Source organism: Azoarcus taiwanensis, from assembly GCF_012910885.1.
In the GTDB taxonomy this organism is placed as follows: domain Bacteria; phylum Pseudomonadota; class Gammaproteobacteria; order Burkholderiales; family Rhodocyclaceae; genus Azoarcus_F; species Azoarcus_F taiwanensis.
Genome location: NZ_WTVM01000004.1, coordinates 1 through 57,543 on the forward strand (window position 1 = coordinate 1; position 57,543 = coordinate 57,543).

Here is a 57,543-nt window from a genome sequence, read left to right on the forward strand (position 1 = left end):
GCAGCTCGGGCGGGCCGGCGACAAGCACCCGCCGCGTCTGACCGGCCGATTCTACCAGCGGCAGCACGCGGCTGACGCTGACAGGGTAGGCGACGCTGCCGACCCGGAATTCGACGGCTGCGCCTTCGATCAGACCGGAAACCTGGGCTTCCGGCACCAGGGCATGGATCTCGGTGTCGCGGGTGGAGGCGAGTACGAGCAGGGGTGCGCCTGGACTGGCGTAATCACCTGTGCTGGCGAGGCGCTCGCGCACCACGCCGTCGAAGGGTGCGCGCACCGCTGCGCGGGCAAGCGCGACCCTTGCGGCGTCAAGCGCCTGACGCGCCGCTGCGAGCTCGCTGCGAGTGACCGCCAGCTCGGTTTCCCGGATACGCAGACCGTCGGCGCTGACGAAACCCTGCCCGGCGAGCGTGCGGGCCTGCTCCAACTGGGCCTCGGCAAGCGCGAGCCGGGCGGACAGCAGATCGACCTGAGCGCTCGCGCGGTCCGCGGCGATGCGGTAGTCGGTGTTGTCGAGACGCAGCAGGACGTCGCCGGTGCTGACCGTGTCGCCGACGCGAACCTCGATGCGCTCGATGCGTGCACCGACCTCCGCGGCCACCCGTGCCTGGTCCAGCGCTTCGACGCGGGCGTTGACCCGCTGCTCCGGGTAGATCGCGAGCTCACCGAGCGGACGGGACGCCCACGGCTGAGCAGCAACCCATGCCGGCAGCAGAACAAGAAGCCAGAGAAAGTGGCGGAACATGATCGGGAGACCGTTCGATGACGGCGTCGTCGGTTGTGCAGCGCACAGCGTAATACGACTCAGGCCGCGACGGAAGCGCTGTCGAGTGGAATTACCTGTATGGCTTCGGGCCGGGCGAGCGCACGTATCAGGATGCGGTAGATATTGAGGTCGGACAGGGCCGCACCAGCGTGGACCATTCGCGTATGTCGGCCTCGGATACCTCGACGATGCCGATCTCGGTGATGGACTCGCGCTGGCTCGGGCCGCGGGTGGCCTCGATGTCGACGAAGACAAGGCCGTGGGGCAGAAAGCGTTGCGGGATCAAGCGGTTCAAACGTGCTCCGGCGGGAGACGGCCACGCTTTGAGCTGTACCGGCGGCGATGGTCCGCCACCGGTCGCAGTGCGATCATCCTGGATACCGCCGTGCCACGTACCCGATGCGCGATCGGCCACGTAGTTGACGCACCCGCTAGGTGACCATCAGGCCAGCTTGTGTGGGCGTTCAAGCCCATCGCAAACGGTCAGCTGCGGATTGCAGGATCACTCCGCCGGCGTAATGATCTCGCCCTCGAGTACTTTGTCCTCGCCGCTGTAGATCGCGACCTTGTTGAGGTGGAAGATCATTTCCATGCAGGTCTCGACGCCGGCCATCGGCCCGTCTTCCCATTCCCGGCAGTATTCGCCCTCATCGTTCACCCACCAGCGTCCCGTTCTTCCGGCGCTATCGCTGAGATTGCCGTCGCGGCCGAAATTCAGCGTGTAGGGCGTGCCGGCGCGGATGTAGATCCCCTGGAAAGTGGCCCCGGCGAGACGCTCGCTGAGCGACTCTGCTTCGGCCGGCTGGGCGTGGAGTGGTGTGGCGACCAGGATCAAGGAGACCGCGGCCGTCAGAATCGGCAGTTTTCGAAACTTCATGGGATTGCTTCCTCGTGGGTACGTGGGAAAATGTCATGTCGTTTTCGTTCGACATGAAGCCTGCGTTACAACAGACCGGTGTGATGCGTCAGAGTTTAGTCGGTACCCTACCTCAATTCTTCCCCCAGAACCTTTCTTCATCCTATGGCGCCCCAGCCGATCACCAGCAGCACCCCCGAGAACTCAGCGACAGTCGAAATGCGCGACGAGTCCGGCGGCAATACACCCGGCAGCAAGCCGGCACCGGTGAAGCCGGAACGCAAGCGACCGTTCGCCTTCAAGGACATGCAGCTTGCGGTTGGAGATAGACTTCAGGTGCAGCTGCCGGCGCACCTTCAGGTTCCGAGGACGTATGTGCGCCTCGTGGGTCATCTCGACAAGGCCAGCGTCATCGTCACGGCGCCGATGCACAAAGGCATGCGAGTTCCTCTGATCGAGAATGAATTGCTTGTAGTGCGGGCTTTCACCCGTCAGAGCGCCTTCTTGTTCAACTGCTCGGTGTTGAGAGTTTGCAGGCTGCCGTTCGATTACCTGCATCTCAGTTTCCCGAGCGAAATCAAGGGTACCGTCATTCGCAAGGCGACCCGTGTGCGGGCTGGCGTGCCAGTCGAGATCGCTGGCCGCAGTTCCGAGGATCCGGGTGGTGCGGTCATGGAGAACATCAGCGCCTCAGGCGCGCTGGTCGTAGCGCCTGCTCCGCTCGGCAACAAGGGCGATGCGCTGCGTCTGCGCTTCATGCTGGATATTCACGGGTGCCAGAGCCAGGTCGAGCTCGAGGCGAGGCTGCGTTACCTCGATCTCTCCGCAGAAGGGGCCGATCTCGGCGATGTGAGCTATCAGCATGGTTTCGAGTTCGAGAACCCGGATCCTTCAATGCTGATGCTGCTCAAGGGGTACGTGTACCAGCAGATCATCGAACGTCCGCAGTCCCTGGTCTGAAAGGCCGGGTCTTTTCTTTCAGGGTTTCTGTCCGTTCAGCGTGGGGCCGCCCGCGCTTCTGGGTGACAATGGGCCAAGGTGTTCGGGCCGCAATCGAGCTCCGACGGCTTCGGCGCGCCGAGTGGATTACGCCAAGTTCTCGACGGTTTGTCTCGCGGGATCACGACATTTTTTTGCGCGAAATCGGTCCACCGGGGAAAAAATGGCTCATAATCTGCAAGTTTGCCGCCGCTGGGCGGATTTTTTTGGCCTTTTTTTTGACCCGGAGTCTCTACCATGCGCTACAAAACGCTCGAAGAATTCATGGCCTACGTCGAAGATCGCAACCCTGGCCAGCCCGAGTTCATCCAGGCGGTAGAGGAAGTGATGGCCAGTTTGTGGCCGTTCATCTCCGAGAATCCCCGCTACGCGGAACATGCCATTCTCGACCGTCTTGTCGAGCCCGAGCGCATCATCCAGTTCCGCGTTTCGTGGCTTGACGACGCCGGTGAGGTGCACGTGAACCGCGGCTTCCGTATTCAGCACAGCTCCGCCATCGGTCCCTACAAAGGTGGTCTGCGGTTCCACCCCTCGGTCAATCAGTCGGTGCTGAAGTTCCTCGCCTTCGAACAGACCTTCAAGAATGCGCTCACCACACTGCCGATGGGCGGTGGCAAGGGTGGCTCTGACTTCGACCCCAAGGGCAAGAGCCCGCGCGAGGTGATGCGCTTCTGCCAGTCCTTCATTACCGAACTGTACCGCCACATCGGTTCCGACACCGACGTACCGGCCGGTGACATCGGCGTGGGCGGTCGTGAGGTCGGTTTCATGACCGGCATGATGAAGAAGCTGTCCAACAAGGCTGACTGCGTGTTCACCGGCAAGGGCTTGTCCTTTGGCGGCTCGCTGATCCGCCCGGAGGCGACCGGCTATGGCACGGTCTATTTCGCCGAGGAAATGCTCAAGCACGCAGGCCGTTCAATGGAAGGCATGCGGATCGCGGTGTCGGGTTCCGGCAACGTTGCGCAGTATGCGATCGAGAAGGCCATGGAACTCGGTGCTACCGTCGTGACCTGCTCGGATTCGAGCGGCACGGTCGTCGACCCGGCTGGCTTCACCCGGGAGAAGCTCGCGGTGCTGATGGACGTCAAGAACGTGCACTACGGCCGCGTGAATGAGTACGCCGAGCGCCTTGGCCTCGAGTTCCGCCCGGGTGAGCGCCCGTGGTCGGTGCCGGTCGAGATCGCGCTGCCGTGCGCAACTCAGAACGAGCTCGATGGCGACGATGCCCGCACGTTGGTCAAGAACGGCGTGGTATGCGTGGCCGAAGGTGCCAACATGCCGAGCACCGCCGAAGCGGTCGAGGTGTTCGAGGCCAATGGCGTACTGTATGCGCCTGGCAAGGCGAGCAACGCCGGCGGCGTGGCGACCTCGGGTCTCGAGATGAGCCAGAACGCAATGCGTATTTCCTGGACTCGCGAAGAAGTCGACGGCCGCCTGCTCGAGATCATGCAGGGTATTCACCGCATGTGCCTCGAGTACGGCACCCGCCCGGATGGCAGCGTCAACTATTCCGATGGCGCGAACATCGCCGGTTTCGTAAAGGTTGCCGATGCGATGCTGGCGCAGGGCGTGGTCTGAACCCGCAGCGATCGCGCAGAACGAAGAGCCGGGGTATCCCCGGCTTTTTTTTCGTGTGTCGCCGGCGACCAACGTCTTTACACGCAACTGATCCGAAGCGCCCGCCCCGAGATGGCGGCGCTTCCAGGCATGACCGGCTTCCACCAGGCGTGCCCGGATTTGCCATTTGTCCCTGCGCTGACCTAAGCTCGGCCAGCGAGGTGTCGAAATGAATGCGTTTCCAGAACTGTACGTCCCGCCGTGGACCACGAACCCCCAGGGGGATACCCGCCGCGTCGGTGTCGAGCTGGAGATGAATGGCATGACGCTCGATCGGCTTGCCGAGCTCGCAGCCGACCATCTCGGTCTGGCAGTCGAGCGACGAGGGCGTCACGAGCGTGCGCTGGTGGGCGACGAAGCCGGAGAATGGCTGGTCGAGCTTGATTTCGATCTGCTCAAGCGCATGGGCCGGGAGGAGCGCGAGGCCGGTACGTTGGCCGGCGATATCGGCAATTCGGTAGAGGACCTGCTTGCGTGGTTCGCCGAGACTGTCGTGCCGCTTGAACTCGTCAGTCCTCCCTTGCCCTTCGGACGCCTTGAGGAGGTTCAGGCGCTCATCGCCCATTTGCGCAGAGCCGGCGCCAAAGGGACATCCGATCGGGTGCTCAACGCGTTCGGCATGCAGTTCAACCCCGAGATTCCAAGTGCCGACGTTGGCTTGCTGCTCGGCATTTTCAAGGCGTTTCTGTGTCTGTACGAGTGGCTTTATCAACGCGCCGACATCGACATGTCGCGCCGGGTCACGAGCTATATCGATCCGTTTCCGACCGAGTATGTGCGCAAGGTCGTGGATCCCGGTTACGCACCGGATCTCGCGACGTTGATCGACGACTATCTGGAAGACAATCCGACCCGCAACCGCGCGCTGGACCTCTTGCCGCTGTTTGCGTTCCTTGACCAGGCCCGGGTTCGGGGTTCGGTGGACGACGTACTGATCAAGGCCCGCCCGACCTTTCACTATCGATTGCCCGACTGCGACATCCACGTGCCGGGCTGGGGCTTGCATCTCGCGTGGAACGACTGGGTGGCGGTTGAGCGATTGGCCGCCGATCCGGCCAGGTTGCTGGCGTGCTGTGCTGCCTACTGTGAACACCTCGACAACCCTGTGCAGCGCTGGTTGGGCGATTGGGCGGCGGAGACCGACCGCAAATGGCTCGCCCGGTAATCGCGGTCACCGGGCCGGAGCGTGGCGCATTCGGACCACGCGCGCTGGTCGCTGCGGCTATCCGCTGGTACGGCGGCAAGCCGGTCCATATTCGACCGAGCGAGATAGACTGCCACCCCGCGTATGATGGCGTCGTCGTAACAGGCGGGCACGACATAGATCCGGTGCTCTACGCTGCGGAGCCCGAGGTGGAACCGCGTCATGACAAGGCCCGCGATGCACTCGAGACCCGGATCATCGAAGAGGCGCTGTGGCGGCGCCTGCCTCTGCTCGGCATTTGCCGGGGCGCACAGTTGCTCAATGTCTGTCTCGGGGGCAGCCTCCATCAGGAGCTGCGCAGCCGCAGGCGCCACACGTCGAATCGGTGGACGATACTGCCACTGAAAACCCTCAGGATCCAAAGCGGAACGGTGCTCGCGGAGCTGATGGGCGGTGCGCGTTGCCGTATCAACAGCCTGCACAATCAGGCGATCGACACGGTTGGCGACGGGCTCAGAGTCAGCGGCGTCGATCTCGATGGCATCGTCCAGGCCATAGAAGACCCGTCACGCGGATTTCTGGTCGGGGTTCAGTGGCATCCGGAGTTCCTGATTGCCATGCCGCGCCACAGAGTGCTCTTTCGAGCGCTGGTGGAAGCCGCCACGGCGGCAGCAGGTTCGCGCACCGTTGCTTGATCGGTCAGTCGGTCTCAGTGCTTTCTTCAGTGACGCGTAAACGATAAATCCATTCCGGACGCCTGCGCATCCACCACCGCTGAAACCCGGAATCGTGGTGCATCGCAGCAACCCTGTGACATACTTCGACTCATGATCCACGAGCGCGCATGTTCAGTCCGCCGCATGCTGAAGCAATGGTCCAAAACCTTGCTACTGGCGTGTCTGTTGAGCTGGGTATCGGTTGCCAGCCCGGCCGGTGCAAATGTCGAACTGCACGTCTTCTGGAGCGTGGACTGCCCGCACTGTGTGAGTCAGAAGCCCTTTCTTGCCGAGCTGGCCGAGCGCCACCCTGAAGTCGTCGTCTACGACTACGAGATCTCCCGGACCAGCGAGCATCATCGTCGTTTCATCGACATGGCGCTTGCGCACGGCATCGAGCCGGGTTCGGTGCCGACCTTGTTCGCTGCGGGGCGCGCCTGGATCGGAGACTCGCCCCAGATCCGGCGAGAAATCGAGATCGCGGTTGCGTGGGCGATTGGAGCGATGTCGGGCGGCGAGCAGGCCGATGTCCCGTCGCAGCCGTCGCGTGAGACGACCCGCCTGCCGGGGGGACTCGACCCGGTGCGCGATTCCATTGTGCTGACCACCTTGCTGATCGCCTTCGTCGATGGTTTCAACCCCTGTTCTTTGTGGGTGCTGACCTTGCTGCTCGGCCTGGTCATCCACTCGGGTTCGCGCGGCCGGATCGCATTGGTCGGCGTCACCTTTCTCACGACCACCTCGCTGATATACGGCGCCTTCATCGCCGGGGTGTTCAGCGTGTTGAGCTTCATTCTCTACCTGAGCTGGGTACAGTGGCTGGTCGCAGCCTTTGCACTCACCTTCGGGCTGGTCAACGTCAAGGACTATTTCTGGTTTCGGCGCGGTCCATCCTTGACCATCGCCGACAGCCACAAGCCGGGCATCTACAAGGGCATCCGCAGCCTGACCGATCGCCGGCTCGGAGGGCTCGGACTGGTCTTTGCGACTGTCGTCATGGCCTCCGGCATCGCTCTGGTCGAACTGCCGTGCACCGCCGGTTTCCCAGTGGTGTGGAGCGGCATCGTCGCGGACCGCGGTATTTCCGGGGCGGCATTCGTGCTGTTGCTGGCGCTTTATCTGCTGGTCTACTTGTCGATCGAACTCGTGGTCTTCCTGATCGCCTTGCTGACACTGCGCATGCAGCGTTTCGAGGAGCGGCATGGCCGCGCGCTGAAACTCGTCGGCGGCATGGTCATGGTCGCGCTGGCCGTCGTATTGGTCATGGCACCGGACCTGATGAACGACTTGTCCGGCTCGGTCGCGGTGTTCGGTATCGCACTGCTGGCGGCAGGTTTGATAATGGCGGTGGATCGGCTGCGATCTTCGCGTTGACACGCCGCCAGGGCTGCTATGCTGAAATGCTAGCTTCTTCGGGACGAACCATGACAGACGAACGCTCAAGCGCGATGCGCGCAAGTCTCTGCACCCTGGGTTTTGCGCTCCTGCTGGGTTGTTCCGCTCCGCTCGTCACGCGTACCGATGCGACGAGCGCCGCGATTCAGCCTGAGGCCGCTTCAGGCATCGAAGCGAGGACTGGTTGGGCGACGACGCGCTTTGCGGTCGCGGCGGCCAATCCGCTTGCGACCGAAGCCGGGTACCGGATTCTCCGGGCCGGTGGCTCGGCGGTGGATGCCGCGATCGCGGTGCAGATGGTGCTGACCCTGGTCGAACCGCAGTCGAGCGGCATTGGTGGCGGGGCCTTCCTGATGCATTTCGATCGCGGCGAAGTCACCGCCTGGGACGGGCGTGAAACCGCGCCGGCCGGTGTGACCGAATCCTTGTTCCTTGATACCGAGGGCCAACCCCTGCCCTTCATCGAGGCCGCCGCGAGCGGCCGCTCGGTCGGCGTGCCCGGCGTGTTGCGCATGCTCGAGGCGGTGCACCGCGAGCATGGACGCCTGCCGTGGCCGGATCTGTTCGCTCCGGCCATCGAGTTGGCCGAGAGCGGCTTCGCGGTGAGCAACCGACTGCACACCATGCTCGCGACCGACCCGGCCCTGCGTGACGATGCCGCTGCAGCCGCCTTCTACTACGATGCCGCGGGTGAGCCGTGGCCGGTCGGTCATGTGCTGACCAACCCCGCGCTGGCCGCGATTCTGCGTGACATCGCAATCAACGGAGCCGATGCGCTCCACAGTGGCCCGATCGCACGCGACATCGTCGCCCGGGTGGCAGCGCACCCTCGAGGCGCCGGCAGCCTCTCGGAGCAGGATCTCGCGGACTACCGGCCGCTGCGCCGTGATCCGCTGTGCACCGACTGGCGTCGCTATCGGGTTTGTGGTTTTCCACCGCCTTCGTCCGGGCATCTGGCGATGATGCAGATCGTCGGCATTCTCGACAACCTGCCACCGCAAACTGATGTGCTGGCAGGCGATCTGCCGTCTGTCACCTGGCTGCACGGCTTCCTCGAAGCGGCGCGGCTGGCTTTTGCCGACCGGGCGCTGTACGTGGCCGACCCCGATTTCGTCGCGGCGCCCGGTAGTGACTGGCGCACCCTGCTGGCGCCGGCCTATTTGCGCGACCGGGCCGGTTTGATCGGCGAGCAGAGCATGGGTCGCGCCGAAGCCGGCAACCCGGCGCCTGAAACCGCCAGATTCGCGCCCCAGCACGAACAGACGGCCTACGGCACTAGCCACATCAGCATCGTCGACGCCTTCGGCAATGGCTTGGCGATGACCACCACGATCGAATCCGCCTTCGGTTCTCGCATCCTGGCCGATGGTGGCACGGGCTTGCCGGGTGGCTATCTGCTCAACAACGAACTCACCGACTTCTCCTTCCGACCGCGCGACGAAGCCGGCATGCCGATCGCCAATCGGGTGGAGCCCGGAAAGCGTCCGCGCTCGAGCATGAGCCCGACTCTGGTGTTCGATGCCACGAGCGGCGAACTGCTTGCCAGCCTCGGCTCGCCGGGGGGCGCCGCAATCATCCATTACACCGCACGTGCGTTGTGGGCGCTGTTCGACTGGGGCCTGGACGCCCAGCGCGCGCTCGACCTGCCGCACGTGATCACGCTTGGCGGTCCGGTCTTCATGGAACAGGGCCGCTGGCCGGAAGCCACCCTCGAAGCTCTGCGCGCCCGTGGCCACGAGGTCAGCGAGCGCGAGCTCACCAGCGGTTTGCAGGCGATCCAGCGCACGGCTGAAGGCTGGTTCGGCGGCGCCGATCCGCGCCGCGAGGGCGTGGTGATGGGGGAGTGATGGCACCGTCGCCAAGCGCTCGCTCGGGTAGAATCCACTGACCGTTCCGGACCCGATTCAGCAGATGGCCAGAAACGACTACAAGCGTAACGAAAGGCTCTACCAGATCGCACTGCGCCGCGACTGGACCTACTCGCTGAAGCTCGCGCTGATCGGCTTCGTCGTGGGGGTGCTGGCGATCCCCGCGCTGCTGGCCGGCGACCCGGACCTCCATCCGCTGAGCCGCACGGTCTCCTTCGTTGCCTGGGTGTTCAGTCTTGGTTTCGGCGGCATCGCGGCCTATCGTTTCTACGTTCAGCGAAGCAAAAAAAAGACGGAGGACCACCCGTGACCAACGTTTTCCCCTCACGACCGGGCGTCGGTGATGCGCTGATAATCGTCGATGTGCAGAACGATTTCCTGCCGGGCGGTGCTCTTGCGGTGCCAGAGGGTGATCGGGTGGTCGCGCCGCTGATCCAGCTCGCCGCCAGGTTTGCCGAGCTGGGTTTGCCGGTGTTCGCAACTCGTGACTGGCATCCGCAAGATCACTGCTCCTTCGCTGCGCAGGGCGGGCCGTGGCCTCCACACTGCGTCGCAGGCACCGAGGGCGCCGCATTCGCGCCGGGTCTGCGGTTGCCCGAAACGGCGGTCGTTGTCTCCAGGGCGACTGAAGCCGCCAGTGACGCCTATTCCGGTTTTCAGGGCACGACGCTTGGCGTCCAGCTCGCGCAACTTGGGGTGAAGCGAGTCTTCGTTGGAGGTCTGGCGACCGACTACTGCGTGCTCAATACCGTGAGCGACGCGCTCGCCGGGGGCTTGGAGGTGGTGTTGCTGGCAGACGCGATTCGTGCGGTGGACGTGAATCCCGGCGACGGCGATCGTGCGCTGGCTGCCATGCTCGCCGCCGGTGCGCTCACCGGCAGTGCGACGCAGGCGGCCGCTGCATGAGCCAACAAGAGATGCGGCCGAACGAGGGGCGAAGTCCGCTTCTCACCGATCTCTACCAGCTCACGATGATGCAGGCCTACTTCGACGGCCGCATGTTCGAGCCTGCGGTGTTCGAGTTCTTCGTGCGCAAGCTGCCGGAGGGGCGCAACTTCCTGATTGCGGCCGGACTCGAGCAGGTGCTCGATTTTCTGGAAGGCCTGCGTTTCGCGCCTGAGGAACTCGACTGGCTGTCCGGCACGGGTCGGTTCAGCCCTGCCTTCATCGAGTGGCTGGCGAAGCTGCGTTTTACCGGCGAAGTCGATGCGATGCCCGAGGGCACAGTCTTTTTCCCCGATGAGCCCATCCTGCGTGTTGTCGCCCCGCTGCCGCTGGCACAACTGGTCGAATCGCGCATCATCAACCTGCTGCAGTTCCAGACACTGGTCGCGTCCAAGGCGGTGCGCAGCGTGCTCGCAGCCGAGGGGCGGTTGTTGGTGGACTTTGGCATGCGGCGCTCGCACGGGGCCGAAGCCGGGCTGCTGTCTGCTCGTGCAAGCTATCTGGCCGGCTTCGCCGGTAGCGCTACGGTGCTCGCCGGCATGCGTTGGGGGGTGCCGCTCTACGGCACCATGGCGCATTCCTTCATCCAGGCTCATGACAACGAAGTCGTGGCCTTCGAGCATTTCGCGCGTTCGCAGCCGCAGGCCAACACGATGCTCATCGACACCTACGACACGGAGGCTGCCGCCGAGAAGCTTGTCGGCCTGGCGCACAGGCTGGCGAAAGAGGGCATCGAGATCCAGGCGGTGCGACTGGACAGCGGCGATCTCGGCGAGCATGCACGCAAGGTCCGTGCGATCCTCGACGCCGGCGGTCTGCAGCGCATGCGCATCTTCGCCAGCGGTAACCTGGACGAGTACCGGTTGCGCGAACTGGTTGCGGCCGGCGCGCCGATCGACGGTTTCGGCGTCGGCACCCGCATGAACACCTCGGCCGATCATCCCTATTTCGACTGCGCCTACAAGCTTCAGGAATATGCGGGTGAGGCCCGCCGCAAGCGCTCCGAAGGCAAGGCCACCTGGCCGGGCCGCAAGCAGGTCTGGCGACACTACGATGACGTGGGCAGGATCGTCGGCGACACCCTGACAACGCTGGACGACGACGGCATCGGCACCGCCTTGCTCGAGCCGGTCATGCGCGATGGCCGTCGTCTTGCGCCATCGCCCGCGCTCGACGCGGTTCGCGAGCGGGTCGCCGCTCAGCTCGACACGCTTCCAGAGCCGCTGCGACGGCTCGAGCCCGCGGCGGCCAGCGTGCCGGTAACCGTCTCCCCCGTGCTGCAAGCACTGGCCGAAGCGGTCGACAGGCATCCTCACTGATTGCCATGGCCGACTATCCCGCCGAACTGATTCGCAAGCGCTACCTCTTCGACGGCACGCCGGCGACGATCCGGCCGATTCGTGCCGAGGATGCCGACATCGAGCAGGATTTCGTGCGCGGCCTGTCTCGCGAAACCCGCTACGGCCGCTTCATGGCGACGCTCCGGGAGTTGTCGCCGCCCAAGCTGCGCTACCTCACCGAGATCGATTATGAACGCCATATCGCGCTGATCGCGACCATTGATCACGATGGTGTCGAGGAGGAGATCGCGGTGGCGCGCTATGTGGTCGGCCCGGATGGTCACACCTGCGAGTTCGCGATCGTCGTCGGCGACGCCTGGCAAGGCAGCGGTGTCGCCGGCATGCTGATGCTTCAGCTCATCGAAGTGGCAGCCAGTCGCGGCCTCAAGACCATGGAAGGCTTCGTGCTGGCGACCAATCACAAGATGCTGAAGTTCTGTCGTCAACTCGGGTTTCGCATGGAGCCCTTGCCGGACGACTTCGAGACTGTGCGCGTGGTCAGGTCGCTCGACGAGACCGTCTGACGCTTCAGCGCGTTGTGGTCAGCGTCGCAGAAACCGCATCCACGCTGCGATGTTGAGCAGCGCCATCAGCGACTGCGCGACATAGGTCAGCGCGGCGGCCTCGAGGATGCGGCGTGCGTGCGGGTAGTCGTCCCTGTGCAGGTAGTCGCCGCTTTCGAGCATCGGCATTGCGCGGCGGAAGCTGGCGTCGAACTCGGTCGGCAGCGTGACCAGGTGCACCAGTGCTGCAAGCCCCATCGACAACAGGCCGGCGACCACGAACATCAAGCCCGGTGCCGGGTGACGGGCGATGACGGTGATGAAGGGTACGGCGACCATCATCATCGCGCCCAGACGCTGACCGAGCATGGCCATGCGCACCAGATGCTCACGCATCGCGAGCGGAGCATAGCCGTTGGCGTGCTGTACTGCGTGGCCGACCTCGTGCGCCGCAACGGTAATCGCGGTGAGCGATCGCTGATGAAAGTTGTTCGGTGACAGGCGCACCGCACGGGCCTGCGGGTCGTAATGGTCACCGATCTCCGAGAGCTCGACCGCGACATCCTTCAGGCCCTGCTTGTCGAGCAGCAAACGCGCGAGCATCGAACCGCTGCCGTAATAGCGGTCGGCGGGTTCGCTGTAGCGCTGCATCGTGCGACGTACCCACCAGCCGGGGAGCCACACCGCAAGCATCAGAATCGGCAGGAGGAATAGCAAAAGGCGGGTCATGGTCGTATCAAGTCACTCGGCCTGGATGTGACAGCTCCGCGCCGGACGGGTTTCACCGCCGAAGCGATGTGCTGAACCCGCATTTCTCGCACCGTCACGGCTGCGGCCACCGATGCGCTCGCTGTGGCGCGCCCCTCGGTCCGTGCGGCGCGCCACAGCGGCACCTCGGCGCCCTCGCCTCGCGCCCGTGTGAGAAATGCGGGTTAACGGGGGAGTACCTTGCCGGCACCCTCAACGATGGCGCCGCACAGCTTGGTCATCACTGGCGACTGGACCTCCCAGTGGTGCCAGAACAGCGTCACGTCCTCATGCTTGTCTGGTGCAAGGTCGATCAGGCCGCCGTCGGCGAGCTGGGTGGCGACCTGGAGTTCGGGGATGAAGCCGTAGCCGAGCCCTGCGCTGGCGACCGCTACGAACCCCTCTGACGATGGCACGACATGGTAGGGGAACTGCCCCTTGTCGAGACCGAAGTGGTGGAGCAGAAAGGCCTCGTGCATGTCGTCATGGCGTCCGAACACGATGGCCGGCGCACGACCCAGCGCGCTGCGGCTGAGCCCGCGCGGAAAGTGGCGCCGACGGAATGCCTCCGAGCCGATGCAGCGGTAGCGCATCACCCCCAGGCGCAACGCGACACAGCCGCGCATTGGTTCCCGCCGGGTGCTGACGCAGCCCAGCACCTCGCCGCTGGCAAGCAGTGCGTGGGTGTGGTCCTGGTCGTCGAGTACGCAGTCGAGCACCACGCCTTCCTGTGCCACCACCGGAGCGACCGCCGGCCAGAACCAGGTCGCAAAGCTGTCGGCATTCACGCCCACTGACAGACGCATCGCGCCGCTGCCGCCGCCGGACTGCAGTGCCCGATCCGCTTCGGTCTGCAGAAGGCGCATCTGCGAAAGATAAGGCAGCAGTCGCCGCCCCGCAGGCGTCGGTCGAACCGGTTTGGTGCGCATCAACAATACCTGGCCGAGATCACTTTCCAACTGGCGGATGCGCTGTGACACAGCGGACTGGGTGAGCGACAGGCTGCGCGCGGCCTGCTCGAAGCTGCCCTCCCTGACCACGGCTTCGAAGGCGATGAAGCGGCTGTCCAACATTAGATTCTCTAATTGAAGGCGATGAAAATTAATTCTACTGAACATTTGAGCGCCGAGGCGATAGATTCATGCCATTCCGTCAGGCCGGTGAGGTCTGAATCAAACAAGAAGAGCAACGGAGTTGGATATGTTGAATTTCGAAATGGGTAGCGTTTTCTTCAGCGGCTTCCTGCTGAGCGTGGGCCTGATCATGGCGATCGGGGCCCAGAATGCCTATGTGCTGCGCCAGGGGTTGCGGCGCGAACACGTCGGCGTGGCGGTGCTGGTGGCGGCGGTGTGCGACGCGATGCTGATCATGATCGGCGTCGGCGGCTTCGGCGCGATCATCTCGGCCAATCCCGACTGGATGGCGGCCGCGCGCTACGGGGGAGCGGCCTTCCTCTTCTGGTATGGCGCGCGAGCGATGCGCAATGCGCTTCGCGGCACTTCGATGCAGATCGACAAGCAAGGCGGGGGCGGCCTGACTCGGCGCCAGGTTCTGCTCGCGGCGATGGCGTTCAGCATTCTGAACCCGCATGCCTGGCTCGATACCGTGGTGCTCATCGGTTCGGTGGGCAGTCAGCAGGCCGAGGACGTGCGCCTGATCTTCGGCGCCGGTGCGGTCACTGCATCCTTCGTGTGGTTCGTGACCCTCGGCTACGGTGCGCGGGTGCTCGCGCCGCTGTTCGAGCGGCCGGTTGCGTGGCGGGTGCTCGACGGTCTGGTCGCGCTCATCCTGTGGACGATCGCGATCGTGCTGCTACGGGGGTGAATCGGGACCGAGCGATCAGCGGGGCGCGGGGTTCGGGATGAACCTGAAGTGTGCCGCTGCCTCGGCGCGGGCAATGTGGCCGACCTTCAGCCCTCGCCAGCGCAGGCGAGCACGACCATCCAGCGCAGCGAGCAAGGTGGCCTCATCGACCGACTGACCGTGCTCGTCGGCGCAGGCGTCGATGAATGTCGCGAGATCCCGGCCGTCGAGTAGCCCGGGGCCAGCCGGTGTCGCCAGTAGCACGTTGCCTTCGTCGTCCATCCATACCGAAATCGGGTCGCCGGCCGGCCTGCCGGTGTGTGCGAACACATCGCCGGCTGCGTCGAAGTGCAGCACCAGTGGCATGTACTCGAGGGCGACGAACACCTTCTGCGGACCGTTCTGGACAAACCAGGCGCCGTCCTCGCCGCGGCCGTAATTCGCATCCAGCAACTTGCGCAGCCCGGGGTGGGAGACCGCCTCACCCTGCAGGCGCCAGGCGCCGCGGCAGTCCAGCGACAGCCAGCCGTAGCAGGCCGGCACGTCAGGCCATTTGGCGATGGCAGCGGCAAGGTCGTATTCGATGTGATCTGTCATTTGCGGAGCTTTGAGACGATTGCGGGTTCTTCGCACTGAAGCAGCGATGCCAGGCGCGCACGCATCCGCTGCCAGTGACTACCCTCCCAGAATACCCGCTTGCAGCCGTCGCATGTGCTGAAGCGGGTGTGCCGAGCCAGTATGCCCGCTGGAACCCGCGCGGAGGCTCGTTCAGCCTCGAGCGGGTGCAGAGGCAGACCGCACGTCAGGCACAGGGTGAAAGGCTTTGCATGGCGTCGAAGGCCGAGACGTTCGTCGAGTTCGCGAAACTGTCGCTCGGGGTCGGTATTGCGCAGGTAACACCCTCGCGCGATATCACGGTGCTTGAGCAGTTCCACATCGCGGCTGAGCACGATGCGGTTGCTGTCATGCGCCAGGGCGGCGATCTCGGCGTCCTGGAAGTGGTTGTCGTAAAGTGTGTCGAAGCCGGCGAGTCTGAGCAGGCGTGCAAGTCCGCCGAGATGCGCATCGGCAATGAAGCCGGGCAGGTCGCCGTCGTGGTCGCGCGCAGCGGCGACTTCGACGCTGGTTTCGTCTGTGACCCGCTCGTCCAGCGACGCCAGGCGGCCGTCTTTCGATACCCGCCCGATCTCGGTATGGGGTACCCCCAGGGCTTCGATCACATGCTTGAGCGTCGCGGTCTCGGGTGCGTGAGAGATGACGTTCCCGCCCCGATGCTGTCGGGGAAGGAAATGCACGAGTGCCGGGTCGAAACGGAGCTGGATGGTCGGCATGATCCTGAGCGGGCTCGTCCGGTGAGCCTGTCGGTCCCATAATATGCGTCAAACGCCAGCCGGATGCCACGCATGACCCAAGCTCTTGCCCCCTCGGACGACGAAATCGTGCTTTGCGCCACCGCGCGCCTTGCGCGCACCCTGCCGCTTGAGGCGGCAGCCCGTGCAGGCGTTGGCGAGGCTGGGGTGCCGGTGCCGAACACCGCCACTGTCTCCCAATGGTTGGGCAACGTCATCGAGGAGGCGCTGTTGTGCGGCGAGGTGGCGCCCACCGCCTTGCCTTCACGCGTGCTCACGACGCAGGCCGAAGCCTTGCTGTGGGAGCGCTGCGTGCGCGCCGCAGTCGACGACGATATCGCATCGGAGCTCTTCGATGCGCGGGGTTTGGCCACCGAGGCGATGAAGGCCGCCGAGCTTGTCGATGTTTGGACGCTCGCGGTGGACCCGGTGCAGGCCAGCGAGGAAAGCCGCCGCTTTCTCGAATGGCGACAGCGCTTCGTCGACGAAGCCACGCGCCATGGCTGGGCGACGTCCGCCATGGCCGCGTTGAGGCAAGTCGAGTTGCTGGAGGCCGGCGTGGGGCGCATGCCGGCATCGGTTGCGCTCGCCGGGTTCGATCGCCTCAATCCGCTGGAACAACGGCTTGTTCGTGCCCTCGAACAGCGAGGCGTGGCCGTGCGAGAACGTGTCACCGGCACCGAGGCGCCGGGCGAGGCGAGGCTGATCGCGCTCGCCGACGGCGCCGCTGAATGCCGTGCCGCGGTGCATTGGGCGGTGGAGATCGCGCTGGCGCGCCCCGAGGCCAGGGTCGGCATTGCGGTACCCGATCTGGCCGCCCGTCGCACGCTGCTTACCCGACTGCTCGACCATGCCCTGGATGTGGCCGCGCTGCGCCCGGCCCAGGCCCAGCGTCAGCGTCATTACAACGTCTCGCTCGGCTTGCCCTTGTCCGAGGTGCCGCTGGTCGCGACCGCACTCGCATTGCTGCGTCTGGCCGCCCGGCGTGAGTTTCCGCAGCAGGATTTTGGCAGTCTTCTCAACGGCCCGTGGTGGGGAAGCGATCTGTCGGAGGTCGACGCGAGGGCGCGCCTCGACGCGCTGATGCGCGAGCGTCTGCCGGCCCGTTGCTCGCTGGCGCGAATCGTGCGGCTCGCGCGCAAGGCCATCGTGGACGGACTCGCCATCCACGGCATGACCGACCGACTGGAGCATGTCGCGCGTCTGCTCGACCGGCTGCCGCCCCGGCAGGCGCCGTCGGCTTGGCGCGCCAGTCTGCTGCGGCTGCTCGAAGCTTTCGGCTGGCCGGGCGAGCGCACGTTGAGCAGTCATGATTTTCAGGCGCGTGAGGCCTTCGTCGAGGGACTCGAGTCCCTGGGCGGTCTGGACGACATCACCGGCACCCTGTCGCTCGGTGAAGCGGTGGCGCGGCTTGCCGAGGCATGTGCCGCGCACCTCTTCCAGCCGCGAACCGAGGGGCGCCCGCGCATACAGGTGCTCGGCCTGCTCGAAGCCGCGGGTGAGCGACTCGATGCGTTGTGGGTGATGGGCATGAACGATGCCTTGTGGCCTCCGGCACCCAACCCCTCGCCACTGCTGCCGGCTGCCCTGCAACGGTCCGCTCGCACACCGAACGCCTGTGCGGAGGTGCAGTTCGAATTCGCGCGAGCGATCCACGCCAGGCTGCTGCAGGCAGCGCCTGAGCTGGTCTTCTCGCACGCGCTGCGCGAGGGCGAATCCGAACTCCGGCCGAGCCCGCTGGTGGTCGGCATGACGCCGCATCCGGTCGCGCCAGCGCTTGCCGGTACGCTCGGCGACCAGGTCCGCGCGGCGGTCGAGGCAAACCGCTTCGAGTATCTGGACGATCATCTCGCGCCGCCGGTGGCCGAGGGCGAGAAGGTTGCCGGTGGCACCGGCTTGTTCCGCACCCAGGCTATCTGCCCGGCCTGGGCCTATTATCGCCACCGCCTCGGCGCCCAGCCGCTTGAGACGCCGACAGAGGGACTGGATGCGCGCGAACGCGGCTCGCTGGTGCACAAGGTGCTCGAGTGTTTCTGGCGCGGGCGCGATCTCGCTGGCGTGAAGGCCATGGACGAGGCGGTGCTTGCCAGGGAAATCGGCGACGCGGTCGCAGCGGCGATCACGCAGTTCACCGAACAGCGCGAAGCGCCCCTGACGCCGCGCTTTCTCGAACTCGAGCGCGATCGCCTGATCGACCTGCTCGGCGAATGGGTGGCACATGAACTGCAGCGCGGCATCCCGTTCGCGGTGCGCGCCTGCGAACACGAGCGCACGGTCGAGGTCGGCGGCATCGCGGTGCGCCTGATCGTGGACCGGATCGATGAATTGGCTGACGGCAGCCTGTTGATGATCGACTACAAGACAAGCGCCACCGTCGACGCCACGAGCTGGGCCGCGGAGCGGATCACCGAACCGCAGTTGCCGATTTACGCGAGCTTCGCCACCGACGGCGAGCCGGTATCGGGTATTGCGCTGGCGCGGGTGCGTCTGGCCGGCGCCCGCTTTGCCGGCATTACCGCCGAAGATGGCGTGCTGCCCGGGGTCAAGGGTCTGCCGAACGCCCGATCGCTCTACGACGAGACAGAAGTGGCCGACTGGAACGCCTTGCTCTCCCGCTGGCATAGCGGCCTGACCACGCTCGCCGACGAGATCCGTGCCGGCGAGGCGGCGGTGCGCTTCACCCGCGAGCAGGATCTGGCCTGGTGCGAGGTGGCGCCGATCCTGCGTCTGCCCGAGCGACGCATGCTCTACGGGCGCCTGCTGGCTGCTGACGGAGCCGGGCAATGAGCGAGACACTGATCACGGCCAGTGGTGACGACCTGCTCGCAGCGGACGCCAAGGCTCGCCGGCGTGCGCTCGAGCCTGCCTCCTTTATCGTCGAGGCGCCGGCAGGCGCGGGCAAGACCGAGCTCATCGCACAGCGTTTCCTGATGCTGCTGGCCCGCGTCGAACACCCCGAGGAGATCGTCGCGATCACCTTCACTCGCAAGGCGGCAGCCGAAATGCGCAATCGCATTCTCGCCAGCCTCGAGATGGCGGCGAGCGGCGTGCTTCCGGAGGCGGCCCATCGGCAGGTCACCTTCGAGCTCGCGCGCTCGGTACTGGCGCGCTCGGCCGAGCTCGGTTGGGCGCTGCAGTCCCAGCCGCAGCGGCTGCGGATTCTCACCATCGATTCGCTGTGCGCGTCGCTCGCGCGGCAGATGCCGCTGCTTAGCCGTTTCGGCGCACAACCGGCGGTGGCGCAGGAAGCCGGCGCCCTATACGCCGAAGCGGCTGCCGAAACCGTGGCGCTGCTCGACGAGGCGGCATTGCCTTTTGTCGCCGAGTCGCTTTCCTGGCTGGACAACGACACCGCCCGCCTGCAGCGGCTGATCGCCGAGATGCTGGCGCGGCGCGACCAATGGCTTCACCATGCGCTCGACGAGTCGCTGGCCGAAGCCTCGGCCCGGGTGCTGAATCAGCTGGTGGACGAGGAACTGGTCGAGATCGCGGGACGGGTCGACGACAAGCTGCAGCACGAGCTCATGCCCTATGCGCGCTTTGCCGCAGATCAGCTGGAGGATGGTGCCACGCTCACCTGCCTGCGCGGTTGGGATTCACCGCTCGCGCCGAGTGCCGATGCACTCCCGATGTGGCGAGCGCTTTGCGATCTGCTGCTTACAGGCACCAACGGCCTGCGCCGTTCTCTCAACAAGAACAACGGTTTTCCGGCGACCGACGAGGGTCGGGCTGCCAAGCAAGGCCTGCTGGAACTGCTCGACAGGCTCCGTGACGATAGCGATTTCGAGGCTGCGCTCGCCCGTATCCGCATGCTGCCCGATCCCGCACTGCATGCAGACGAGGGCGAGGTCGTCGAGCATTTTGCTGCACTGCTCAAGCTGGCCGCGGCGCAGCTTTTCGCGGTCTTCCAGCGCCACGGCAAGGTGGATTTCATCGAGGTGTCGCAGCGCGCGATCGCCGCGCTGGACGACGGCAGCGGCCCGACCGAACTCGCCCTCAAACTCGACTACCGGCTCAGCCACCTGCTGGTCGACGAGTTTCAGGACACCAGCCCGACGCAGATACGGCTCCTGGAACTGCTCACCACCGGCTGGATGCCAGGCGACGGTCGAACCCTGTTCTGCGTCGGCGATCCGATGCAGTCGATCTATCGTTTCCGCAAGGCCGACGTCGGGCTGTTCCTGCAGGCGACACAGCGCGGCATCGGCGGGGCGCCGCTCGAAGCCCTGCGCTTGTCCCGCAACAACCGCTCCTGTCCGGCGGTGGTCGATTGGGTGAACCAGGCCTTCGGCGCCATCTTCCCGCCGGCCGACCAGATCAGTCGCGGCACGATTCGCTATCGCAGCTTCGTCGCCACCCATGAGCCTCTGCCGTCCGCGGGTGTGGCGGTTCATCCGCTGGTCCTGCCGGCAGGCACGCTCGCCGCCGAGCGTGACCGGCTCGAAGCGCGCAGAATGCTCGCCATCATCGACGGGGTGCGCGCCGACGACCCCGCTCGCAGCATTGCGGTGCTGGTGCGTGCCCGCAGCCATCTCTCGTCGCTGATCGCCGAGATCCGGGCGCATCGGCCGGACTTGCGTTTCTCGGCGGTCGAGGTCGAAGCGCTTGCCGATCGCCAGTGGATTGCCGACCTGATGACGCTGGTGCGGGCCTTGTCGCAGCGGGCAGACCGGGTCGCCTGGCTGGCCCTGTTGCGTGCTCCCTGGTGCGGCCTGATCCTGGCCGACCTGCATGCACTGGCGGCCGAAGACCGCAGATCAACGATCTGCGCCCTGATGGCCGACGAGGCCCGGGTCGCCGCGCTGAGCGACGATGGCCGGGCCCGGCTCGCGCATGTACGCAAGGTTTGCGAGGAGGCCTTCGCACACGCCGGCCGGATGCCTTTCGGGCGCTGGGTGGAGAGCACCTGGCTACGCCTTGGGGGGCCGGCCTTGCTCCCGGATGCCGCCGCCGGTGAGGATGTCGAAGCCTGGTTCGGGCTGCTCGACCGGTTGGTCGACAGCGGCGAGTTCAGCCTCGAGCGGCTGGAGGACGAGGTCGGCAGGCTGTTCGCCGCCGCCGACGCCGGCGCAGATGGCCGTCTGAGCTTCATGACGGTGCACAAATCCAAGGGTCTGGAGTTCGACACCGTGATCGTGCCCGGCCTGCACCTTCGCTCCGGGCAGACCGATACGCCGCTGCTGCGCTGGGAGGATGTGGCGACCGGGGATGGCGGCAGCACCCTGGTGGTCGCTCCGGTGCGCACCCGCCGCAACAGCGCGGAGACGACCAGCACCTATACCTATCTGCAGAAGCTCGAGGCCGAGCGCGCGCTCAACGAGGAACTGCGCGTGCTCTATGTCGCGGCGACCCGGGCCGTGCGTGCCCTGCATTGGGTCGGCGCGTGCGAGCAGGCCGACGACGGCAGCCTGCGGCAGCCGTCTTCAGGCACGCCGCTGCGGCTGCTGTGGCCGGTGGTCGAGTCGTTGTTCGGCGCCAGTGCGGTGAGCGTTGTTCCGCCAGCGGACAGCCACGGCCTGCCGTCGTGGGAGGACTTCGTGCCGCCGTTGCTGCGCCTGCGCACACCTGGCGAGCCGGAGTGCATCGTGCGCGCGGCCGAGGCGGTCGAAACGGAAACCCCGGGACTCGAGCAGGAACCCGCCGACACCGAGGGCAGATACCGCCTTGAAGCAGCGGTCGGCACCCTGGTGCATCGTTATCTGGAGATTTTCGCGCGCACCGGTTGCGATGGCTGGACTGTCGGCAGGCTGTCCAGCCTGCGTCAGGCCATGGTGCGCTGGCTGGGCGGAGAAGGCTTTGCCGATGCGGACGCCGACAAGGGCGCCGCGAGGGCGTTATCCATGCTGGAGCGGGTCGTGGCCAGCGACACCGCGCGGTGGATACTCGTGCCGCGTGAGCAGGCGGCTTCCGAACTCACGCTGGCCTCGCGCAGCGAAACGGCGATCCGCCTGCACGTGGTCGACCGCAGCTTCGTCGAGGATGGCGTGCGCTGGATCATCGACTTCAAGACCGCCCGCCTGCCCGATGGGGCAGACGATGCGGCCTTTGCCGAACATGCCCGGCGCTATCGTGACCAGCTTGATCGTTACGCTGCGCTATTCCGCGACGAGGGTCTGCCGGTGCGTTGCGCGATCTACTACGTCGAGCACGACCGTCTCGAGCATGCGAGCGCCGAAACGCCGTGGGCCGGATGAATCAGGCGATGCGTTCCCACAGGCTGGTTTCGTCCTCGAAGTGGTCGAGCTCCAGGCCCTTGAAGTCGCCGCGCGAGACGATGCCGACGATACGGCCAGCCTCGACCACTGGCAGGTGGCGGAAACCGCCGTCGCTCATCAGCCGCAAGGCTTCTATCGCGGTGGCGTTGGGCGCAATGGTCGTCGGGTCCGGCGTCATCAATGTCTCGATGCGGGTGGTAACCGGATCGCAGCACTCGGCCATGGCGCGCACCGCGTCCCGACCGGTGAAGATGCCCTTCAGTGTGATCCCGTCGTCCGACACCATGACCGCACCGATACGTTGCTCGCGCATGCACTGACACGCGCGTTGGATGTTTTCTGCGCTGGCGAGCGTGAGCGGGTGCTGATGCTCGACGATTAGCGCGAGTTTGCGGTTCGTCATGACTGCCTCCTTTTCGTTTGGCCTGCCTTCCGCTCACAGTGTATTCCTGATTCGGATCCGGCGTGATGCGCCAGGTCAACCCTGGCGCGAAGTCTCCGGGGGAAGACCTCGCAGCGTTCCAGGAGCAGTCGAAGTGGAAAGCGTGGACTATGCTGAACTATCGATGGCCCTGGCATAAGCGGTGTCATGGGAGGCGTGAGTGAGTGTCGGTGACAACAGCGTGTGGCGAAATCTGCGCCCGGAGGATCCTCGGCGGGTGAGAAGATTTCGTGAGCGGACGGAGTCGCTGCAGTGGGATGCCGCGAATGCCGAGAGTTCGCTGTCGGAACTCTTCGCCGCGGTGGACGACCTGGCGGAATCGGAAGTCCGTTACTACTACAGGCGGCGGGGCACACGCGCCCTGATTTCGTCGCTTGCAAGGTTTCTGGCCTGGCTGCTGGGCTCTGTCGGGCTGCTGCTTCCATTGCTGGCCGGCACCGCCGCGCCAGTCTTCAGGGATTGGGGGCAGTATGGTTACGTCTTTCTGGCCGCTGCTGCCTGCCTGCTGGGTGCGAATGCCCTGTTTGGTGGCACTTCCGGCCACGTCCGCTTTGTGCAGGTCCAGCTCGAACTCGAAAAGCTCATCGCCGAATCGCGAATCGCCTGGTGCCGCCATCTGGCGTCAACTGGTGACAGCCGGCACCTCGATGCCGGTTTCGAACTGGTGCTCGCTTACGCGCAAGGGCTGCATGCAGCGACGCTCGCTGAAACCGGGCGCTGGGGAGAAGACGCGTTGAGTGCGCTTGCCGAATATCGTCAGTCCATCAAGTCGCGCGCATCCGGCAAGCATTGATGGCCATGGACCAGAGAGAGTAGAAAGGTGTCATGGAACTGTTTCTGACCTTGTGGTTACCGCTCGTTCCGTTTGTCGTGGTGTGGATCGCGTTGCGCCATGGTCCTGTCCGCAATCGCTGGTGGCGAGGAGAGAACCCACTCGGGTTCGCGCTGTTCGTGGGAACGGTGAGCTTTGCAGCCGGCTTTTTCGGCCCGATGCTCTTCGCGCCGGGCGCTAATCAGGGTCCGATGTTGGGCATCTTCTACTCAGGCCCCATTGGTTTGGCCGTGGGTGCGGCCTGGGGGCTGTGGCGTGCGGCGCGACGGGGGAGCTGGAACTCGCTTGCTTGCTGATTGGGGCGAAGTCGCTCGCCGTCTGAAACGATGTCTCACCCCAGAACTGCGATTTTCAGCCGTCGCACGCCCTCGGCGATCATGCCTTCGTCGAGGTTGCCGTATCCCAGCAACAAGCCGTTGCACCTGACCGGCGCTCTCGCGTACCCCCGCAGCGCCCGAACGCCGAGGCCGAGCGCGTTGGCTCGCCTGGCGATTTCGTCATCATTCGCGCCGGGTGGAAGCCACAAGACCAGGTGTAGTCCGGCGTCGCCACCCGACAAGGCCAGCTCCGAGCCGAAGGCGTTGCGCAAGGCCACCCGCAGCACGGCGAGTCGCTTGGCGTAAAGACTGCGCATGCGCCTCAGATGGGCAGTGTAGTGGCCGCGGCGAATGAAGTCGGCGAGTGCGCGTTGTTCGATTCCCTGGCCGGCCCGAGTGGCCTGGGCTGTGGCGCGAGCGAACTGCCGCGCGACGGCTTGCGGCACGACGATATAGCCCAGGCGCAAGCCGGGGTACAGCGTCTTGCTGAAGGTCCCGACATAGACCGCCGGTGAATCCGCCTGTAACCCGAACAGGGGCGCCGGTGCGGGGCCGCTGCGCCGGAACTCGCTGTCGTAGTCATCCTCGATGAGCCATGCTCCAGCTTGTCGCGCGTCCTCCGCGAGTGCGACGCGGCGCGGCAGAGACATCACGCGCCCAGTCGGGTATTGGTGGGACGGGGTGACCATGATCAGCCGTGGCCGATGTGCGCGCCAGTCGGATACCTGCGGCGCCAGGCCTTCGAGATCCACCGGCACGTCATGCACCTTCAACCCAGCGAGTCCGAATGCGGTTCGTGCTGCGAGATAGCCCGGATTCTCCACCCACACGGTGTCTCCATGGTCGGCAAGCAGCCGGGCGCAAAGATCGAGTGCCGACTGGGTGCCGGTGGTGACCACGATCTGTTCCGGGGTTACCGACAGGCCGCGAACGCCGCTCAGGTGTTCGGCCAGTGCCGCGCGCAGCGCGGGGTCGCCGCCGGGGGCGGCGTAACCGAGCTGGCGCCAGCCGGCATCGCTCCAGGCGCGCGACAGCGACTGTCGCCACAAGCGGAACGGAAATGCGCCGAAATCCGGTACGCCGGGCGAGAAGGGCAATGCCTCGGCATCGCGTCCGGATTCGGATTGCAGCGCGGCTTCTGCCCGACGCGACAGTGACAGGGAAACACTCGGTTTGGACACCCCCGGCCGGCCGACCGTCACCGGCGGCGGAAACCGCGCGACCCGCGTGCCCTGGCGGTCGGCCACGAGGTAGCCCTCGGCGACCAGCTGCTCGTAGGCGAACAGCACGGTGTTGCGGGCGACGCCGAGCGATGTCGCGAGCCCGCGGCTTGCCGGCAGGCGCATTCCGGACGGGAGGCGGCCGGACAGAATGGCCTCACGCAGACGCTGATACAGCACCTGTTGGCGCGGCGTGGCCTCGGGGAGCGGCGGAGCGAGCAACCAGTCCAAAGCCATCATGGCTCCAATCGATCGACAATTCGTGGCGCTAAACAAGGTACCACGAGACGCTTAGGATCGAGGCCTGACCACTATCCGGGGAGTTCGCCATGAGCCAGGCTACAGCGCCATCCGCCCGTACCCGCATCCGTCGGCTACCCGACCGCGGGCGCTACGACTTCGCCACCGTTGCCGCCATCGTGGACGCAACCATGTTGTGCACCGTCGCTTTCCAGATCGACGGCGCAGTGCATGCAATTCCGACTCTGCACTGGCGTGAAGGCGAACACCTTTACATCCACGGCGCCAAGGCCTCGCGCATGCTGAAGGCGCTGGCGCATGGCGAGGCGTGCGTGACGATCGCGCAGGCCGATGGCCTGGTGCTCGCCCGCTCGGCGATGCATCACTCGATGAACTACCGCTCGGTGGTGATCTACGGCCGCTTCGAAGCGGTGACCGACCCCGACTACAAGCTGCGCAGCCTCGAGGCCTTCATCGAAGGACTCTACCCCGGCCGCTGGCAAACCCTGCGTCCGATCAACGATAAGGAGCTCAACGCCACCACAGTGTTGCGCATCCCGCTCACCGAAGCGTCCGCCAAGGTGCGCGCAGCCGGCGTCAAGGACGATGAGGAAGATCTGAGCTGGCCGGTGTGGGCAGGCGTGATTCCGCTCCACACCGTTCCCGGCGAACCGCAGGCCGAACACGACAGCGTGTTGTCCGACGTGCCGCCGACACGCTTCGTCTGATGATCCACCGTGGCCATGCTGGAAAGCGTTGTCAGCTCCCGTCAAGGCAGACGCATGGATCTGTGTCGATGTGACGCTCCGGCCTCGCATGCAGACGGCTTTGCACAAGACGCCGGAAATTGGAATACAATTAGTTGGAGCTAAAACAGTTTGATAAAAACCTAAAGCGCTTCAGTGGTTCTGCCGTAAATGACAACGAGCGCTTGAACCGGAGGAGCGTTCGGATCATGAGGCGTGTTTCTGGAAAGCGTGGCCGCCACTCAAACCGCGATGCTGGGTATCGTGGTGACTTGTAGCAAGGAGTTGCTGCGGCGCAATTGCATACCCGCATCCGAGATCTGTCCGAGCGTCCCTCCGTCCACATATGTCTCTGAGGCGAACGAATGCAGGTGAGGCATGACGAGCTACTTCCCTAGAGACAGAGAGCCCTGACATGAATGCATTCTTTCTCCCCTCCATCCGGTTAATGAACTGCCTGCGGTTTCCCCAGAAATTCGCATTGATCGGGATTGTGCTGGGTGCCCTCGTGTTGGGTCTTTTCGGACAGATCCACGGAACGCTGACGACAGCGATCGACAACAACGAGAGGCGCTCTGTCGGCGCCCAGATAGTCCGGGGCTTTTTCGAGCTGGTTGCCGATACCCAGCGGCATCGTGGTCTCACGTCGGCCGTTCTGGATGGGCAGGCGAACCTGGCTGGCGAGCGTGATGCCTTGTCGCGCAAGCTTGCACAGTCGATCAAGGAGATCGAAGGCCAACTGGTGAAGGAACTGGTCGAGCATGAGCAGTGGGGGCGCATCAGGGAAGACATGCAAACGATCTTCGACGACGTCGCGAGGATGGTGGCGAGCGAGAGCCTGTTCCGTCATACCGTGCTTGTGGATCAGTTGCTGTCATTTGCAACCCGGATTGCCGACTCCTATGGTTTGACTCTCGACACACGCCTCGGGTCATATTATCTGACCATGTCAACGGTGGATCGACTGCCACGCAAACTCGAACTTATCGGGCTGTTGCGTGCGCAAGGTCTGGAGTCGGTCACGCGTGGTTCAATCACCGAGCACGAGCGTCTGGCGCTGGCGGGTCTGGTGGCAGAGCTGGAACGAGCCTCCAGCGTCGTCGAAACCAATCTCATGCGCACTGCCGAACAAAACCCGGACGTGTCTGAGCGCCTTGAGGAGGCGACGATCCAACTACTGATCGCAGCCAATTCAGTCAGTCAGCTTGTCATGAGAGATGTGGTCGGCGAACGCTTCGAGTTGTCTGCGGAGGAGTACTTCCGTCGACTGTCCGAGTCGATCGATCGCGGCTACGCAATCATGTCCGACATTCTTTTGCCGACGCTTGAGGTGATTCTGAGCGCGCAAGAGACTGAACTGCGACAGACGCGCTTGATCACCGTATCGGCGAGCGTTCTGGCGATGCTGATAGCCCTGTATCTGGCCGTCGGAACCTACCTGGCTACGATTGGCAGTGTTCGGCGTCTTTCAGAGGTTGCCGGTGTTCTTGCAACCGGTGACCTTCGTCCGCGTATCGATCTCAAGACGCGTGATGAATTGAGCTCGGTGTCCGACAGCTTCAACAAGATGGCGGACTCCTTCGTCCAGCTAATGAAGAATGTACGTGAGGGGGCAGGACGTGTTGTGGAGGCCGCGGGCAAAATGACCGACGCGGCTGGCTTGATCGAAGGAAGCACGTCAGAACAGGCGGACTCCGCTGCGAGCATAGCCGCTGCGATCGAGCAGATGACGGTGAGCATCGATCACATAAGCGCAAGTGCCGAGCAGTCGGACAAGAGTGCTCGGCATTCGGGTTCCCTTTCAGCCAACGGAGCAGGGCTGGTCAATTCCCTTGTCGAAGAGATCAAGCAAATCGCAGCCTTGGCCAATCAAACGGCCGATTCAGTCGAACGACTCGGCACACAATCCGAGAAGATCTCTTCGATAGTCTCCGTGATCAAGGAGATTGCTGATCAAACCAACCTGCTGGCGTTGAATGCCGCGATCGAGGCAGCTCGCGCCGGTGAGAGCGGACGCGGCTTTGCGGTGGTAGCGGACGAAGTACGTAAACTCGCGGAACGTACTGCAAATTCGACTGAGGAGATTGCAGGAATGGTTGCGTCGATCCAAGGTGATACGCAGTCTGCGGTGCGAACCATGCGCGAGGGGGCGAAGAAGGTCGATCAAGGTGTCATCCTTGCATCGGAGGCGGGACAGGCGATGGCCGAGATCGAAGAGGGAGTCAACCAGGTCGTTCAATCCATTGGCGACATCTCGATCGCGTTGCGTGAGCAAAGCTCGGCCAGTACCGAAACAGCCAAGAATGTAGAGCAGGTTGCACGCGCAGCCGATGAGAACTCCGCACAGGTAAAGACCAGCGTGGAGACTGCAGCGCAACTCGACGAGCTGGCGCGCGAGTTGAATCGCGAGGTGGAGCGCTTTCGTTTCGACTGACGCACAGCAGCGACGCTGGAACTGCAGCCTCCAGTGGTATTCGCTCGGCAGTCAGCCAATCTCGTCTGACAGGCGTTAGGGCAATCGATCTCCTCAGCGACAGGTGTCTGCAAGACACCGCGCTCGACCACGAGATTGTCAGATTGCGCTCTTGCGGCTTTCCTCGATGTAGATCTCGCGCAACCGGGTGGCGACCGGGCCGGGTACGCCCGTACCGACCGGCGTGCCGTCGATCTCGACCACCGGCGTGACGAAGCTGGTTGCCGCGGTGACGAAGGCTTCGCTCGCGGCCTGGGCTTCGGCTACGCTGAACGGCCGCTCCTCTATCCTGAGTCCGGTGTCGCCTGCGTGGCGCAGTACGGTGGCGCGGGTGATGCCGTGCAGCAGCGAGGTCGACAGCTGGCGGGTCACCAGTGTGCCGTCGGCAGTGACGATGAAGGCGTTGTTCGATGTGCCTTCGGTGACGAAGCCGTCCTCGACCATCCAGGCGTCGTCCTTGCCGGCGGCCTTGGCCTGCATCTTGGCGAGCGAGGGGTAGAGCAACTGCACCGTCTTGATGTCTCGCCGCTTCCAGCGCAGGTCGGGCACGGTGATAACGCGCGCGCCGCGGGCCGCGAGTGGGCTGGCGGCGAGACTCTTCACCTGGGTGAAGGCTACGACGGTGGGCTGTATGGCGTCGGACCAGGCGAAGTCGCGATCTTCCGCGCCGCGGGTGACCTGCAGATAGACCAGGCCTTCGACGAGCGCATTGCGTGCGACCAGTTCGCGGTGGATGGCGAGCAGGACATCGTCTGTGCACGGCGTCTTCATGTCTAGCTCACGCATGCTGCGGCCCAAGCGGGCGCAGTGGCCGGCAAAGTCCACCAGCTTGCCGTCGAGCACTGTGGTGACTTCGTAGATGCCGTCGCCGAACATGAAGCCGCGATCGAAGATCGAGACCTTGGCGTCGTGTTCGGACAGGTATTGGCCATTGACGTAAACGGTGCGTGCTGCGGTATTCATGATTCGACTCGTAAGATTGGGGTGGAGCGCCTCGTGAGCGCAGGTCAGGAGCTAGGGATCGGTCCGGGGGTCAACCCCACAGCGCCGGGTCGGCGGGGTGTACGCCTTCCGTATCGTAAACCAGCGGCGGTTCGCGGTCCGCGCCCAGCAGCAATGGGCCGTCGAGATCGGCGACGGCTGCGCTCTGCGCGACCAGCACCGCCGGCGCCATTGCCAGCGAGCTGCCGACCATGCAGCCGACCATGACCGAGAACCCGGCTTGTCGGGCCGCATCGCGCAAGGCCAGGGCTTCGGTCAGGCCGCCGGTCTTGTCGAGCTTGATGTTCACCATGTCGTATTTGCCGGCGAGCGCGGCCAGCGAGGCCCGGTCGTGACAGGATTCGTCGGCGCATACCGGCAGCGGGCGGGCGATTCCAGCCAGTGCGTCGTCGGCGTCGGCGGGCAGCGGTTGCTCGACCAGGTCGACGCCCAGACGCAGCAGGGTCGGTGCCAATGCCGCGTACTCGTCCGCACTCCAGCCTTCGTTGGCGTCGACGATGATGCGCGAAGCCGGCGCGCCGGCTCGCACCGCTTCCAGCCGTGTCACGTCGTCCTCGCCGCCGAGCTTGATCTTGAGCAGTGGGCGCCACGCATTCGCGGCCGCCTTGCGGTTCATGGTTGCCGCGTCTTCGAGCGCGATGGTGTAGGCGGTGATCACCGGTCCGGGTGCAGGCAGGCCAGCCAAGGCCCAGACGGGTTTGCCGCTGCGCTTTGCCTCGAGGTCCCACAGCGCGCAATCGAGCGCATTGCGTGCCGCACCCGGGGGCATTTCCTGTTGCAGCTCGAGACGGGTCAGGCCGGACGACAGCGCGGGCGCCATGGCTTCGATGTCGGCGATCACCTGCTCGGCTGATTCGCCATAGCGGGCGTAGGGCGTGCATTCACCGTGCGCGCGGATGCCGTCGGCCTCGATCGTCACGCTGACCACCACCTGCTCGCTACGCGCGCCGCGCGAAATTGCGAACACATCGCGGAAGGGGAAAACCTCGCGGATGGCGACGAGCTTCATCAGTCGAGCGCATCCACAAGCCGGTCCGCGCCCTGGCGGAAGGGGTCGACCGTTGGCAAGCCCATCTGGCGCTCGACTGCGGCGAGATAGGCCAAGGCCTTGTCTTCCGGCAGGCCATGGGTATTGACCGAGATCCCTGTGATCCGGCAGGCGGGGTTGACCATCCGCGCCATGCGTAGCGAGACCTCGGCCAGGTCTTCCAGCGAGGGCAGTTCAAAGTCCGGCAGCCCGCGCATGTGTGTGCGGGTCGGCTCATGGCAGAGAATGAGCGCGTCCGGCTGGCCGCCATGGATCAGGGCCAGCGTGACACCCGAGTAGGACGCATGGAAGAGACTGCCCTGTCCTTCGATGAGATCCCAGTGATCCTGCTCGTTGTCGGGCGTCAGCCATTCGATGGCGCCGGCCATGAAGTCGGCCACCACCGCGTCGAGCGGTACGCCGCTACCGGTGATCAGGATGCCGGTCTGGCCGGTGGCGCGAAAGGTGGCCTTCATGCCGCGCGCATGCATGGCGCGCTCCATTGCGATGGCCGTGTACATCTTGCCCACTGAGCAGTCGGTCCCGACCGCGAGACAGCGCTTGCCGCTGCGCCGCTTGCCGTTGGCGATCGGGTATCTGACCGACGGCACCCGCACGTCGTGCAGACTGCGGCCATGGACTTGCGCGGCCTCGACCAGTGCGGGTTCGTCGCGCAGCAGGTTGTGCAGGCCGGAGGCCAGATCCATGCCGGCGGTCAGGGCGTCGCGCAGCACGTCGATCCAGGCCGGCGAGATCACGCCGCCGCGGTTGGCCACGCCGACGACCAGCGTCCTGGCACCCGCAGCCACCGCCTCGGCAATGCTCATGTCGGGCAAGCCCATGTCGGCATTGCAATCGGGCAGCCGGTACTGACCGACCGCCGCATCGGGCCGCCAGTCGCGAATGCCCTGTGCGACCTTGGCAGCGAGTGGGTCCGGGGCGTCACCCAGGAACAGGAGATAGGGTTGTTCGATCATCGTTCGTTTCACTTCGGTTGGGTGACGGGAGGGCTTGACCTTCAGTAGCCAGGCCGCGGCCGGTCGGGGCGATCAGCAGAGCTACGGGCAGCCGATGCAACCCAGGGTTTGGGTTCGGGTGAAGTTCGCCTGATCGAGGTCCGCGTCGGTCAGGTCTGCGTCGGACAGATTGGCGCCGTTGAAGTCCGCTCCTCGGAGATTCGCGCCGCGCAGCGAGGCGCCGCGCAGGTCGGCCGAGCGCAGATTGGCACGCTGCATCTCTGCGCCGTCGAGCTTCGCCCTGCCCAGCCGGGCGTTGGTGAGGTCCGCGTTGGTCAGCACCGCTTCCGACAGGTCTGCGCCAGTGAGATTCGCATTTCGCATGATGACCGCTGTGGCCCGTGCGCCCGCGAGAGTCGCGTCGGTGAGGTTCGCGCCGGTCAGGTTGGCGCGAGAGAGCAAAGCGTCGGTAAGGTCGGCTCCGGTGAGCGTCGCACGGGACAGATTGGCTTCTGACAAATCGGTCCCCACCATGCTCGCGCCAGCAAGGCTGCTGCGGGTGAACTGGGAGTTGGCGAGGTTCTCGCCATCCAGCATCGCACCCTGCAGGCTCATGTTCACGCAAAAAGTGCCTCGCCGGATGTTGCAGCCGTCGATGGCGCGACTGCTTTGGGCGAAGGTTGCGGTCGCGAGCAGAGCGCAGGTCAGGGCAAGCAGGGTGTGTCGGAGCATGTCGTCTCGATGTGTCCGGGTACGTGAATTGTGCGGTTTTCGGCTGCTGTCGTGTGGATGACCGCGGCCGCCGGTCAAAGGTTCGGCGTATCGCTCGGCTCAGCTTCCTCGCCGAGCACCTTCTGCAGCCAGCGTTCGATGTCTCGAAGCTCGTCGAGCGTGACCGTATGGTCGGCGGTGTACGCATGCCAGCTCACCGGCTGACCGAGCTGGCTGAGCAGGCCGTAGGAGAGCTTGGCGAAACTGTACGGAATCACCGGATCCTGTCTGCCGTGGGCCATGAACACCGATGTCTGCGTGTTGGCTTCGTGCCGCTCCGCGGCCAGCGTTTCAGCCAGTGGTACGTAGGTCGACAGGGCCAGAATGCCGGCCAGTCGTTGCGGATGTCGCAGTCCGGCGTGCAGCGCGATCGCGCCGCCCTGGGAGAAACCGGCGAGCACGATATTCTCGTCTGCGATGCCGCGAGCGTTCTCGCGCGCGATCAAGGCTTCGGCCAGTCGGGCGGACTCCCGGACGCCGTCCGGGTCCTCGCGACGCTGCGAAAAGTCGGCGCTCACGACGTCGTACCAGGCGCGCATCACGTAGCCGTTGTTGATGGTCACCGCGCGCATCGGCGCATGCGGGAAGACGAAGCGCGTGGCTGGCAGGTTGGCGGCATCGAGTGCTGCAACCACCGGCTCGAAATCGTGACCGTCGGCGCCGAGGCCGTGCAACCAGATGACCGCATGGCTCGGGTTTGGCGAGGTCTCGATCTCGACGGCATCGAGGGGCGAAGCATGCCCCGGGGTCGTGTTGGTCATGGTTCGGAAGTGTTCGCAGTCAAAGGGTGATTGTACCGGCTGGGCAGGTATCCCGCCCCCTTCTTCGGCAAATGCGCGCCTGGATGGAACGGTCGCTTGATGACACTCGGGATAGGCCCCGCTATTCTTCAGTCAGGGCGGCCGGTCTGGTGTGTCGCCCCGACGGACCGGAGCAGCCCTTGGTTTCGAAGGCGGTCAAGTTTCGTGTGCACGTGTTCGCCACCATCGTACTGGTGGCTTTCGTCGTGTCCTTGACCGCAGCCTTTCTGTTCTCCGCACTGGGGCGTTTCGAACGCATGGCGGAGGAAAGTGCCCAGGCGGTGTTCGACCGTGTCGCAGACGCCAACGCGGCGCAACTGAGCGGGCTCATCGACACCGCAGGCCGCGCGGTTCGCGTCTTGGCATCGCTCGAGCGTGCCCTGTACCTGCCCGAGTCGGGGGCAATGGAACCTGCTCAGCGTCTGCTCGCGGCCTTTGTCGCCTCGCACGAACCCATCTACGGGCTCTACTTCGGCCTGGACGGGGGTGAGTTCGTGCAGGTCATCGCGGTTGGAGGCGATCGCCGCATCCGGGAAGCCCTCGATGCACCGCCGGGCACCGCTTTTGCGCGACGCGCGATTGCGCGCGAGGAGGGGGTTCGTGTCGAACGCTGGGAGTTCGTCGACCTCGAGGGCGCCTCTGTGGGTCATCGTGAATCCCGCGCGGAATACGACCCGACCGAGCGGGACTGGTATCGCACTGCGCGAGCGCATCACGAGCTGGTACTGACCGAGCCCTACGTTTTTCAGTCATCGGGCGCGCTGGGACTGACGGTCGCGCGGCGGATCGACGAGGCGCCGGGTGTGGTCGGGGTCGATCTCTCGCTCGCCGCGCTGTCCGCCTTCGTCGCCGAATCGGTTGCCGGGCAACCCGGTGGATTGCTGATCCTGGACCCCGCCGGACGCGTGCTCGCGTTTGGCGGAGATGCGTCGGGTACGGCGCTGCGGGCGGGTTTCGAGCTTCTCGCACCGCTGGATCACAGCGGTCCGCCCGAGTTCGCTGCACTGGCCGAGGCGCTCGGCGATGCCGCGGGGGAGATCAGTCGCAGCGTGTCGCTCGACGGGCAACCGTATGTCCTCGCTGTGCGCGAGGTGCAGGCCTTGCCCGGGGTGAGTTACCGGATCGCCGCCTTTGCGCCGCTGTCGGCATTCGATCGGCACATCGTGCGTGCGCGCGACGACATCGTGTTGCTTTCGCTCATCGTGCTGGGGCTTTCCTTGCCCCTGGCCTTTCTGATGGCTCGCCAGGCGTCGGGCGCGCTCGCGAGCCTGGCGCGGGATTCCGAACGGGTGCGGACATTTGATTTCAGCGGCGACGTCCGCGTGGATACCTTGTTCTATGAGATCGATGTGCTGGGCCAGGCGCACCGCACCATGAAAGAGTCGATCCACTCGCGAACCGAAGCCTTGAGCGCCGCGCGCGATCAGCTGCAGGATCTGGTCAACAGCGGTTTAGCGCTTGCATCCCGACACGAGCGCAAGCCACTGCTTAACGAGATCGTCGCGGGCGCGATGCGGCAGAGTCAGGCCGACCTGGTTTCGGTGTGGCTCCTTACCGAGCAGGACACGCTGGAGCTTGCCGCGTGTAGCGCCGAACCGGCCGTGCTGCCCGAGCCCTTGCCGCTGCGCGATGAACACGGCTCCCCGGCCACAGGCGTGCTTCCAGTGTTCGTGGCGGTGTCCCGCGCGAGCCTTTCGGTCGCGCGTCCCGGCGATGATCCGCGATTCGATCACGACTTTCTCGATGCGTTCGATCGGCTCACTGCTTGCCATAGCGCCGCGATACTGGCGCTGCCCATGCTGGGCGCGGACGGCCGAGTGCTCGGCGTGCTGCATCTGACCCGCGAAGCAGGCGCGTTCTCAGAAGCGATCGTGCCCTTTTGCGACCTGCTCGCGGCGCAGGCGGGCATGGCGCTCGACAACCAGAACCTGCTCGAAGGGCAACGGGTGCTGATGGACGCGCTGATCCGCATCATAGCCGGCGCGATCGATGCGAAGAGTCCCTATACCGGCGGACATTGCGAGCGGGTGCCCGAACTGGCACTCATGCTCGCCGAGGCGGCCAGCAAGTCTGACGAAGGCGGTCTCGCGGGTTTTCGCTTCGACACCGAGGACCAGTGGCGCGAGTTTCGCGTCGGTGCCTGGTTGCACGACTGCGGCAAGGTCACGACACCCGAGTTCGTGGTCGACAAGGCGACCAAGCTGGAAACCCTCTACAACCGCATCCACGAGATACGCACGCGCTTCGAGGTCTTGCTGCGTGATGCGGAGATCGCCCATCTGAAGACGCTCGTCTCGGGTGGCGATGTCGCCGAGTCGCGCAAAACCTTCGCTGCGCGCCGGACCAAGCTGATCGAGGACTTCGCCTTCGTGGCCGCCTGCAATATCGGCGGCGAGGCCATGGACGATGCCGACGTGCACCGGTTGCAGCGCATCGGTGCGCAAACCTGGCTGCGACATTTCGACGACCGGATCGGCTTGTCGCACGAAGAGGCAACCCGCATGGCGGCGCGCCCCGTCGAAGCGCTCCCGGCGCGGGAGCCGCTGCTCGCCGACAAGCCTCATCACCGTGTGGAGCGGCCCGCGGCGCAGCGTCATGACGAGCAACACGGATTCAGGATGGCGGTTCCGGATTGCCTCTACGACTTCGGGGAACTCCACAATCTCTCGGTGCGGCGCGGCACCCTCACCCCCGAAGAGCGCTACAAGATCAACGAGCACATCATCCAGACCATTCTGATGCTCGAGAAACTTCCGCTGCCCCGGCAATTGAGGCGAGTGCCGGAATACGCCGGTACCCATCACGAAACCCTCACCGGCACTGGCTATCCGCGTAGACTCAACGCCGAGGAGCTGTCGATCCCGGCGCGCATCATGGCGATTGCCGACATCTTCGAAGCGCTCACCGCGGCGGACCGCCCCTACAAGACCGGCAAGACCTTGTCCGAGTCGGTTGCGATCCTCGCGGAGTTTTGCGATGCCGGCCACATCGATGCCGAACTGTTCGAGCTCTTCCTGCGCAGCGGTGTCTATCTGAGCTACGCGAAACGATTTCTCGACCCGACACAGATCGACGATGTGGATATCGACGCGCTTCTGGAGGGGCGGGGCTAGCCCAGGTAGCGTGTTTCGAGGTGCCGCCGCAGGTGAGTGGCGTCCAGGGCGCTTCCGCTCGCGCGCCGGACCAGTTCGGGGGTCTCCCAGCGGCTCGCCTGCGACCAGATATTCGTGCGCAGCCATTCGAACACAGCCGAGAGTTCGCCGCGGGCGATTTGCGCGTCCAGATCGGGCGTCTCGCGTCTGATCGCAGCAAACCACTGCGCCGCGTAGATCGCACCGAGCGTATAGCTCGGGAAGTAGCCGAAGGCGCCTGCAGGCCAATGCACGTCCTGCATGCAGCCGTCGCGATAATTGTCTCGGGTGTCGAGATCGAGCAGCACGGCCATCTGCGAGTCCCACAAGACAGGCACGTCCTCCGCCTCGGCCTCGCCGGCGATCAGCGCACGTTCAATTTCGAAACGCAGTATCACGTGGGCCGGGTAGGTGACCTCGTCGGCGTCGACGCGGATCAGCCCCGGGCGGACTCGTGTGAGCAGGCGATGGAGGTTGCCGGGTTCGAACGCGGCCTGCGCGCCGAGATGCTCGGCCAGCATCGGCGCCAGTAGGTCGGCGAACGCGCGGCTGCGCGCGAGCTGCATCTCGAAGGCGAGACTCTGGCTCTCGTGAATGCCGAAGGAGCGTGCCTGCGCGATCGGTTGACCCAGCCATTCGCGCGGCAGATTCTGCTCATAACGGGCATGTCCGGTTTCGTGGATGATGCCCATCAGGCTCTGGGTAAAGTCATCCTCACGATAACGGGTTGTCAGCCGTACGTCCTCGGGGACGCCGCCGCTGAAGGGGTGCGCGCTTTCGTCCAGTCTGCCCGCCTCGAAATCAAAGCCGAGCAGCTTCATCATCTCCAGGCCCAGTGTGCGCTGGCGCTCGCGTGGAAATGGGCCGACCGGCTCGATCACCCGCTCGCTTGCCTGTTTGTCACGTATCCGTGCCACCAGGTCCGGGAGCCAGCCACGCACCTCGCCGAACAGGCGGGCGAGATCGGCTGCCCGCGCGCCTGGCTCATAACGGTCGAGCAACGCATCGTAGGGTTCGAGCCCGCTGTCGTCCGCGAGGTAGCGTGCCTCCTCTCGCGCCAGGCGCAACACCTCGCGAAAGTTCGGCAGAAAGCCAGCCCAGTCGTTTGCCCCGCGCTGCGTGCGCCACGCGTGCTCGCATCGCGCTTCGGCCAGCGTCTTGGCCTCGACCAGCGCCTCGGGCAGTGCATTGGCCTCGCGCCAATCGCGGCGGATCTCGCGCAGGTTGGCGCGCTCGAAATCGTTCAGCGCCTCCTGCTCCGCCGCCTCGATCCAGCCCGCCATGCGCGCGTCCGTGCGGTGTCGGTGGATCAATGCATTCAGCTCCGCCTCGGCTGCGGCCCGGGCCTCCATGCCTCCGGGGGGCATCATCGCGCTGCGGTCCCAGCCGAGGATGGCGGAAAGGTGGTGGTAGCGGTGGAGCCGTGCGTAGTGTTCAGTCAGGGCGGTGTAGGTGGATTTGGCGGGCATGGTCGCTCTTTGGGTCTGCAGGCTGGAGTGATCGTTTGCAGTGTTGCCCAGCTCATTCCTTCACGTGGATCACGCCGCGCATGGCGTGTGAGCTGTTGTGCGGCTCGCAGATGTATTCGAACGTACCCACCTCGTCGAAGGTGCGCTCGCGATACTCGCCGGGCCAGAAGTAATCACGCGGCTCGTCGCCGAGTTGCTCGAAATACACATTGTGATACTGGCGTCGCTCATGATTCTCCCAGCGCACCGTCGTTCCGGGCGCAATCGTGAGCTCTGCCGGCATGAACTGATAGTCGCGGATCTCGATCACCACGACGTTCTCCGGTGCCGCCGAGGTTTCCGCGCTGACTTGCAACGAAATCGAAAGCGCAAGAATGGCTACGGCCAATTCCCTGCTGTTCATGGTTGACCCTCCGGTGGCGGTGGTGACGATGAGTCTGTTTCGATACGAAAACAGCTGACCACAACACGGACTATGAAAACATCTGTTCGTGGAGGTTCCAGCGTTGAGGCGCGCGTCGCGTGTTCGCTCGAGTTTGAAGCAATGCGCCGGATGTTCAAACGTTATTGCATTCCAATCCCCCCTTGGTCGAATGCTAGTACTGGTTCAATTCAGGTGATTCATGAAACCCTCGGACGCACTTCGACACCGCGAGCAGTTGATCCGCGACGCGGTCGCGCGGTTTCGTGTGCGCAATCCGCGGGTGTTCGGTTCGGTATTGCATGGAACCGACAAGGACGGCAGTGATCTCGATCTGCTCGTGGATCCACAACCTGGAACGACTCTGTTCGACTTGGGTGACCTGCAGGTAGAGCTTGAAGACATGCTGGGCGTTCGCGTTGATGTGGTCACACCCCGTGACCTGCCCAAGCGGATCCGCGCGCGAGTGATTGGTGAAGCCCACCCGCTGTGAAGAACGCGGAGCGCCTGAAGCAGCGATCCTTCGGCGTGAAGTTTCAATCCACGCTCCCACGCGGGGCGCGACCTGCGCAAGACCAAGCAAATCGAGCGGTCAGCAAAAGTTTCAATCCACGCGCCCACGCGGGGCGCGACGCCACGTCAAACACAGCCGCCACCATAACGGCAGCGTTTCAATCCACGCGCCCACGCGGGGCGCGACGAAGGGCGGCGCGTTGTCGCGTATATCGAGGGTCTGTTTCAATCCACGCGCCCACGCGGGGCGCGACAGCCCGGCTCGCCGCGAAAACTACCTGTTGCGCCAGTTTCAATCCACGCGCCCACGCGGGGCGCGACACATCAATCCAGACCCGGGTACGTCGTGGCACGTTTCAATCCACGCGCCCACGCGGGGCGCGACCAGTGACGCCCCAATGCAACGTATCCTCAGCAAGTGTTTCAATCCACGCGCCCACGCGGGGCGCGACGCGCCACCTCCCGGAGATACGAGCGCCAGGCCGCGTTTCAATCCACGCGCCCACGCGGGGCGCGACCCCCCGGACGACATCATCGAAAATCCAGCCGATCCCGTTTCAATCCACGCGCCCACGCGGGGCGCGACTATCCAGCCACCGTGCACGCCGTCTCGATACATGGTGTTTCAATCCACGCGCCCACGCGGGGCGCGACGGGAAGCGGTGAGGGCGATGGCGACGGAGAAGGTGTTTCAATCCACGCGCCCACGCGGGGCGCGACCGACGAGTTGCGCGCCCTGGTCGAGCACTACCAGCGCGTTTCAATCCACGCGCCCACGCGGGGCGCGACGGCATCGTCCGCAACCAGGGCGTGCCAGTCAACCGTTTCAATCCACGCGCCCACGCGGGGCGCGACGAGTCCAGCCACCCGGCGCTGGTATTTGATGGTGCGTTTCAATCCACGCGCCCACGCGGGGCGCGACGCCGGCCCTCAGCTTGGCACCGTCACGATCAACCTGTTTCAATCCACGCGCCCACGCGGGGCGCGACCGACGCTGTTGGCGAAGCGGGCGTGGAGGATCTCGTTTCAATCCACGCGCCCACGCGGGGCGCGACTCGCAAGATCTGGTTTGGTTCGCCGGACGCTGGGGTGTTTCAATCCACGCGCCCACGCGGGGCGCGACGGCAGTTGCTCGGGATCATGTCAGCGGTTGATGTAGTTTCAATCCACGCGCCCACGCGGGGCGCGACTTGGGCGGAAGATAACGCCCTCATCGTTGTCGATGTTTCAATCCACGCGCCCACGCGGGGCGCGACGTGCTGCGGGGTGATGGCGTCGATGGGTGCGGAGTTGTTTCAATCCACGCGCCCACGCGGGGCGCGACGCAATCCAAGTCGGCCCCGTCGCGCCAACGGTGTTGTTTCAATCCACGCGCCCACGCGGGGCGCGACCGGTGGCGCGGTCAAAGTTCTGCCGCGCCGACTCGCCGTTTCAATCCACGCGCCCACGCGGGGCGCGACCAAGCCGCACCGTCAAACCGTCAGAGGCCATTACGTTTCAATCCACGCGCCCACGCGGGGCGCGACCCTCGACACCCGCCAGGTGCTCGAGATCCAGGTCATCGTTTCAATCCACGCGCCCACGCGGGGCGCGACGCTGGGCATTGACCTTGACGGGATGATTGACCCGGTTTCAATCCACGCGCCCACGCGGGGCGCGACCGGAGCCGACAGACATAGCCTTGCGTTCGTCAGCCGTTTCAATCCACGCGCCCACGCGGGGCGCGACATCAGGGCACCGGACGCCGGCTGACGTTTGCGACGGTTTCAATCCACGCGCCCACGCGGGGCGCGACTCGGTATGTCAATCTGGACCCGGCGAAAGTCGCGCTGTTTCAATCCACGCGCCCACGCGGGGCGCGACGAGGGTCGGCAGGAAGCGCGTTCGTCGAAAAATCGTTTCAATCCACGCGCCCACGCGGGGCGCGACACTCCAGCTCAACGGGTGGCACAGGGTCGGTGCTGTTTCAATCCACGCGCCCACGCGGGGCGCGACTCCCGGCTTCTGTACCACGCGATATGCACCACAGGTTTCAATCCACGCGCCCACGCGGGGCGCGACGATGCCCGCGGAGGTGGCCCGCATGCAACAAGACGGTTTCAATCCACGCGCCCACGCGGGGCGCGACCGGTTCGGCGATGTGGTGGCCGACTTCCTGGCCGCGTTTCAATCCACGCGCCCACGCGGGGCGCGACCGTGGCGGGCGTAAGTGATTCCCCCTTCCCGCACGTTTCAATCCACGCGCCCACGCGGGGCGCGACGTGGCGGCGGCGCGTGTCGATGCGCGTCGAGTTTATGTTTCAATCCACGCGCCCACGCGGGGCGCGACCTGGATCTTGCGATTGCGCGCACGCTTGGCCGGTGTTTCAATCCACGCGCCCACGCGGGGCGCGACGTTGTGGCTGTGCTTGATCGTGCCCGTAGTGGCGTTTCAATCCACGCGCCCACGCGGGGCGCGACGTAAATTCGACTTGCAGATGACGCACTTCCGGGCCGTTTCAATCCACGCGCCCACGCGGGGCGCGACCGCCTTGGCAATCGACGCCGCGCCGCGAAAATGCTCGTTTCAATCCACGCGCCCACGCGGGGCGCGACCCACAGTCGCGGGCCGGCCATGTTGGTCGGGTTGGCGTTTCAATCCACGCGCCCACGCGGGGCGCGACGCGTACGCGCAGCAATACACGTGGACGGACGTTTGGTTTCAATCCACGCGCCCACGCGGGGCGCGACAAGCCCATTGGGAAAGCGGTGCGTTCAAGCTCGCGTTTCAATCCACGCGCCCACGCGGGGCGCGACGCCGGTTATAGAAGATCCGCTCGTGCCACGAATGTTTCAATCCACGCGCCCACGCGGGGCGCGACCCGGCGAAGGTTTCGCCCTCCATGCGGGCGCGGAAGTTTCAATCCACGCGCCCACGCGGGGCGCGACGGTCACTCAGCCACTCGCGGCAGGCTTCCGGGTCGTTTCAATCCACGCGCCCACGCGGGGCGCGACATCGGCGGCCGGTTTAGTGTGCATGTTTCCGGCGTTTCAATCCACGCGCCCACGCGGGGCGCGACCCCGAGCCGGTCGACGCCGTCAGCGTCATTCCGGAGTTTCAATCCACGCGCCCACGCGGGGCGCGACCAAACGGGTGCCCCTCGAGCACGTTGGTAAACCCGTTTCAATCCACGCGCCCACGCGGGGCGCGACCCGCGCAGCAGATCCTGGCCGACGCGCTCACCGAGTTTCAATCCACGCGCCCACGCGGGGCGCGACCGTGGTCGGGATCGCGGTCGTCGCGGTCTGGATTTCGTTTCAATCCACGCGCCCACGCGGGGCGCGACAAATGAGCGATCATCTGCAATCTCTGCCGACGGTGTTTCAATCCACGCGCCCACGCGGGGCGCGACGTATGGCGTATATCGGCTGGAGGCGCGGTGATGAGGTTTCAATCCACGCGCCCACGCGGGGCGCGACCAATGTCATCCAGCTCAACCGCACCGGGGCGGTTGTTTCAATCCACGCGCCCACGCGGGGCGCGACACGTACTCGGCGACGATTGACGCGACCCTGCCGAAGTTTCAATCCACGCGCCCACGCGGGGCGCGACCGATGCCATCGGCTCTATTTGCGAACATCCCATTGTTTCAATCCACGCGCCCACGCGGGGCGCGACCAAGGCGCATGCCGAGCCGTGAGGCTGCGTACCGGTTTCAATCCACGCGCCCACGCGGGGCGCGACCGCAGCATCGTCGGCACGACGAACTCCGGAGCCGGTGTTTCAATCCACGCGCCCACGCGGGGCGCGACGCCCGGCAGCAGAGTAGCGCCCACGTAGCCGGTGTTTCAATCCACGCGCCCACGCGGGGCGCGACGCAGCTCGGGCGGCGCTGACAGACGTTATGCGACGGTTTCAATCCACGCGCCCACGCGGGGCGCGACTTCCCAACCTTCCCAACCTCGTTCCGGAGGTTGGGTTTCAATCCACGCGCCCACGCGGGGCGCGACGCTCGATGCGGATCAGCGGCTCCTCGTCAGCCGGGTTTCAATCCACGCGCCCACGCGGGGCGCGACACACCACGCCCGAGCCCGTGCGCCGTCGTTTCGTGTTTCAATCCACGCGCCCACGCGGGGCGCGACGATGATGCTTTCGCTCGATAGGGCGAATGGGGCGGTGTTTCAATCCACGCGCCCACGCGGGGCGCGACTCGCCATGGCTGCGGGGGTGATGCCGGCGAGGCGTTTCAATCCACGCGCCCACGCGGGGCGCGACGTGGTTGGCCGGGCAGGACCTTAAAGGGATGCTCACGTTTCAATCCACGCGCCCACGCGGGGCGCGACGTGGTGTTTGGCGTGATGGCCGGATGGGGGTTTTGTTTCAATCCACGCGCCCACGCGGGGCGCGACAGTAGCTGAGAAAGGCGGGAGGCCGAGACCCAAGAGTTTCAATCCACGCGCCCACGCGGGGCGCGACGCTCGAGATGTTCTGCGTGGGCTACAAAGCGCTGGTTTCAATCCACGCGCCCACGCGGGGCGCGACGCGAGATAACAGGAGTACTCAAGAAGCGCACGACGTTTCAATCCACGCGCCCACGCGGGGCGCGACTGATGCCAAGCTGGACGCGCTGGAATCCATACTTGAAGTTTCAATCCACGCGCCCACGCGGGGCGCGACGATCTGCAAAACCCCTGCTGTTCGGGTTGTTGCTGTTTCAATCCACGCGCCCACGCGGGGCGCGACACGGTCTGCATCCAGTCGTTTCCGGCATAACTGCCAGTTTCAATCCACGCGCCCACGCGGGGCGCGACCTGGCACAAGCAAGTGCGTGACGTGATGCACTGGTTTCAATCCACGCGCCCACGCGGGGCGCGACTTGTACGGCACCTGCCAGAATCATGGCCTGCACGCTGTTTCAATCCACGCGCCCACGCGGGGCGCGACGCTCAAATTTTGCGGATTGACACAAAACAGACACAGTTTCAATCCACGCGCCCACGCGGGGCGCGACAGTGAAGCGCACACAAGACCGTGACGCCAGCAACGTTTCAATCCACGCGCCCACGCGGGGCGCGACTTCCGTACCCTGCCTTCACCAGCGCAAGGTACGTGTTTCAATCCACGCGCCCACGCGGGGCGCGACAAGTTTGATGATTTCACCAATGGTCAACGGCTGCGGTTTCAATCCACGCGCCCACGCGGGGCGCGACGCAAGATTCAGCGTCAGTTCAACAATGAACGCATTGTTTCAATCCACGCGCCCACGCGGGGCGCGACCGTCCGCGAGGCGATCAATCAGCCGCCATGGCGTGTGTTTCAATCCACGCGCCCACGCGGGGCGCGACGCTTATAAATCTGCGACGGTGCATACGCATAAGCGGTTTCAATCCACGCGCCCACGCGGGGCGCGACAATCATGTCATCGCCCGAATATGGCTGAAGCAAGTGTTTCAATCCACGCGCCCACGCGGGGCGCGACGGACATGACCGCATCAACAGCGGGTGCGAACAGTCGTTTCAATCCACGCGCCCACGCGGGGCGCGACCGGTTCCCGCTGGAATCACTGACACTGCAATCAAGTTTCAATCCACGCGCCCACGCGGGGCGCGACGCCCCCCGTAGGTACGTTCGTCCATTCCCCGAGCAGGTTTCAATCCACGCGCCCACGCGGGGCGCGACCCGTCCGGTCGATTCATCCAACCCCATTTCAACGGTTTCAATCCACGCGCCCACGCGGGGCGCGACTTTGCGCGCCCTACTTCGGGAAGGCCGATCTATGGTTTCAATCCACGCGCCCACGCGGGGCGCGACGGTCGCCTTTGCGCTCACCCTTCGTGGGGGTGACGGTTTCAATCCACGCGCCCACGCGGGGCGCGACATGATCGCACCAACGATGATCGGAGACGCCAGCAAGTTTCAATCCACGCGCCCACGCGGGGCGCGACTTGGCCCCAACGGTGCACCGTTGCGACCTTCGAACCGTTTCAATCCACGCGCCCACGCGGGGCGCGACCCGGATAACCCCGATATACGCAAGCACATGCATGATGTTTCAATCCACGCGCCCACGCGGGGCGCGACATTTGGAGGCGATTCGCATAAGTAAGTCTCAGAATTGTTTCAATCCACGCGCCCACGCGGGGCGCGACGTAAGGTTCTTCTGTGTGGGTTTCGCCTTTATAGTTTCAATCCACGCGCCCACGCGGGGCGCGACCCCATCGCCCTCACCGCTTCCCGATCCCATGCCAGGGTTTCAATCCACGCGCCCACGCGGGGCGCGACACGCGCCGCCCTTCCCGCAACGCCTTGCAGATATGCCGTTTCAATCCACGCGCCCACGCGGGGCGCGACCGGGACGCAATCGGCAGCACGAGTTAATTCGTCGTGTTTCAATCCACGCGCCCACGCGGGGCGCGACCCGTCCGGTCGATTCATCCAACCCCATTTCAACGTGTTTCAATCCACGCGCCCACGCGGGGCGCGACATGCTTTGATTCTGGAAACAACGCAGTGGGTGAAGTTTCAATCCACGCGCCCACGCGGGGCGCGACTGCGTCCTCACAACAGCATGAAGACAATACGAAAAATACCGGATCTCGGCGAACCGCGGGTGTGTTGCCGCGAAAACGCGGCCTGGTGGCTGTACGCCGCGCCCGGATGCCGGGAGAACCGGTGGCTTTGAGGTGTCGCGAACCTGCCGGGTATTGGCTGACCGCTACAGGTTCGCGAACGGAAATTCAAAGGATGAGCGGGCCCTTCAGGTCGAGCACCGCTTTGGCACCGACGTGTTCGACTTTGGTCTGCCAGTTCTTGCCGAGGTAGTAGAAACGCAGACTGTCCTGCTCCGGGTTGATCAGGTCGCACAGCTTGCTCTTGAGAAAGGTCCACTGCGCGAAATCCACTTCGATCTCGAACACGGAATATTGCACCCGCTGGCCGTAGTCCCGGCATGCCTTGGCGATCCGGCGCAGGCGTTTCTGACCGCTGGTGCTGGTGGTGCTGACATCGTAGCTGACGAGAACCATCATGGCGGCACCTATTTCCACAGAAAGGGCGGATAGGCATCCAGGTCGCCGCGCAGATGCCGGGCGAGCAACTGCGCCTGGATGGCGGGGAAGAGGCCGATGTCGAGTTTCTCGTCGAGGAACACGTGGCGCAATTGCTCGCGCTTGCGTTCCTGATAGGCGGTGAGCACCGTCTTGCGCGAGTCCTCCTTCAGCAACACCGCACCGTTGTCCAGGCGGGTGAAGTCGCGTGCGGATACCTGCTTGCGGTTGATCAGCGACAGGGCCAGACGGTCGGCGAACACGGGTCGGAACTCTTCGACGAGATCCAGCGCCAGGCTGGGACGACCGGGGCGGTCTCGGTGGAGAAACCCGACGGCGGGATCGAGGCCCACGGTTTCGAGCGCAGAGCGGCAATCGTGCGTCAGCAGGGTATAGAGAAAGGACAGCAGCGCATTCGCTGCATCAGTGGGCGGACGCCGGCTACGACCGCCGAACCGCATTGCCGCGTCCGGCACGCGGATGAGGTGATCGAGCACGCCGAAGTAGGCCTGAGCCGCTTCGCCCTCCAGGCCGCGCAACACGTCGACCGGTGCCTCGCCAAGCAACCGCGCACCGATGCGCTTCAGGCGCTTGTCGGTATGGGCGAGCGCGTCGCGCGCCGCTGGCGGCAGATCGTCACCGTAGTCGCGCAGCCCACGTGACACCACCGCGCGCTGGTTGTGCACCTTGCCCACCAGCAGGTTGCGCACGATGGCGGCGCAGCGCGCCCCGTCATCGCTGCGTCGGTACTGCTCGCGGCGCAGCAACACGTTGCCGGAGACCGGCCCTTCCACGCGAGCGAGGAATTTGCCGTTGGGGCTCAGATAGCTCACGCAAATCCCCTGCTCGGCGCAGTAGCCGAGCAGCGGCGGCGACACCAGCACACGGCCAAAGCACACCAGGCCGTCGAGCATGTGTGCCGGCAGGCGGGCGCGGGTTTCGCCTTCCACCTCCATGACGATGTTTTCGCCGTCCTTGCGCAGCCACGCGCCTTCGGTGGTCACGTATACGGTGTTGAGCTGGCGGCGCATGCGTCAGGGCTCCTCGGCAATCTGCTCGCGTAGCCAGGCTTCGACGTCCCGCCCCTTGCCGAGCAGCTTGGGTTGGCATAGCTCGATGAGTGAACAGGCGTCGCAGCGTTTCGCCAGATAGCTCGCCGTTGGTGTTTGCCCCGCGCGGATCATCTCGCGCGTGGCCTGTATGGTTTCCAGGGTCAGCCGACGCAGTTCGTCGTCGAATACCACCGTCTGTCGACGGCGGGTCTGACCATAGAACAAGGCGCCCTCATCCACCCGGCAGCCGAACATCGCTTCCAGGCACAGCGCCTGCGCGCACAGCTGCACCTCGTCGGCACGGTGGGCCTTGGGGCGGCCGCGCTTGTACTCGACCGGCACGGGATGCTCGCCCCCCGCGTCCGCCCGGAACTCGACGACATCCGCCACCCCGGCGATGCCAAGTTCCGCGCTGGACAGTGGCATCGCGGTAATCGTGCGCACGCCATGGCGGCGCTCGATCTGCGGGGTGTCGGCGCGGTCGTGCAGCAAACGCCCTTCCGCAGTCTGGCGGTTCTCGGCCCACAGGCGCTCGACGTGGATCAGCGCGCACTGGCGCGGGCAGTAGAGATAGTGCTGCAGCGCGGACAGGGGGACGAGATCGTCGGACTCCTCCATGCTTCACTCCCCCTTCGCCCGCTGCCTTACAGCAGCTCGCGCACGCTCACGCCCTTGGGCATGGCTTCCGCATCGACGTTGATGCGATAGTCCGCAAAGTTGCGCGCGGGACGGTCTTCAGTGCCCTCGGCGCGCTGCACCTTGACCGCGTCGAACAGCACGTGCGCCGGGGCATCGCCCATGGCGTTTTCGTGTTCGAACACGATCAGCTTGCGCGCCGCCATCTCGCCCCGCGCCGCGGAGCGGTCGTGCTCGAACATGTTGATGAGTGCGTTCCACAGCAGTTGCAGGTCGTCATCGGAAAAGCCGGTGCGCTCGGCCAGCTTGGCGGAAACAAAACCGTGGGCGCGATACAGCCCGTAAGGCAGAATGTGCTTGCGCCCCATGGTGCGGTTGTCTCCGCTTTGCGCTTCGGCTTCCTTCTCGGTGGTGACCGCCATGCGGGTAATGGAGATTTCCAGCGGCAGCACCGGCTCCACCGAGGTGGCGAAGGCCAGCTGCACCGGCCCGCGCACCTGGCCGGCGTTGATGCCGGTGGTCATCACCGCGCCAAAGGTGCGCACATCGAAGAAGTTGGCGCACATCCAGGCGGTGATCTCGCGCGCCTTGGCCTCGTCCTTGGGCAGCTTCTTGTCTTCCGGCTTGATCTCCAGCGCGTCGTAGGCCCGCTTGTGCTGGTTGTTGAGCACCGCCTTTTCCTGCATGTAGATGGCGAAACCAGGGCCACCGTCCTTGTCCAGCGTGACGAAGTTGCGGATCTTGCGCTTGAGCGCGACGTCGGTCACCAGACCGCAGTTGGTTTCCGGGTCCAGGCGCGGCAGGTTGCCGGCGTCCGGGTCGCCGTTGGGGTTGCCGTTGGTGACGTCGAACAGATAAACGAACTCGTAGCGGTGGGCGATGGCGGTCATTGGTCGGCTCCTTCGGTTTCGATGTCGGTGGGTTCGGCGGGCGCGTCCCCGGCCGCGTCGCGGCGCGTGAAGTAGGACTGCGACTGGTGGTAGTAGCCGATGGCAAAGCGGCCCTGGTCTTCGATCCTGAGGCTGCGCGGGAACTGCTCGGGCAGGCCGCCGACGATCTCGCGGATGTCTTTCTCCAGGTTCACCGCCTGGCCCATGCGCTCCTTGCGCAGCTTGCCGAGGTGGTTCTGGGTGTTGCGCAACAGCACCGGAAAGATCGAGGCCGGTGTGGCCGATGCCGCGCCGTAGAAGCGGTCGCGAATCGTGGCGTTGACCTGGCCGCCCAGGGCGGCGCGCTGCACGTTTTCCAGCACTGCGAACAGCCGCCCGAGCAGGTAACCGGGCTGGGTGGATTGCTTGTCGAGACTCACGGGGATCTCCTCCTCGGATGTACGAATGTCCCGGCGCCGTTCGCGCGCCAGAACGCCCTTGCACAAGGCCACGCGCAGGCCGGAAATGTCTCCGTCCGCCCGAAACCGCATGATGGTGTTGGCCAACAGACTGCGTGGATACGGCCCGCCGCTGAGAATGGCGCGCATCGTCTCGCCGATGACGATGTTGATCGCGTCGTCGGCCTTGGGTTTGGCGCCCTCGCGGTGCGGCACCGTTGCCAGCACCAGCCGATATACGGACGGCTCGGTGCGCCACGGCAGCGGCTCCAGAAGCAGATCTTCCGCATGCTGGGCGATACGGCCAGCGAGCATCCCCAGCGTATCCACCTGCCAGAAGCGTACCGACAGGCGCGAGGCGTTGGGTGCGAGGCCCAGCACATACATGCGGGTGTCGGGTTCGAGATTGGGCGCGAGGTCCGTCACCGGGCGGCCTTTCGCGATGCGGTCCAGCACCGCACGTACCCGGGCTGCCTCCGAGGCATCATCGGCAGGCGGGCTGAGCATGGCGAAGAGGGTGTCTTCGGCCGCTGCCGCTTGAGCGGCATCCGCAGCCTCGGCCCAGAACACCACCGAGGTGTCGCCCACTTGCAGGCGCTGGCGGTTGTGTTCGCCCCGACGCAGCAGATAGTTCAACGCCGTGGTGTAGGCAAAGGCGGCTTGTTCGGACACCGGAGCGTTGTACCCCTGGTCCTTGCCGTAGGACTTGAAGGCGTCGAGGTTGAACGAGACGATGGAGGCGCCAGCAACTTGCGCGCCCCATACGCCCTTAATCGACGGATGCAGGCGGGCCACCGGCGCCACTTCGCCGCTGACCAGGCAGACCACCCCGCTTGCCGCCGCTTCCTTTCCCGCGTCGCCTGCGAGCAGACGGGCACGCACCGCCTGCGCGGCTGGTCGGTCGTGCAGGTAGCACTGTTCGCCGACCATCCGGAACACGAGGTTGGCGTCGACCATGTCGGCAGGGAAGCCACGTTCCTCGAACTGCTCCGGCGACCAGCCGCGCAGGAAACTGAGCAAGGCCTGGAGTCCGGGGTCGTCCTCGCCGGCGAGCACGGTTTCATGCAATTCGACGAAGGCCTCATGCTCCTTGTCGGCGCGCTTGCTGGTGTTGCTCACACCAAGCACGTAGCTGGTCTTGTCCCACAGCAAGTTGGACTTGATGCCCACTGTGCGTTTTTCGGCCTGCGGCACATTGAGCATGCGCGGCAGGGGTTTCTTGCCGGAGGTGTCGCGAATGTCGTTGACCTGCGCCACATCGCCATCCGGTGTCAGCAGGATCTCGAAGCTGATCTTTTCCTGGCTGCAGCCGGCGGGGGCCACATCCTCGGCCTGTTGCTCGATCAGCCGCTCGTAATAGCGGTTCAACGCCTGCAGGATCATGACTTGACCTCCTCGCCCTGCCACGGCGGCACCTCGATGACGCCTGCCTTCAACTGCGCGCGAAAGAAGCGCGGCGTCATGTCCCGGGCGAAATCGATGTCGTGCAGCATCCAGCCCAGGTCCTTGTCCGCATCGCGTTCGGGATGCGCGTCGGGCAGCGGCTGACCGTCCTCGATCAACTCGAAGTGGGCGGGAAACTCGCGCACACCCAGGCAGGGTGCGTGAAAGTGCTGCCCCTTGCGGGCGCGGCGGTTGAAGATGTCCAGATGCTTGCCCACCGAATCGTCCGGCCCGGCTTTGTCGGTGAGTTCGAAGTGAGCCTCGATCACATAGGCCACGTCGCGCAACACCGTGGCGGCACGCTGCTGGCGGTCTTCATCGACGTAGGTCGCCAGCCCGGCGGTGGAGCCCGCCTTCATCGCCCTGCTCACATTGCCCGGCGACAGCTTGCTACCAACCTCGTTGCGGCGGATGGATTCAAAGCGCACCGGCTTGAGCACATGGATGCGATCCACCACCCAGCGGATCGCCGGCTTCCAGTGAATAGCCTCCAGGATGCCGCGCGCGGCCGACGGGGTAATGACGTCGTAGCTCACCCGCTCCACCTTCATTTCCGGCCGCGTGAAGCAGGCCCGATCGCCCCAGACGTGCAGGCGGATTCCGTAAGTCATCCAATAACCCTCCGAAGTTGGCGTCCCGGGATTACCCGGGACGCCATTCCTCTCAACAGCTACTAGCAAGACACTTTGGTTTCAACCCACGTCACCGGCCCAGCCAAACAAGCAAGACGGAGCCAAGCACGCTGACGACACACCACAGCAGAAGGGTAGGACGCCATTGAGCCCTGACCTTGAGCTTGAGGTCGATCTCAACATCTGTGGCTACTTCGGACTCTCGTTCCATGGCGGCAACTCCGCTGTTGTGCCGTTGCATGGTAGTTCGTCGTTACCGATAAGTCCAGTTCCAAAGAGTCTTACTAAAAGATTTCTATTTCTCCTCTACCTAAAGCACCCCCATAGCTAGATGATCGTGTTTGCCGAACCCATGAACGTAGGCTCCTCCCACCAGATGCCGAACTCGCGACTGTAGATGTCCATGTTCACCAGTTCCATGAACTGCTCCCCCCATTTCTCCGGCGCAACCGGCTGAATCGCGCCCGCCTTGCGCAGCGCATCGAAGCCGTTGCGCGGTAGCTGCACCAGGTAAGGCTGCAGCTTGCGCGCGAGGCCGCCGCTCTTGTCCACGTGGCGCAGGCTCTTCAGGTGCTCGCGGGCGTCGTCGTCGAAGGGTACGATCACCGGCATCTGCACGGTGTCGATCATGCGGAACTTGGCCGCCAGCGTCTCCAGTGGCAGGGAGTCGATACGGCTTTCCGCGCACAGGCCGAGCAGGTTCGCGGCATCCAGTTCCTTGTCGCCTTTCTGCCAGTAAAGCAGGCGGAAATAGGCCTCGATCGCGGGCGGCGACAGCGGATCGTCGCGGAATTGCGGTTGGCGCATGACCTCCTGCGCAGCTTGGGCAAACTGACGCAGCTCCGGCGGCGGTGCCCAGTCGCTGTTGGCCGTGGCGAACACACGCACTTCGCTCAGCGCCGCAGCGCGCTCGCCGTTGCGGTTGCAGCGGCCCGCCGCCTGGGCCACCGAGTCCAGGCCGGCCTCGGCGCGGTAGACGGTGGGCAGCGAGATGTCGACGCCGGCTTCGATCAACGAGGTCGACACGAGCCGGCAGGGTTCGCCGGCCTTGAGGCGTACCCGCACCTCGGCCAGCACCTCGCTGCGGTGTTTGGCGCACATCAGCGTGGTCAGGTGGCGCGCGCCGGGTTGGTCGGCAAGCGCCTGATACAGGGCGCGGGCGTGGCGGCGGTTGTTGACGATGCACAACACCCGATCAAGGTCGCGGAGCTGCGCCGCGAGCGCGTCATCATCAAGCGTCCCGACATGGCGCACGCGCACCCGCTCCAGCTTGCGGAACAGTTCCGGCGGGTTCGGGGCGAGTTCGCGCACGTTCTCCAATCCGCCGCGAAAATCCGGCGCGTTCAAGGCTGGCTGGGTGGCGGTGCACAGGACGATGCTGCTGCGGTAGTTGCGGGCCAGTTCGTCGATGGCGGCGACCGCCGGCCGCAGCAGCTTGAGCGGCAGGGTCTGCGCTTCGTCGAGGATGACCACGCTGCCGGCGATGTTGTGCAGCTTGCGGCATTGCGATGGGCGTGCGGCGAACAGGCTTTCGAAGAACTGCACGGCGGTGGTGACGATGATGGGGGCATCCCAGTTCTCCATCGCCAGCCGCAGCTTCTCGCGGGCCTGGTAGCGCTCGGCGTCCGATCGCGGAAGTGGCGCGGCGACGAAGGCGCTGTGGTGCTCCAGCACCGCCGCCTCTCCCAGATCGCCCAGCGCGGAACGGAATACCGCGGCGTTCTGCTCAACGATGCTGGTGAAGGGAATCACGAAGATCACCCTCCGCAGCCCATGCTTGATGGCGTGGTCGAGCGCGAAGGCCAGCGAGGCGAGCGTCTTGCCGCCACCGGTGGGCACCGTGAGCGAGAACAGACCGGGCGCGTGCTGCGCGGCTTGGCGCGTATGAGCGAGAATGTCCGCACGGACGCGATTGACGTCGGAGTCAGCGGCGAAGCCGGAAAGATGGGTATCGAGGCGCTCGCGCAAGGCTTGCAGGGAGGGGGCTTCGAGCGCGCGCGATGCGCTGCGGTCGTTGGGCTGACCGGGAAGGGCGATCTGATCGTAGAAGGCCTCGGTATCGAGGTAGTCCGCATCGACAAGGCAGGAGAACAGCATGCGCGCGAAGAACGCGAACTGAAACATGCCCAGATCTTTCTGTGGAACGAGTTTGGGTGGATTGGCTTGCTCGGGAAGCACGATGTCACGCCGCCAGTCGTCCTTCAGCGGCGGCAACCCAAGACCCTTCAGCCGGTCGCAAAGGGCCGTGCGTTCGTTTCCCTCGCTACCATTCGCCAAGCCGGCGTGATGGCCCGCGATGCCATAGGCGAGCAGCATGCCGATCGGTCCGAACCGCTCAACCGCGACCATTGCGCCACGGGTAGCGTGATCCACACGGATGGCATCTCCGGCTATGCGTCGCTGAAAGTCATCCGTGTACTTCCCGAGGTCATGCAGCAGGCCAGCCACCTGCGCGAGATCCTGCCCCCCGAAAACTCGGGCGTGATTCGCCGAAAGGGCACCGACATTGGTCAGGTGCTCAGAGAGCGACTGCCAGTCTGATTGGTCTTCCTTTGAGGTTGAGTGAGCGAAAAACACAATCTGTCTCCTCGCCTGCGTTCGTGCAATGGTACGCGAACGTCGTATGCGTAGTGACAGTATGCGTGTTCGATAGGCTCACATAGTGAGCCTGCTCTTTAATGATTTCGTTGCTGCCGCGTGTCGCGAGCAAATGCATTACCAGGGAATCGCAGCCCCTTTGTGATCGAAAAAACCGTCGCTGTCCTCTCTGTTGAGCCTTTCGATCACCTCGATGATCTCCGCCGCCGCCTGCTCCGTGGGTCGAACGTCCAGCCCGGTCTTCGCGAAGGATGTCGAGAGTTGGGTGTCGACCGTGCCGGGATGTAGTGCGATGCATATAGCGTCGGGCTTGCTGCGTGCGAGTTCTATGGCGGCGCAGCGGACGAACTGGTTGAGGGCAGCCTTTGAAGCGCGGTAGCTGTGCCAGCCGCCGAGGCGGTTGTCGCCGATGCTGCCGACGCGGGCGGAGAGGGTGGCGAACACCGATTTGCCTTTCTTGGGCAGCAGTGGCAGGAAGTGTTTCATCAGCAGCGCGGGGCCGACGGCGTTGATTGCGAAAGCGTGGGCCATGTGGGCGGGGTCGAGGTGGCGCAGGCTCTTCTCGGGCATGAAGCCGTTGCCGTGCAGGAAACCAGTCGCGTCGATAACTAGACGAAGCGCCTGGTTGCGCTGGCCGATGTGCAGGGCCGCGACTTCGATGCTGGCTTCGTCGGTGAGATCTACGGGCGGGGCACTGTGGCGCGACAGGCCGATGACGTCAGCGAAATGGCCGGTGGCTTGCAGCCGCGCGCACAGCGCGGCGCCCACGCCACCGCCGGCGCCGATGACGACTGCCAGGCCGTCGTAGGGGAAAGAGGAATGAGGCATGGTCGTCTTCCTGATTCTGGCCGAGGCGTGGGTCGTCGCCTGTGGATGCTGTGCTTACCGGTGTGTCGCGATTCGATTGGAACCGCGGGGGAAGATTCCCTTGCTTGCCGCAGCGGGTGGGTGAACCGGCTGCAAGCGGCATCCAGAACTTGCGATGTCGGTTTTCTTTACACCACGGGCCTTGGCTGTGGTTGTTGGCTTCAATTAGTACATTTGGATCAATGTCTTGTGGCTTCCGGTGCAGGGTTTGCTTGGGGTGCGCGCGAACGCAAAATCCAACGATAACGACCTGAGGAGACCCGACGATGATTCGCAGAGTCCTGATGCTTCTGTGCCTTGTGCTATGCCTGCCCAAGATGGCGTTGGCGGCCTACACGTCCTTGTTCGTATTCGGTGACAGTCTCAGCGACGGAGGTAATGCCTACACGTTGAGTGGCGGCGCGTGGCCGGATTCGCCTCCTTACGCTCAGCGCTTTACGAATGGGCCAACCGCTGCCGAGGTGCTGGCGGCGCAACTGGGAATCGCGGATTTCAAGCCCTCGGCTTTGGGCGGGACGAACTACGCAGTGGGTGGGGCAACGACTGGTGTCGGCAACTTCAACTACATCACGGGCAGCCCTGCCGGACTGCCTGCGACCATTGCGAGCACGGGGATGCAGGCGCAGCTGGCTTCTTTTGCGGACAACTGGTTTGCCGCTGGTATGGCGCAGCCGCTTTTCGATCCGGCGCGGTCGTTGTTCATGGTGTGGGGTGGGCCCAACGATTTCTTTCTGGGCCTCGGGCTGGGCGCCAATCCGGTGGACGTTCTGACTACCGCTGTCGGGAATATCGCGGGGATTGTCGGCACGTTGGCCGGTCTTGGGGCGGTGGATATTCTGGTACCCAATATGCCCAATCTGGCGACGACGCCGTTTGGACTCAGTCAGGACGAGCTCGCGCAGTCTCAGCTGGGTGCACTGTCAGCCGGGTTCAATACGGCACTTGCCCAGGCGCTGGGCGTGGTCGGAGGCTTGTTTCCGTGGGCCAACATCATTGAGTTCGATACCGCCGGCTTCTTTGCTGATTTGCTGGCGAGTCCGGCAGATTTCGGTTTCACGGACGTGATCACGCCTTGTTTCCTGATCGGCGCCTGCGATGGGTTCCTGTTCGTCGATGGCGTTCATCCAACCGCGCAAGCCCACTCGATTCTGGGCCGCGCTTTTGCGCAGGCAGTGCCGGAACCCGCGACCTCCGCGCTGATCATGCTGGCGTTGCTTGGCCTGTTGGCCACGAGGCGCGGCCGCGTTGCGCGTCAGGCGGTCTCGTAACCCGCCTCCTCGATAGCGGCGCGTACGTCAGCCTCGGACACGAAACTGCTGTGTTCGATGCTTGCAGCGCCGGTGTCGAGGGAGATTTCCAGATAACCGATGCCGGGCAGGTCCTGGATGGCGTTGGTGACCAGGCGCAGGCATTGTTCGTCGCGCATGCCCTTGATGGTGAGTTCGGTCATCGGCATGGGGTACGTCTCCTTGAGTTGGGTGTGGATGAGGGTCGTGGTAGCGTGCTGCACCGATGGCGGCGGGAATGGTCTGCGCCATCGGTGGTCGCAATGGCTTTTACGACGGAGGATTTCACATGGCAACAGTGGTGGTGACCGGCGCAAGCCGTGGCATTGGTCTGGAGTTGTGCCGCCTGTACCAGAATCGCGGTCACAGTGTGGTGGCCGTGTGCCGCAGCGCGACGGCTGAGTTGAATGCGCTTGGCGTGGAGGTCATCGAGGGCATCGATGTGGCGGCGACCGATGCGGGTGTCCGACTGGCCGCAGCGCTGGCCGGGCGGCGGGTCGATGTGCTGATCAATAATGCCGGGGTGTTCGGGAACAACACGCTGGGCGAGATCGATTTCGACGATGTGCTGCGCCAATACACGGTGAACGCGTTGGCGCCACTGCGCATCACCGAAGCCCTGCTGCCGTTGCTGGGCGAGGGCAGCAAGGTGGCGATGATTACCAGCCGCATGGGCTCGATCAGCGATAACGGTTCGGGCGCGTATTACGCCTACCGGATGAGCAAGGCGGCGCTCAATGCGGCGGGTGTGAGTCTCGCCCGGGATCTGGCGCCGCGTGGCATTGCGGTGGCCTTGCTGCACCCGGGTTTCGTGCAGACGCGGATGGTCGGCTTCGCAGGCGACATTACCCCGCAGCAGGCCGCCGAGGGTCTCGCAGCGCGCATCGATGAGCTGGAGCTGAAGAACAGCGGTTGCTTCCGCCATTCCAATGGGCAGAATCTGCCCTGGTGAGCCATTGGCCCGGCCATCAGGTATCCGAGGCGAGCTCACATAGGTGTCATCCACCTTCGAGGAGCGGCGCTTCGGGTGCACCAACCTGAGTATGCATGGGCGCTTCAGCGAAACTTCAGCCACGAGTGTCCAGCAGCTTTTCCAGGGCGTCGATGTCGCTGACCGGCGGCAGGCAGTGGTGCCCTCGGCAGAGCCAGGCGGTGGCTGACTCGACTGCCGGTTTGTCCAGCGCGGGCGGCAGGTCGGGCGTGCCGGTCGGCAGGGTGAATACCATTGCATCGGGCTGATGGCGGGTGGCGAGGCGACGCTGCCAGCCAGCGATGGCGTGCTGCGGTCCGCGCAGCACGATGACCGCAGGCGGCGCCAGTCGCTCGGCCAGCGCCAGTGCAAGGCTGGAAGCCCCCGAAGGGTTGCGGGCAAGCGCGCCATAGAAGGCCTGCAGACAGCGTTCGGCCGCATCGAGATAGCGGGTTTCGCCGGTGAGATGGCCGAGTCTGGCGAGCACCCGTGCTGCGACGCCGTTGCCGGCCGGTGTGGCGTTGTCGTGCATCGGTTTGGGGCGCTGGATCAGGTGTTCGTGGTCATGCCGAGTAAAGAAGAAGCCGCCGCCGGCGCGGTCTTCGAAGTTGTCGAGCAAGGCGTCGGCGAGATCTTCGGCGAAGACCAGATCCTCCGGGTCGAATCGCGTCTGCATCGCCTCGATCAGGCCCTCGATCATGAACACATGGTCGTCAAGATAGGCGTTGAGCCGGCCCTCGCCGCCGGCGCTGGTGGCGTAGAGGCGTTCGTCCCGCCAGTGGTGGTTGCGGATGAATGCGATCGCGTCGCGCGCGCTGGTGGCCCAGTCGTCGCGGTCGAATACCCGTGCGGCGCGCATCATCCCTGCGATGGTGAGCCCGTTCCAGCTGGTCAGGATCTTGTTGTCTAGCCCGGGGGGTACCCGCATTGCGCGTTTGGCGAACAGCCGCTCGCGGGCGTCGGCGAGCCGTCGGGCGGCCTCGTCAGGCGTGATGTCGAGCTGGGTCGCGACCTCGTCCAGGGGCATTGCCACTGTCAGATGCCAGTGCCGATGTTCGAAATTGGGTGCAGCGTTCAGG

The 57,543-nt window shown here is 64.9% G+C and carries 48 protein-coding genes and 1 CRISPR repeat array (1 of these 49 only partly in view); of the genes, 21 read left to right on the plus strand and 27 right to left on the minus strand.

The genetic code is table 11. From position 1 onward, the window contains the following. The 3 genes from GPA21_RS01100 to GPA21_RS01110 all read right to left on the minus strand — a co-directional run. Positions 1-745: efflux RND transporter periplasmic adaptor subunit (locus GPA21_RS01100; protein ID WP_168986369.1), on the minus strand; the 745-nt coding region annotated here is incomplete at its 3' end. A gap of 127 nt (positions 746-872) precedes the next feature. Further along, positions 873-1,061 carry a PolC-type DNA polymerase III domain-containing protein gene (locus GPA21_RS01105; protein WP_246261671.1) on the minus strand — a complete coding sequence of 63 codons (189 nt, stop codon included), beginning with the start codon at positions 1,059-1,061 and terminating at the stop codon, positions 873-875. A gap of 207 nt (positions 1,062-1,268) precedes the next feature. Further along, entirely contained in the window at positions 1,269-1,643 is a 375-nt protein-coding gene (locus GPA21_RS01110) for a hypothetical protein (protein WP_168986370.1), read from the minus strand. A 198-nt stretch (positions 1,644-1,841) separates the two neighbouring features. Here GPA21_RS01110 and GPA21_RS01115 point away from each other — a divergent pair, with 198 nt between their 5' ends. The 10 genes from GPA21_RS01115 (at position 1,842) to GPA21_RS01160 (ending at position 12,173) form a co-directional block, all read left to right on the plus strand. Beyond that, complete coding sequence (locus GPA21_RS01115; protein ID WP_168986371.1) at positions 1,842-2,582, plus strand: flagellar brake protein; 741 nt, start codon at positions 1,842-1,844, stop codon at positions 2,580-2,582. 276 nt (positions 2,583-2,858) lie between these two features. Beyond that, positions 2,859-4,202: an NADP-specific glutamate dehydrogenase gene (gene gdhA / locus GPA21_RS01120; RefSeq protein WP_168986372.1), complete on the plus strand. Its 1,344-nt coding sequence runs from the start codon at positions 2,859-2,861 to the stop codon at positions 4,200-4,202. 208 nt (positions 4,203-4,410) lie between these two features. Beyond that, positions 4,411-5,406 (plus strand): amidoligase family protein, encoded by a 996-nt coding sequence (locus GPA21_RS01125; protein ID WP_168986373.1) that lies wholly within the window; start codon positions 4,411-4,413, stop codon positions 5,404-5,406. Then, the gene (locus GPA21_RS01130; RefSeq protein WP_168986374.1) at positions 5,391-6,080 is read left to right on the plus strand and encodes a gamma-glutamyl-gamma-aminobutyrate hydrolase family protein; all 690 of its coding nucleotides are present in this window, start codon (positions 5,391-5,393) and stop codon (positions 6,078-6,080) included. Before GPA21_RS01125 ends, GPA21_RS01130 begins: the two co-directional genes overlap by 16 nt. Before the next feature lie 165 nt (positions 6,081-6,245). Next, positions 6,246-7,475: a thioredoxin family protein gene (locus GPA21_RS01135; RefSeq protein WP_211163362.1), complete on the plus strand. Its 1,230-nt coding sequence runs from the start codon at positions 6,246-6,248 to the stop codon at positions 7,473-7,475. A 50-nt stretch (positions 7,476-7,525) separates the two neighbouring features. Further along, positions 7,526-9,343 carry a gamma-glutamyltransferase family protein gene (locus tag GPA21_RS01140; protein WP_168986375.1) on the plus strand — a complete coding sequence of 606 codons (1,818 nt, stop codon included), beginning with the start codon at positions 7,526-7,528 and terminating at the stop codon, positions 9,341-9,343. Positions 9,344-9,407: 64 nt separating this feature from the next. After that, positions 9,408-9,674, plus strand: a complete 267-nt coding sequence (locus GPA21_RS01145) for a hypothetical protein (RefSeq protein WP_168986376.1) — start codon at positions 9,408-9,410, stop codon at positions 9,672-9,674. Beyond that, positions 9,671-10,270, plus strand: coding sequence for an isochorismatase family protein (locus tag GPA21_RS01150; protein WP_168986377.1), 600 nt, complete (start codon positions 9,671-9,673; stop codon positions 10,268-10,270). Before GPA21_RS01145 ends, GPA21_RS01150 begins: the two co-directional genes overlap by 4 nt. Next, complete coding sequence (locus tag GPA21_RS01155; RefSeq protein ID WP_246261673.1) at positions 10,267-11,628, plus strand: nicotinate phosphoribosyltransferase; 1,362 nt, start codon at positions 10,267-10,269, stop codon at positions 11,626-11,628. Before GPA21_RS01150 ends, GPA21_RS01155 begins: the two co-directional genes overlap by 4 nt. A 5-nt stretch (positions 11,629-11,633) precedes the next feature. Further along, entirely contained in the window at positions 11,634-12,173 is a 540-nt protein-coding gene (locus GPA21_RS01160; protein ID WP_168986378.1) for a GNAT family N-acetyltransferase, read from the plus strand. 18 nt (positions 12,174-12,191) lie between these two features. Here the strand turns inward: GPA21_RS01160 and GPA21_RS01165 are convergent, their stop codons facing one another. Together GPA21_RS01165 and GPA21_RS01170 are read right to left on the minus strand one after the other, a co-directional pair. Next, positions 12,192-12,881 (minus strand): zinc metallopeptidase, encoded by a 690-nt coding sequence (locus tag GPA21_RS01165; RefSeq protein ID WP_168986379.1) that lies wholly within the window; start codon positions 12,879-12,881, stop codon positions 12,192-12,194. A 203-nt stretch (positions 12,882-13,084) separates the two neighbouring features. Beyond that, positions 13,085-13,972: a LysR family transcriptional regulator ArgP gene (locus GPA21_RS01170; RefSeq protein ID WP_168986380.1), complete on the minus strand. Its 888-nt coding sequence runs from the start codon at positions 13,970-13,972 to the stop codon at positions 13,085-13,087. A gap of 127 nt (positions 13,973-14,099) precedes the next feature. Here GPA21_RS01170 and GPA21_RS01175 point away from each other — a divergent pair, with 127 nt between their 5' ends. Beyond that, positions 14,100-14,723: a LysE/ArgO family amino acid transporter gene (locus GPA21_RS01175; RefSeq protein WP_246261674.1), complete on the plus strand. Its 624-nt coding sequence runs from the start codon at positions 14,100-14,102 to the stop codon at positions 14,721-14,723. 15 nt (positions 14,724-14,738) lie between these two features. On the opposite strand, the gene GPA21_RS01180 is transcribed toward GPA21_RS01175, so the two are convergent. Together GPA21_RS01180 and GPA21_RS01185 are read right to left on the minus strand one after the other, a co-directional pair. After that, positions 14,739-15,299, minus strand: a complete 561-nt coding sequence (locus GPA21_RS01180; RefSeq protein WP_168986381.1) for a DUF2946 family protein — start codon at positions 15,297-15,299, stop codon at positions 14,739-14,741. Then, complete coding sequence (locus tag GPA21_RS01185) at positions 15,296-16,033, minus strand: Mut7-C RNAse domain-containing protein (protein WP_168986382.1); 738 nt, start codon at positions 16,031-16,033, stop codon at positions 15,296-15,298. Before GPA21_RS01185 ends, GPA21_RS01180 begins: the two co-directional genes overlap by 4 nt. 72 nt (positions 16,034-16,105) lie before the next feature. Here GPA21_RS01185 and GPA21_RS01190 point away from each other — a divergent pair, with 72 nt between their 5' ends. Then, the gene (locus GPA21_RS01190) at positions 16,106-18,838 is read left to right on the plus strand and encodes a PD-(D/E)XK nuclease family protein (RefSeq protein ID WP_168986383.1); all 2,733 of its coding nucleotides are present in this window, start codon (positions 16,106-16,108) and stop codon (positions 18,836-18,838) included. Further along, positions 18,835-22,245, plus strand: a complete 3,411-nt coding sequence (locus tag GPA21_RS01195) for a UvrD-helicase domain-containing protein (protein WP_168986384.1) — start codon at positions 18,835-18,837, stop codon at positions 22,243-22,245. Before GPA21_RS01190 ends, GPA21_RS01195 begins: the two co-directional genes overlap by 4 nt. Before the next feature lies 1 nt (position 22,246). On the opposite strand, the gene GPA21_RS01200 is transcribed toward GPA21_RS01195, so the two are convergent. Further along, positions 22,247-22,669 carry a CBS domain-containing protein gene (locus GPA21_RS01200; RefSeq protein WP_168986385.1) on the minus strand — a complete coding sequence of 141 codons (423 nt, stop codon included), beginning with the start codon at positions 22,667-22,669 and terminating at the stop codon, positions 22,247-22,249. A gap of 256 nt (positions 22,670-22,925) precedes the next feature. Here GPA21_RS01200 and GPA21_RS01205 point away from each other — a divergent pair, with 256 nt between their 5' ends. Next, positions 22,926-23,501 (plus strand): SLATT domain-containing protein, encoded by a 576-nt coding sequence (locus tag GPA21_RS01205; RefSeq protein ID WP_168986386.1) that lies wholly within the window; start codon positions 22,926-22,928, stop codon positions 23,499-23,501. 32 nt (positions 23,502-23,533) lie between these two features. Beyond that, positions 23,534-23,836, plus strand: a complete 303-nt coding sequence (locus tag GPA21_RS01210) for a hypothetical protein (RefSeq protein ID WP_168986387.1) — start codon at positions 23,534-23,536, stop codon at positions 23,834-23,836. Between the two features lie 35 nt (positions 23,837-23,871). Here the strand turns inward: GPA21_RS01210 and pdxR are convergent, their stop codons facing one another. Then, positions 23,872-25,314, minus strand: coding sequence for a MocR-like pyridoxine biosynthesis transcription factor PdxR (gene pdxR / locus GPA21_RS01215; protein ID WP_168986423.1), 1,443 nt, complete (start codon positions 25,312-25,314; stop codon positions 23,872-23,874). A gap of 92 nt (positions 25,315-25,406) precedes the next feature. Between pdxR and GPA21_RS01220 the strand changes: the two genes are divergently transcribed. Together GPA21_RS01220 and GPA21_RS01230 are read left to right on the plus strand one after the other, a co-directional pair. Next, a complete protein-coding gene (locus GPA21_RS01220; protein WP_168986388.1) occupies positions 25,407-26,045 on the plus strand; it encodes a pyridoxamine 5'-phosphate oxidase family protein in 639 nt (212 codons plus the stop codon). Positions 26,046-26,478: 433 nt separating this feature from the next. After that, entirely contained in the window at positions 26,479-28,497 is a 2,019-nt protein-coding gene (locus tag GPA21_RS01230; RefSeq protein ID WP_211163363.1) for a methyl-accepting chemotaxis protein, read from the plus strand. Between the two features lie 138 nt (positions 28,498-28,635). On the opposite strand, the gene GPA21_RS01235 is transcribed toward GPA21_RS01230, so the two are convergent. From GPA21_RS01235 to GPA21_RS01255, 5 genes are all read right to left on the minus strand, one after another. Continuing rightward, entirely contained in the window at positions 28,636-29,499 is an 864-nt protein-coding gene (locus GPA21_RS01235; protein ID WP_168986391.1) for a D-amino-acid transaminase, read from the minus strand. A 70-nt stretch (positions 29,500-29,569) separates the two neighbouring features. Continuing rightward, positions 29,570-30,547 (minus strand): N-acetyl-D-Glu racemase DgcA, encoded by a 978-nt coding sequence (gene dgcA, locus GPA21_RS01240; protein ID WP_168986392.1) that lies wholly within the window; start codon positions 30,545-30,547, stop codon positions 29,570-29,572. Next, positions 30,547-31,542 carry an N-acetyltransferase DgcN gene (gene dgcN / locus GPA21_RS01245; protein ID WP_168986393.1) on the minus strand — a complete coding sequence of 332 codons (996 nt, stop codon included), beginning with the start codon at positions 31,540-31,542 and terminating at the stop codon, positions 30,547-30,549. Before dgcN ends, dgcA begins: the two co-directional genes overlap by 1 nt. A gap of 81 nt (positions 31,543-31,623) precedes the next feature. Continuing rightward, positions 31,624-32,253 (minus strand): pentapeptide repeat-containing protein, encoded by a 630-nt coding sequence (locus GPA21_RS01250; protein ID WP_168986394.1) that lies wholly within the window; start codon positions 32,251-32,253, stop codon positions 31,624-31,626. A gap of 74 nt (positions 32,254-32,327) precedes the next feature. Further along, positions 32,328-33,053 carry an alpha/beta hydrolase gene (locus GPA21_RS01255; RefSeq protein WP_168986395.1) on the minus strand — a complete coding sequence of 242 codons (726 nt, stop codon included), beginning with the start codon at positions 33,051-33,053 and terminating at the stop codon, positions 32,328-32,330. 179 nt (positions 33,054-33,232) lie between these two features. On the opposite strand from GPA21_RS01255, the gene GPA21_RS01260 reads away from it, so the two are divergent. Next, the gene (locus tag GPA21_RS01260; RefSeq protein WP_168986396.1) at positions 33,233-36,205 is read left to right on the plus strand and encodes an HD domain-containing phosphohydrolase; all 2,973 of its coding nucleotides are present in this window, start codon (positions 33,233-33,235) and stop codon (positions 36,203-36,205) included. Here GPA21_RS01260 and GPA21_RS01265 read toward each other — a convergent pair. Both GPA21_RS01265 and GPA21_RS01270 read right to left on the minus strand, forming a co-directional pair. Then, positions 36,202-37,692: a carboxypeptidase M32 gene (locus GPA21_RS01265; RefSeq protein ID WP_168986397.1), complete on the minus strand. Its 1,491-nt coding sequence runs from the start codon at positions 37,690-37,692 to the stop codon at positions 36,202-36,204. The two genes, GPA21_RS01260 and GPA21_RS01265, sit on opposite strands and share 4 nt — an antisense overlap. 52 nt (positions 37,693-37,744) lie before the next feature. Beyond that, the gene (locus GPA21_RS01270; protein WP_168986398.1) at positions 37,745-38,095 is read right to left on the minus strand and encodes a cupredoxin domain-containing protein; all 351 of its coding nucleotides are present in this window, start codon (positions 38,093-38,095) and stop codon (positions 37,745-37,747) included. A gap of 220 nt (positions 38,096-38,315) precedes the next feature. Between GPA21_RS01270 and GPA21_RS01275 the strand changes: the two genes are divergently transcribed. Further along, complete coding sequence (locus GPA21_RS01275) at positions 38,316-38,606, plus strand: nucleotidyltransferase family protein (protein ID WP_168986399.1); 291 nt, start codon at positions 38,316-38,318, stop codon at positions 38,604-38,606. 40 nt (positions 38,607-38,646) lie between these two features. After that, positions 38,647-45,158: a CRISPR direct-repeat array (repeat unit 32 nt; unit sequence GTTTCAATCCACGCGCCCACGCGGGGCGCGAC). Between the two features lie 186 nt (positions 45,159-45,344). Here the strand turns inward: GPA21_RS01275 and cas2 are convergent. The 9 genes from cas2 to GPA21_RS01320 all read right to left on the minus strand — a co-directional run bounded on the left by cas2 (position 45,345) and on the right by GPA21_RS01320 (position 54,169). Then, positions 45,345-45,635, minus strand: coding sequence for a CRISPR-associated endonuclease Cas2 (gene cas2, locus GPA21_RS01280; protein ID WP_168986400.1), 291 nt, complete (start codon positions 45,633-45,635; stop codon positions 45,345-45,347). 8 nt (positions 45,636-45,643) lie between these two features. Beyond that, a complete protein-coding gene (gene cas1c, locus GPA21_RS01285) occupies positions 45,644-46,684 on the minus strand; it encodes a type I-C CRISPR-associated endonuclease Cas1c (RefSeq protein WP_168986401.1) in 1,041 nt (346 codons plus the stop codon). Positions 46,685-46,687: 3 nt separating this feature from the next. After that, the gene (gene cas4, locus GPA21_RS01290; protein ID WP_168986402.1) at positions 46,688-47,323 is read right to left on the minus strand and encodes a CRISPR-associated protein Cas4; all 636 of its coding nucleotides are present in this window, start codon (positions 47,321-47,323) and stop codon (positions 46,688-46,690) included. A 26-nt stretch (positions 47,324-47,349) separates the two neighbouring features. Then, positions 47,350-48,231, minus strand: coding sequence for a type I-C CRISPR-associated protein Cas7/Csd2 (gene cas7c, locus GPA21_RS01295; protein WP_168986403.1), 882 nt, complete (start codon positions 48,229-48,231; stop codon positions 47,350-47,352). Beyond that, on the minus strand, positions 48,228-50,051 hold the full coding sequence (gene cas8c, locus GPA21_RS01300) for a type I-C CRISPR-associated protein Cas8c/Csd1 (RefSeq protein WP_168986404.1): 1,824 nt from the start codon (positions 50,049-50,051) through the stop codon (positions 48,228-48,230). Before cas8c ends, cas7c begins: the two co-directional genes overlap by 4 nt. Then, positions 50,048-50,722: a type I-C CRISPR-associated protein Cas5c gene (gene cas5c / locus GPA21_RS01305; protein ID WP_168986405.1), complete on the minus strand. Its 675-nt coding sequence runs from the start codon at positions 50,720-50,722 to the stop codon at positions 50,048-50,050. The genes cas8c and cas5c overlap by 4 nt, the downstream gene beginning before the upstream one ends. Positions 50,723-50,813: 91 nt before the next feature. Next, the gene (locus GPA21_RS01310) at positions 50,814-50,954 is read right to left on the minus strand and encodes a hypothetical protein (RefSeq protein WP_168986406.1); all 141 of its coding nucleotides are present in this window, start codon (positions 50,952-50,954) and stop codon (positions 50,814-50,816) included. 116 nt (positions 50,955-51,070) lie between these two features. Beyond that, positions 51,071-53,320 (minus strand): CRISPR-associated helicase Cas3', encoded by a 2,250-nt coding sequence (gene cas3, locus GPA21_RS01315; RefSeq protein ID WP_339379877.1) that lies wholly within the window; start codon positions 53,318-53,320, stop codon positions 51,071-51,073. A 138-nt stretch (positions 53,321-53,458) separates the two neighbouring features. Then, entirely contained in the window at positions 53,459-54,169 is a 711-nt protein-coding gene (locus GPA21_RS01320) for an SDR family oxidoreductase (protein WP_168986407.1), read from the minus strand. A gap of 356 nt (positions 54,170-54,525) precedes the next feature. Between GPA21_RS01320 and GPA21_RS01325 the strand changes: the two genes are divergently transcribed. After that, positions 54,526-55,476, plus strand: coding sequence for an SGNH/GDSL hydrolase family protein (locus GPA21_RS01325; protein WP_246261675.1), 951 nt, complete (start codon positions 54,526-54,528; stop codon positions 55,474-55,476). Here GPA21_RS01325 and GPA21_RS01330 read toward each other — a convergent pair. After that, complete coding sequence (locus GPA21_RS01330; protein WP_168986408.1) at positions 55,461-55,664, minus strand: heavy-metal-associated domain-containing protein; 204 nt, start codon at positions 55,662-55,664, stop codon at positions 55,461-55,463. The two genes, GPA21_RS01325 and GPA21_RS01330, sit on opposite strands and share 16 nt — an antisense overlap. A 119-nt stretch (positions 55,665-55,783) precedes the next feature. Here GPA21_RS01330 and GPA21_RS01335 point away from each other — a divergent pair, with 119 nt between their 5' ends. After that, a complete protein-coding gene (locus GPA21_RS01335) occupies positions 55,784-56,446 on the plus strand; it encodes an SDR family oxidoreductase (protein ID WP_168986409.1) in 663 nt (220 codons plus the stop codon). Between the two features lie 115 nt (positions 56,447-56,561). On the opposite strand, the gene GPA21_RS01340 is transcribed toward GPA21_RS01335, so the two are convergent. Then, on the minus strand, positions 56,562-57,543 hold the end of the coding sequence (locus GPA21_RS01340) for a thioredoxin domain-containing protein (protein ID WP_168986410.1). Its footprint extends 1,064 nt past the window's final position; 982 of the gene's 2,046 nt are visible here — the last part of the coding sequence; its start codon lies off the right edge, out of view — the gene reads right to left on this strand; the stop codon is at positions 56,562-56,564.

Excerpts from the sequence above, each read along its gene's own strand:
- GPA21_RS01265 (WP_168986397.1), bottom strand. The coding sequence starts at position 37,692 with ATGCCCGCCAAATCCACCTACACCGCCCTGACTGAACACTACGCACGG.
- GPA21_RS01275 (WP_168986399.1), top strand. The coding sequence starts at position 38,316 with ATGAAACCCTCGGACGCACTTCGACACCGCGAGCAGTTGATCCGCGAC.
- gdhA (WP_168986372.1), top strand. The coding sequence starts at position 2,859 with ATGCGCTACAAAACGCTCGAAGAATTCATGGCCTACGTCGAAGATCGC.
- GPA21_RS01155 (WP_246261673.1), top strand. The coding sequence starts at position 10,267 with ATGAGCCAACAAGAGATGCGGCCGAACGAGGGGCGAAGTCCGCTTCTC.
- GPA21_RS01130 (WP_168986374.1), top strand. The coding sequence starts at position 5,391 with ATGGCTCGCCCGGTAATCGCGGTCACCGGGCCGGAGCGTGGCGCATTC.
- dgcN (WP_168986393.1), bottom strand. The coding sequence starts at position 31,542 with ATGATCGAACAACCCTATCTCCTGTTCCTGGGTGACGCCCCGGACCCA.
- dgcA (WP_168986392.1), bottom strand. The coding sequence starts at position 30,547 with ATGAAGCTCGTCGCCATCCGCGAGGTTTTCCCCTTCCGCGATGTGTTC.
- GPA21_RS01170 (WP_168986380.1), bottom strand. The coding sequence starts at position 13,972 with ATGTTGGACAGCCGCTTCATCGCCTTCGAAGCCGTGGTCAGGGAGGGC.
- cas8c (WP_168986404.1), bottom strand. The coding sequence starts at position 50,051 with ATGATCCTGCAGGCGTTGAACCGCTATTACGAGCGGCTGATCGAGCAA.
- GPA21_RS01270 (WP_168986398.1), bottom strand. The coding sequence starts at position 38,095 with ATGAACAGCAGGGAATTGGCCGTAGCCATTCTTGCGCTTTCGATTTCG.
- GPA21_RS01195 (WP_168986384.1), top strand. The coding sequence starts at position 18,835 with ATGAGCGAGACACTGATCACGGCCAGTGGTGACGACCTGCTCGCAGCG.
- cas7c (WP_168986403.1), bottom strand. The coding sequence starts at position 48,231 with ATGACCGCCATCGCCCACCGCTACGAGTTCGTTTATCTGTTCGACGTC.
- GPA21_RS01210 (WP_168986387.1), top strand. The coding sequence starts at position 23,534 with ATGGAACTGTTTCTGACCTTGTGGTTACCGCTCGTTCCGTTTGTCGTG.
- GPA21_RS01135 (WP_211163362.1), top strand. The coding sequence starts at position 6,246 with ATGCTGAAGCAATGGTCCAAAACCTTGCTACTGGCGTGTCTGTTGAGC.
- GPA21_RS01180 (WP_168986381.1), bottom strand. The coding sequence starts at position 15,299 with ATGACAGATCACATCGAATACGACCTTGCCGCTGCCATCGCCAAATGG.
- GPA21_RS01160 (WP_168986378.1), top strand. The coding sequence starts at position 11,634 with ATGGCCGACTATCCCGCCGAACTGATTCGCAAGCGCTACCTCTTCGAC.
- cas1c (WP_168986401.1), bottom strand. The coding sequence starts at position 46,684 with ATGCGCCGCCAGCTCAACACCGTATACGTGACCACCGAAGGCGCGTGG.
- GPA21_RS01115 (WP_168986371.1), top strand. The coding sequence starts at position 1,842 with ATGCGCGACGAGTCCGGCGGCAATACACCCGGCAGCAAGCCGGCACCG.
- GPA21_RS01335 (WP_168986409.1), top strand. The coding sequence starts at position 55,784 with ATGGCAACAGTGGTGGTGACCGGCGCAAGCCGTGGCATTGGTCTGGAG.
- pdxR (WP_168986423.1), bottom strand. The coding sequence starts at position 25,314 with ATGGCTTTGGACTGGTTGCTCGCTCCGCCGCTCCCCGAGGCCACGCCG.
- GPA21_RS01185 (WP_168986382.1), bottom strand. The coding sequence starts at position 16,033 with ATGCCGACCATCCAGCTCCGTTTCGACCCGGCACTCGTGCATTTCCTT.
- GPA21_RS01230 (WP_211163363.1), top strand. The coding sequence starts at position 26,479 with ATGAATGCATTCTTTCTCCCCTCCATCCGGTTAATGAACTGCCTGCGG.
- GPA21_RS01110 (WP_168986370.1), bottom strand. The coding sequence starts at position 1,643 with ATGAAGTTTCGAAAACTGCCGATTCTGACGGCCGCGGTCTCCTTGATC.
- GPA21_RS01220 (WP_168986388.1), top strand. The coding sequence starts at position 25,407 with ATGAGCCAGGCTACAGCGCCATCCGCCCGTACCCGCATCCGTCGGCTA.
- GPA21_RS01190 (WP_168986383.1), top strand. The coding sequence starts at position 16,106 with ATGACCCAAGCTCTTGCCCCCTCGGACGACGAAATCGTGCTTTGCGCC.
- GPA21_RS01175 (WP_246261674.1), top strand. The coding sequence starts at position 14,100 with ATGTTGAATTTCGAAATGGGTAGCGTTTTCTTCAGCGGCTTCCTGCTG.
- cas4 (WP_168986402.1), bottom strand. The coding sequence starts at position 47,323 with ATGGAGGAGTCCGACGATCTCGTCCCCCTGTCCGCGCTGCAGCACTAT.
- GPA21_RS01330 (WP_168986408.1), bottom strand. The coding sequence starts at position 55,664 with ATGCCGATGACCGAACTCACCATCAAGGGCATGCGCGACGAACAATGC.
- GPA21_RS01145 (WP_168986376.1), top strand. The coding sequence starts at position 9,408 with ATGGCCAGAAACGACTACAAGCGTAACGAAAGGCTCTACCAGATCGCA.
- GPA21_RS01165 (WP_168986379.1), bottom strand. The coding sequence starts at position 12,881 with ATGACCCGCCTTTTGCTATTCCTCCTGCCGATTCTGATGCTTGCGGTG.
- GPA21_RS01250 (WP_168986394.1), bottom strand. The coding sequence starts at position 32,253 with ATGCTCCGACACACCCTGCTTGCCCTGACCTGCGCTCTGCTCGCGACC.
- cas5c (WP_168986405.1), bottom strand. The coding sequence starts at position 50,722 with ATGACTTACGGAATCCGCCTGCACGTCTGGGGCGATCGGGCCTGCTTC.
- GPA21_RS01140 (WP_168986375.1), top strand. The coding sequence starts at position 7,526 with ATGACAGACGAACGCTCAAGCGCGATGCGCGCAAGTCTCTGCACCCTG.
- GPA21_RS01255 (WP_168986395.1), bottom strand. The coding sequence starts at position 33,053 with ATGACCAACACGACCCCGGGGCATGCTTCGCCCCTCGATGCCGTCGAG.
- GPA21_RS01125 (WP_168986373.1), top strand. The coding sequence starts at position 4,411 with ATGAATGCGTTTCCAGAACTGTACGTCCCGCCGTGGACCACGAACCCC.
- GPA21_RS01200 (WP_168986385.1), bottom strand. The coding sequence starts at position 22,669 with ATGACGAACCGCAAACTCGCGCTAATCGTCGAGCATCAGCACCCGCTC.
- GPA21_RS01320 (WP_168986407.1), bottom strand. The coding sequence starts at position 54,169 with ATGCCTCATTCCTCTTTCCCCTACGACGGCCTGGCAGTCGTCATCGGC.
- GPA21_RS01235 (WP_168986391.1), bottom strand. The coding sequence starts at position 29,499 with ATGAATACCGCAGCACGCACCGTTTACGTCAATGGCCAATACCTGTCC.
- GPA21_RS01310 (WP_168986406.1), bottom strand. The coding sequence starts at position 50,954 with ATGGAACGAGAGTCCGAAGTAGCCACAGATGTTGAGATCGACCTCAAG.
- cas2 (WP_168986400.1), bottom strand. The coding sequence starts at position 45,635 with ATGATGGTTCTCGTCAGCTACGATGTCAGCACCACCAGCACCAGCGGT.
- GPA21_RS01325 (WP_246261675.1), top strand. The coding sequence starts at position 54,526 with ATGGCGTTGGCGGCCTACACGTCCTTGTTCGTATTCGGTGACAGTCTC.